Here is a 55857-nt window from a genome sequence, read left to right as displayed (position 1 = left end):
CCGCCTGGACGGCGTCAGGCTGACCGCCGCCGGCTTCCTGAACCTGACCCAGGACCACCTCGACTACCACGGCACCATGGGCGCCTACCGGGCGGCCAAGCTGCGCCTGTTCGAGACCCTGCTGCCGCGCGGCGGGACCGCCGTGCTCAACGCCGACAGCGACGCCTACGAGGCCTTCGCCGCCGCCGCCGTGGCCGCCGGCCAGAGCGTGGTGTCGGTGGGCGAGGCGGGGCAGGGGATCCGCCTCCTCGAGCGCACCCTCCTGCCGGAGGGCCAGCGCCTGAAGCTCGACGTCCATGGCCTCGCCTGCCAGGTGCGCCTGCCGCTCGCCGGCGGGTTCCAGGCCTCCAACGCCCTGGTCGCCGCGGGCCTGTGCATGGCCGGCGGCCTGTCGGTCGACGAGGTCATCGCCGGGCTGGAGGCGCTGCAGGGCGCCGCGGGCCGCCTCCAGCGGATCGGGACCGGTCCCCGGGGCGGCGAAGCCTATGTCGACTACGCCCACACCCCCGACGGTCTCGAGACCGTGCTGAAGGCGCTGCGGCCGCACGTGCGCGGCAAGCTGATCGTCGTCTTCGGGGCCGGCGGCGACCGCGATCGCACCAAGCGCCCGATCATGGGCGAGATCGCCGCGCGCCTCGCCGACGTCGCCATCGTCACCGACGACAATCCGCGCTCCGAAGAGCCCGCCGCCATCCGCGCCGAGGTGCTGGCCGGGGCCAAGGGGGCCCAAAGGTCCGTTCAGGAGATCGGTGACCGCCGCGAGGCGATCCGCACGGCCGCCGCCCTGCTCGCCGACGGCGACATCCTGGTGGTGGCCGGCAAGGGCCACGAACAGGGCCAGATCGTCGCCGGCGTGGTCCATCCCTTCGACGACGTGGCCGAGACCGAACAGGCGCTGGAGCTGGTCCATGGCTGAACCCCTCTGGACCTCCGAGGAGATCGCGGCGGCCACGGGCGGCAAGCTCGCCGGCAAGCCCTTCGCCGCCACCGGCGTTTCCATCGACAGCCGCTCCATCGAGCCCGGCGACCTGTTCGTCGCCCTGGCCGGCGTCCGCGACGGCCACGAGTTCGCCGAGCAGGCCTTCGCCGCCCAGGCCGCCGGCATGCTCGCCTCGCGCACCGTCTTCGGCTCGGCGGTGATGGTCGACGACACCTTCGCCGCCCTGGAGAAGCTCGGCCTCGCCGCCCGCGATCGCGCGCCCCAGGCCCGCCGCGGCGCGGTCACCGGCTCGGTCGGCAAGACCTCCGTCACCCAGGCCATCGCCGCCGGCCTCAAGCTCGCCGGCCGCTGGCATTCCTCGGTGAAGAGCTACAACAACCACATCGGCGTGCCGCTGACGCTCGCCCGCATGCCGCGCGACACCGAGCGCGCGATCTTCGAGATCGGCATGAACCACGCCGACGAGATCCGCCCGCTCACCCGCATGGTGAAGCCGCACGCCGTGGTCGTCACCACGGTCGGCCCGGTGCACACCGAGAACTTTCCGGACGGCGAGGCCGGCGTGGCCCGCGCCAAGGCCGAGATCTTCGAGGGGCTGGAGCCCGGCGGCGTGGCGGTGCTCAACGCTGACAACCGCTGGTTCGAGGTCCTCAGGGCCGAGGCCCTCAAGGCGGGCGCCATCGTCCGCAGCTTCGGCGCCGGCGAAGGCTGCGACGCCCGGCTCATCGACTTCCAGGTCCCCGGACCCCATGCCGTCGTCCAGGCCCGCCTGCACGGCAAGGCGCTCGACTTCCCGATCCTGCAGACCGGCCACCACTGGGGTCTCAATTCCATGGCCGTGCTGCTGATGCTCGAGGCTCTGGGCGTCGATCTCGACGACGGCCTCTCCGCGCTCGGCTCCTTCGAGCCGCTCGCCGGCCGCGGGGCGGAGACCACGGTCGCGCTCAAGGGCGGACAGGTCACGGTCATCGACGAGAGCTACAACGCCAACCCGATCTCCATGGCCTCGGCCATCGCCACCCTCGGCGCGCGCAAGACCGGCGGGCGGCGGATCGTCGCGCTCACCGACATGCTGGAGCTGGGGCCTGAGGCCGCCGCGTTCCACGCCGCCCTCGCGAAGCCGCTTGAGGAGGCCAAGGTCGACCTGGTCTTCTGCGCCGGGCCGCTGATGAAATCCCTCTACGAGGCCCTTCCGCCGACTCGGCGGGGCGCGTACGCCGAAACAGCGGCGGATCTCGCGCCGCAGGTGGTCCGGGCCGCAGAGCCCGGCGACCTGGTGATGGTCAAGGGTTCGAACGGGTCTAAGGCTGGGCTGATCGCCCAGGCCCTGGTCGCGCTCGGCTCCGGGGAGGGCGGCTGATGTTCTATTGGCTCTGGGTCCACTTCGCCGGCGCCCACTACGTCCCGGTCCTCAACCTCCTGAAATATCAGACCTTCCGCGCGGGCCTGGCGATCTTCACGGCCCAGCTGGTGGTGGTCGCCATGGGCAGCCGCTTCATCCGCTGGATGCAGGCGAGGCAAGGCAAGGGTCAGCCGATCCGCAAGGAAGGCATCGAGCGCCACGTCATCGAGAAGGCCGGCACGCCCACCATGGGCGGGGTGATGATCCTGGCGGGCCTGTTCGCCGGCACCCTGCTGTGGAGCGACCTCGCTAACGTCTACGTCTGGGCCGTGCTGCTGGTCACGGCCGGCTACGGCGTGCTGGGCTTCCTGGACGACTACGCCAAGGTCACCAAGCAGTCGACCGAGGGCGTCTCCGGGCGCGTGCGCCTGGTGCTGGAGGCGGCCATCGCCATGGCCGCCATCGCCCTCATCATCCTCTTCGCGGCCAAGCCGGTCACCGAGCCGCACCTGCTGACCAGCGTCACCTTCCCGTTCATCAAGCAGGTGTCGCTGAACCTCGGCTGGTTCTACCTCGCCTTCGGGGCCTTCGTGATCGTCGGCGCGGCCAATGCGGTGAACTTCACCGACGGCCTCGACGGCCTGGCCATCGTGCCGGTGATGATCGCCGCCGCCGCCTACGGCCTGATCGCCTACCTGGTCGGCAACCGCGTGTTCGCCGACTACCTGCAGATCCACCCGGTCCCCGGCGTCGGCGAGATCGGCATCTTCTGCGGCGCCCTGGTCGGCGCCGGCATGGGCTTCCTCTGGTACAACGCGCCCCCGGCCAAGATCTTCATGGGCGACACCGGCTCGCTGGCCCTCGGCGGCGCGGTCGGCACCGTGGCCGTGGCCACCCGCCAGGAACTGGTGCTGGCGATCATCGGCGGCCTGTTCGTCGCCGAGCTGCTGAGCGTCGTGATCCAGGTCGCCTCGTTCAAGCTCACCGGCAAGCGGGTCTTCCGCATGGCCCCGGTGCACCACCACTTCGAGAAGCTCGGCTGGTCCGAGTCGACCGTCGTCATCCGCTTCTGGATCGTCTCGATCATGCTGGCCATCCTCGGCCTCGCCACCCTCAAGCTGCGGTAGGGGAGGCCAAGCGCACGCCATGATCCCGGTCCGCGGCTTCGAAGGCAGGACGGTCGCCGTGTTCGGCCTGGCCCGTACGGGCCTTGCCGCCGCGCGCGCCCTGATCGCCGGCGGCGCGGAGGTGGCGCTGTGGGACGAGAAGCCCGCCGCGGTCGAGGCCGCCCGCGCCGAGGGCCTGCCGGTCGTCGACCTCAAGTCCGCCGACTGGTCGCGGTTCGCCGCGGTCATGCTGTCGCCCGGCGTGCCCCTGACCCATCCGGCTCCGCACTGGACGGTGGAGAAGGCCCGCGCAGCCGGCGTCGAGATCCTCGGCGACGTCGAGCTCTTCGCCCGTACGGTCAATGCCGCGCCGGAGCACAAGCGCCCGAAGATCGTCGCCATCACCGGCACCAACGGCAAGTCGACCACAACCGCCCTGATCGGCCACATCTGCGCCCAGGCAGGCCGCGACGTGCGCATCGGCGGCAACATCGGCTTCGGGGTGCTGGGCCTCGAGGACATGCACGGCGGGGCGGTCTACGTCCTCGAGCTCTCCTCCTACCAGCTCGACCTGACCTCCAGCCTGCACCCGGACGTCGCCGTCCTGCTCAACATCTCCCCCGACCACCTCGAGCGGCACGGGACGATGGAGAACTACGTCGCCGCCAAGCGGCGCATCCTCGCCAACCAGGGCAAGGGCGACACCGCGGTGATCGGCGTCGACGATCCGTGGGGCCAGCAGATCTGCACCGAGATCACCGCCGCCAACCGCCGGACCATCGTGCCGATCTCGGCCTCCAAGGCCATGAGCCGCGGCGTCTACGCCCTCGACGGCCTGCTCTACGACGCCGGCGGCGAGCGCACCGCCGAGGTGGCCGACCTGAAGCGCGCCCGCTCGCTGCCCGGCCGCCACAACTGGCAGAACGCGGCCGCCGCCTACGCCGCGGCCAAGGGCCTCGGCATCGACGCCGCCGAGGCCGCCGAGCACCTGATGACCTTCCCGGGCCTGGCCCATCGGATGGAGACCGTCGGCCGCCTCGGCAAGGTCAGCTTCGTCAACGACAGCAAGGCCACCAACGCCGACGCCGCCCGGCAGGCGATGTCGAGCTATCCCAAGTTCTACTGGATCGCCGGCGGCCAGCCGAAGACCGGCGGCATCGACAGCCTCGGCGATCTCTTCGGCCGCATCGAGAAGGCCTACCTCATCGGCGAGGCCGCACCGGCCTTCGCCGAGACGCTGAAGGGCAAGGCCGCCGCCGTCGTCAGCCAGACCATGGACCAGGCGGTGAACCAGGCCTACGCCGACGCGGCGGCCGCGGGCCAGGAAGCCATCGTGCTGCTGTCGCCGGCCTGCGCCTCCTTCGACCAGTTCGCCGACTTCGAGGCGCGCGGCGAGGCCTTCCGCGCCGCCGTCCAGCGCCTCGCGAACACGCAAAGGGGCGCGGCGTGACCTCAGCCACGCAGCCCGGCTCCCACCATACGTCCCAGGCCCACGCCTTCCCGCGCTCCGACCGCTCGCCGATCGGGGTCTGGTGGTGGACCGTCGACCGCTGGATGCTCGGGGTCATCGCCGTCCTGATCGCCATCGGCGTGACCCTGGCCTTCGCCGCCAGCCCGGCGGCCGCGGCCCGGATGAACGTCGGCGACCCGTTCCACTTCGCCGTCCGCCAGTGCGTCTTCGCCGCCGGCGCCGTGGCGATCCTGATCTCGGTCTCCATGCTGGAGGTCCAGGGGGTTCGCCGCGCGGCCTTCTTCATCTGGCTGGCCGCCATCGCCGTGATGATCGCCCTGCCGTTCCTCGGCCATAACGCCAAGGGCGCGACCCGCTGGCTGGAGTTCGGCGGCTTCTCCCTGCAGCCCTCCGAGTTCATGAAGCCGGCCCTCGTGATCCTGGTCGCCTGGATGTTCGCCGAGGGCCAGAAGGGGGCCGGCGTGCCCGGCGTCTCCATCGCCTTCGGCCTCTACGCCGTCTCCGTGGCCCTCTTGCTGATCCAGCCCGACGTCGGCCAGACGGTGCTGATCACCGTCGCCTTCGGCGCGGCCTTCTGGATGGCGGGGGTGCCGCTCTCCTGGGTCATGCTGCTGGGCGGGGTGGCCATCGCCGGCCTGTCCTCCACCTATTTCCTGCTGCCCCACGTCCATGCGCGGGTGGAGAAGTTCATCTCCCCCGACAGCTCCGACACCCACCAGGTCGACGCCGCCGCCATGGCCCAGGCGGCCGGGCGCCTGTTCGGCCGCGGCCCGGGCGAGGGGATCATGAAGCGCCACGTGCCGGACCTGCACACCGACTTCATCTATTCGGTCGGCGCCGAGGAGTTCGGCCTCGTCTTCTCGCTGGTGTTGATCGCGCTCTTCGCCTTCGTGGTGGTGCGCGGGCTCTACCGGGCCATGAAGCTGTCGGATCCCTTCGAGCAGGTCGCCGCCGCAGGCCTCTTCGTGCTGGTCGGCCAGCAGGCCTTCATCAACATCGCGGTCAACCTCAACATGATCCCGACCAAGGGGATGACCCTGCCGTTCATCTCCTACGGCGGCTCCTCCATGCTGGCCATGGGGCTGACCCTCGGCATGGCCCTGGCGCTGACCCGGCGTCGCCCCGGCGCCTACACCCCGAGCGAAGGCCTCGCCAAGGCCGGCGCGTTCGCTTAAAGGCCCGCCGCATGCGTAAGGTCGCCGTCGTCGCCGCCGGAGGGACCGGGGGCCACCTGTTCCCCGCCCAGGCCCTCGCCGAGGCCCTGATCGCCCGCGGCTGGACCATCGTGCTGGCCTCGGACGAGCGGGTGGCCGGCTTCGCCACCGACTTCCCGGCCGAGCGCCGCATCGGCCTGTCCGCCGCCACCTACAAGCCGGGCGATCCGGTCGGCATGCTGCGGGCCGGCATCGCCGTGCTGCGCGGCGCCATGCAAGCCCGCGCCCTCTATCGCGAGATCGGCCCCCACGTCGTGGTCGGCTTCGGCGGCTATCCGTCGGCCCCGGCGCTCGTCGGCGCGATCCTCGACAAGCGCCCGACCGTCATCCACGAGCAGAACGCGGTCATGGGCCGGGCCAACCGGATGCTGGCGCCGCACGTCACCCGGGTCGCCTGCGCCTTCCCGACCCTCTTGAAGGCGCCGGCCAAGGTCGCCGGCAGCGCCGTGGTGGTCGGCAATCCCGTTCGCCCGCCGATCCGCGCCCTGGCGGACCTGCCCTACGCGCCGCCCAGCCCCGAGGGGCCGATCCGCCTGCTGGTCACCGGCGGCAGCCAGGGCGCGCGCCTGCTCTCCGAACTGGTCCCAGAGGCCGTCGCCAAGCTTCCCGACGACCTCAAGCGGCGCCTGGTGGTCCAGCAGCAGACCCGCGCAGAATCCATGGAGACGGCGCGGCGGATCTACCGCAACGCCGTGGTCGAGGCCGAGATCGCTCCCTTCTTCCGCGACATGGCCGGCCGCCTGGCCGCCGCCCACCTGGTGATCGGCCGCTCGGGCGCGGGCTCGGTCTGCGAGTTCGCCGTCGCCGGCAAGCCCTCGATCCTGGTGCCGCTCGCCATCGCCATCGACGACGACCAGGGCCAGAACGCCAAGCTGCTCGCCGATGTTGGCGGCGCCGAGGTGGCCCGCGAGCACCAACTCACCGTCGACAGCCTGGCCGGCGCGCTCGAGAAGCTGCTGACCAATCCCGGCCGCCTGGCCCGCATGGCCGCCGCCGCCCGCTCAGTGGCGATCCCCGACGCCGCCGAACGCCTGGCCGACCTCGTCGAGCGGACCGCCGCCGGGCGCTGAGCCCGCACGCGGCGCGGCTCAAGGCCGCGTTCCGGCGTGTTTCGAGTTTTTCGGGCTCACAAACCGCGCTAGCACCAAGCCATGACGCGACGTCCTGTCCCCTTCGAGATCGGCCCGGTGCACTTCATCGGCATCGGCGGCATCGGCATGAGCGGCATCGCCGAGATCATGCTGCGCATCGGCTACACGGTGCAGGGCTCCGACGCCAAGGCCAGCGCCAACACCGAGAGGCTCGAGAAGCTGGGCGCGAAGATCTTCATCGGCCACGACGCGGCCCACGTGGAGGGCGCCTCGGCGATCGTCTATTCGACGGCGGTCAAGGTCGACAATCCGGAGATGGTCGAGGCGCGCGCAAGGCGCCTGCCGCTGGTCCGCCGCGCCGAGATGCTGGCCGAGCTGATGAGGTTGCAGTTCTCGGTGGCCGTGGGCGGCACCCATGGCAAGACCACCACCACCTCGATGATCGCCTGCCTGCTGGACGCCGGCGGCCTCGATCCCACGGTGGTCAACGGCGGCATCATCAACGCCTACGGCACCAATGCGAAGGTCGGGACCGGCGACTGGATCGTCGTCGAGGCCGACGAGAGCGACGGCTCGTTCCTCAAGCTGCGCTCGACCGTCGCCGTGGTCACCAACATCGACCCCGAGCACCTCGACCACTACGGCGACTTCGAAGCGGTCAAGAAGGCGTTCCGCGACTACGTGGAGAACATCCCCTTCTATGGCTTCGCCGCGGTCTGCACCGACCATCCCGAGGTCCAGGCCATGGCCGCGCGCGTCGAGAACCGCCGGCTGGTCACCTACGGCGTCAATCCGCAGGCCGAGGTCCGTGCTGAGGCGATCACCATGGGCGCCGACGGGGCCCGCTTCGACGCGGTGATCGCGCCGCGCGAGGACGGGGTGCAGCGGATCGAGGGCCTGCACCTGCCGATGGCCGGCCACCACAACGTGCTCAACGCCCTGGCGGCGATCGCGGTCGCCCGCGAGCTCGGCGTCTCGGCCGAGGACATCAAGAAGGGCCTCGCCGGCTTCGGCGGGGTGAAGCGCCGTTTCACGACCACCGGCGTGGCGAACGGCATCCGCGTCATCGACGACTACGGCCACCATCCGGTGGAGATCGGCTCGGTGCTCAAGGCCGCCCGCGCGGTCGTGGGGTCCGGGCGCGTCATCGCCGTCGTCCAGCCGCACCGCTACTCGCGCCTGAAGGACCTGTTCGACGAGTTCTGCCACTGCTTCAACGACGCCGACGTGGTGATCGTCGCCGACGTCTATGCGGCCGGCGAGGCGCCGATCGAAGGCGTCGGCCGGGACGCCCTGGTCGAGGGCCTGCGCCGCTACGGCCACCGCCGGGCCATCGCCTTGCCGAGCCCGGCCGACCTGCCGGCCCTGGTGCGCGAGGAGGCCAAGGCGGGCGACCTCGTGGTCCTGCTCGGCGCCGGCGACATCACCAACTGGGCCTACGCCCTGCCGGAGCAGCTCCAGGCCCTGGGCCAGGCGGCCGAATGAGCGACTGGAAGGACCGCCTGCCGCCGGTGCGCGGCAAGATCCTGAAGGACGAGCCGCTCGGCCCCTTCACCTGGTTCCGCGTCGGCGGCGCGGCGGAGGTGCTGTTCCTGCCGGCCGACGCCGACGATCTCGCGGCCTTCCTCAAGGCCCTGCCGCCCGAGGTTCCGCTGACCGTCCTGGGCGTCGGCTCCAATGTCATCGTCCGCGACGGCGGGGTGCCGGGCGTCACCATCCGCCTGGCCGGCCGGGCCTTCGCCGCCATCCGCGCGGACGGGATGCGCCTGACGGCCGGCGCGGCGGCGCTCGACGCCATGCTGGCCCGCGAGGCGGCCAAGGCGGGCATCGCGGGGCTGGAGTTCTATGCCGGAATCCCCGGCTCGATCGGCGGGGCGCTGACCATGAACGCCGGCTGCTACGGCCGCGAGACCAAGGACGTGCTGGTGTCGGCCTGGGGCGTCGACCGGGCGGGCGAGCGGCGCGACCTGACCCTGGCCGACTTCGGCTACACCTACCGCCACTCCGCGGCGCCGGCCGACATCATCTGGGTCGAAGCCGTCTATGAGGGCACGCCGGACGCGCCTGCCGCCATCGAGGCGCGGATGGCCGAGATCACCGCCCGGCGCGAGGCCTCCCAGCCGATCCGCGAGAAGACCGGCGGCTCCACCTTCAAGAACCCGCCCGGCCACTCCTCCTGGAAGCTGGTCGACGAGGCCGGCTGGCGCGGCAAGCTGTTCGGCGGGGCGATGTTCTCGCCGCTGCACTCCAACTTCCTGATCAACACCGGCGAGGCGACCGCCGCCGACCTCGAGGGTCTCGGCGAAACCGTCCGCGCCGACGTGAAGCAGAAGTTCGGCGTCGAGCTGGAATGGGAGATCAAGCGCGTGGGCAAGCCGGCGGGAACCTAGGCCGCCGCGCTCTTCCCCGGCTTGAAGATCTCGATGCGGTCGCGGCCGTCGGCCTTGGCCTTGTAGAGCGCCTGGTCCGCGGCGGTGATCAGCGGCTCGGCCGCCGTCAGCCCGTCCTCCATCTGGGCGATGCCCACCGAGACGGTGATGTTGGGCAGGAGCTGCTTGCGGAAGGCGAAGGCCTTCAGCTTGATGTCGGTGCAGAGCTGCGCCAGGCGGGCGTGCGCCTCGTCGGCGTCGCATTCGGCCAGCACCAGCAGGAACTCCTCGCCGCCGTAGCGGCAGGCGATGTCGCCCGCCCGCAGGGAGCGGTTGAGGAAGGCGCCCACCTCCTTCAGCACGAGGTCGCCCGCGCCATGGCCGTAGGTGTCGTTGAAGGCCTTGAAGTGGTCGACGTCGATCATGGCCACGGTCAGGTCGGTGCGGTCGCGCCGCGCCCGGCGGATCTCGCGCGGCAGGGTCTCGGCCAGGTAGCGGCGGTTGAAGACGCCGGTGAGCGGGTCGCGCAGGGCCTGCTCGGACAGCGACTCCCGCAGCTTCAGGTTCGACAGCGACAGCTTGATCACGTCGCCGAAGGTGGCCATCAGCCGATGGGTGTCCTCGTCGATCTCGCGGTCCGGCGGCACGGAGAGATGCAGGAGGCCGATGGTCTCGCCCTGCACGTTGAGCGGCAGGCAGAGGTAGCCCCCCTCCGGCGGGTCCGGGAAGTGGCGGCACTGGGCCGGGGTCTCGGCGCTCGCCACCTCGTAGACCTGGCCGGTGCGCAGCGCCCAGCAGTCGTCCACGTGGAAGCTGTCGGACACGGTCGGATCCTTGCCCCAGCGCGACACGGTCTCCAGGTCCTGGGTGTCGGGGGAGAGCAGGGCGAGCGCGCCCGACAGGCCGGGGAACAGCCGGGCCGCGGCCGTCTCGATGATCGGATAGGCCTCGTCGCGCCGCTGGCAGGCCTGCAGGAAGTCGCTGAGCTTGGCGATCGAGGACATGTCGCGCTGGTGGCGGCGCAGGGCCTCCAGGTTCTCGGCCATCTGGGCCGTGGCCCGCTGCAGGTCGGCGTTGAGCACGGTCTGGTCGATGCGCAGCCGGATGGAGTCCTGGATCCAGCGATTGTTGCCGCGGCCGACCAGGATCAGCACGATCGTGAACACCACGATCATCAGCCCCATCTCGTCGAACATGAAGCCGCCGCGCGCCATCAGGGCGAGCACGGTCGGTCCGACGGCCGGGGCCATGAAGGCGTAGAAGGAGGGCAGGTAGGCCGAGTCCTTGAGCGCCGATCCGGCGGTCATGCCGCCCAGCACGAACACGACGAAGACGTAGTAGATCGGCTCGGTGGTGACGAAGAACACCGTCCCGAGCGCGCCCCACAGCATGCCGGTGGCTGCCGCGCCCAGCGTCGCGGCAAGGGCCCAGCGGCCCATGGCCTCCGGCCCCGGCTTCGCCTGCCGGAAGCGCCGCCACAGCCATAGCCTCGCCGGCACCACCGCCATGAACAGGGCGAGCCACAGGAGCAGGGCCTCGGCCGGGAACAGCGTCCAGAGCAGCGACACCGCCACGGCCGCGTTGACCAGGTTGAGCAGCAGCACGATGGGCGAGCCGTAGACCAGGCGCACCTCTTCGGCGCGCACCGCAAGCTCGGTGGCGCGTCGCTGGGCGGATCTGGGCCTCAGGCGGCTCAAGGGAACGCGGGACCTTCGGGACGACGGCCTCCCTGATGCGCCCTGCCGACCGGGCCGTCCTTGAGCTAGCTCAAGCTTGCGCCCCGCCGGGCTGCTGACAGGGCCGGGCTGCTGACAGGGTTGTGTCAGGAACGGCCACGCCGCCCGCTTGACGGGAATCTCCGGGGAGCGCACCGCGGGACATGCGCAAACTCAAGCTCCCCCTCGTCGTCGCCGCCGCGCTCGCCGCCGCGCCGGCGCTCGCCGCCCCGGCCGCGGCCCCCGCCGCTCAGCAGGACCTCGCCGCCGGCGCCCAGCGCGTCGCCGCCCAGGCGCTCGCCGATCGCACCGCCTGGACCGTGCTCGACAGCCTCACCACCGAGGTCGGACCCCGGCCGGTCGGCACGCCGGCCATGGCCCGCGCCCGCGACTGGGGCGTCGCCACGCTCAAGGCCCTCGGCTTCGAGAACGTCCATGTGGAGACCTTCACGACGCCGGCCTGGACCCGGGGCGCCGAGAGCGCCGAGGTGGTCGGGCCCTGGCCGCAGAAGCTGCACGTCCTCGGGCTCGGCCGCTCGCCGGCCACGCCGCCCGGCGGGATCACCGCCGAGATCGCGCTGTTCCGCTCCTACCAGGCCTTCCTCGACCAGCCGCCCGGATCGCTGACCGGCAAGATCGCCGTGGTCACCCAGGAGATGCGCAAGACCCAGAGCGGCGAGGGCTATGGCGCGATCAACGCCCAGCGCACCCTCGGCCCGGCCGAGGCCGCCAAGCGCGGCGCCGTGGCCTACCTGCTGCGTTCGCTGTCCACCGACGACAACCGCGAGCCGCACGCCGGCTCGGCCATGGCCGGCGTGCCCGCCGCGGCCCTGTCGCCCGTCGACGCCGACCAGCTCGAGCGCATGGCCGCGCGCGGCAAGCCGGTGACCGTCCACCTGGAGCTTTCCTCCGCCTTCGACCCGAAGGCCGAGGCCTACAACGTCGTCGGCGAGATCCGCGGCCGCGAGGCGCCCGACGAGGTGCTGGTCGTCGGCGGCCACCTCGACAGCTGGGATCCGGGCACGGGCGCCATCGACGACGCCTCGGGCGTCGCCATCATGACCGCCGCCGCCAGGCTGGCCGCCCAGCCGGCCAGGCCCCGCCGCACGATCCGTGTCGTCATGTGGGGCTCGGAGGAGCAGGGCGGCTCGGGCTCGGCCTACGCTGCCGCCCACAAGGCAGAGGCGCCGCAGATCGTCGTCGCCGGCGAGAGCGACCTCGGCGCCGGCCAGATCTACGCCCTGACTCTCCCCAAGGGCTCGGCCGCGAGCCCGGCGATGACCGCCTTCCGCTCGGTGCTTCCCGCCCTGAAGGTGATCCACGATCCGCAGGCGCCGCGCTTCGGCGGCTCGGACATCGAGGGGCTGATGGGCCTCGGCGTGCCGTTCGTCGACTTCAACCAGGACGCCACCCGCTACTTCGACCTGCACCACTCGGCCGACGACACGCTCGACAAGGTGAAGCCCGACGAGCTCGCCCAGAACGTGGCGGTCTGGGCCGCCTTCCTCTACACGGTCGCCAACAGCGACATCGACTTCCGCAAGCTTGCCCCAGTGACGCTTACCCAGGAGGCTCCCAAGCCGTGAGCGGCCCTCTTTCCGGACATCACGTGGCCGTCCTCCTCGGCGGCCTCTCCTCCGAGCGCGAGGTCAGCCTCGTCTCCGGCCGCGAGTGCGCCAACGCCCTGGAGCGCCTCGGCGCCAGGGTCTCCCGCGTCGACGCCGGCCGCGATCTCGCCCAGGTGCTCAGCGAGCTGAAGCCCGACGTCTGCTTCAACGCCCTGCACGGCGCCTGGGGCGAGGACGGCTGCGTCCAGGGGGTGCTCGAGACGCTCGGCCTGCCCTACACCCACTGCGGGGTGCTGGCCTCGGCCCTGGCCATGGACAAGGCCAAGTCCAAGGCGGTGCTCGCCGCGGCCGGCGTCGCCGTGCCCGGCGGCGGACTGTTCAACCGCTTCGAGGCGGCGCGCCGCCACGTCATCGAGCCGCCCTACGTCATCAAGCCCAACGCCGAGGGATCGTCGGTCGGGGTGTTCATCGTCGAGAAGGGCGCCAACGCCCCGCCGCAGGCGATCGCCGCGCCGGACTGGACCTATGGCGAGGAGGTCATGGTCGAGCCCTACGTGGCCGGCAAGGAGCTCGCCGTGGGCGTCATGGACGGCAAGGCCATGACCGTCACCGAGATCGTCCCCAGGAAAGGTTTCTACGACTACGAAGCCAAGTACGCCGAGGGCGGGTCCGAACACGTGGTTCCGGCCGACCTTCCGAAGCATGCCTTTGAAAAGGCTATGAAACTCTCCGAGATGGCGCACGCCGCCCTTGGTTGTCGGGGCGTTACCCGGTCCGACCTCCGTTATGACGACGTTAACGACATTCTGGTCCTTCTGGAGGTGAACACCCAGCCCGGCATGACGCCCACCTCGCTCGTCCCCGAGCAGGCGGCTCAGCAGGGCGTGGATTTCGATCGTCTGGTGCTTTGGATCACGGAGGACGCGTATGCCCGCGGCGGTGCGGGGAGGCTCGCAAGTACAGGCGAAACCTCGGGCAAAGGCGCCCCCTAAGTCGGCCACGCGTCCCCGGTCGAAACCGCCGGGCGCGCCGCCGGCGAGGGCGCGCGGCGCCCAGGAGCCGGCCGGCGGTCCACCTCCCAAGCTGATCCTCGCCGCGGCCGCGGGTCTGCTGACCCTCGCCCTGGTCGTCGTGCTGGCCACCGGCCACCGCGGCGAGAAGATCGCCAGCGCCATCCAGACCGGCGTCGACGGCAAGTTCGGACAGGCCGGCTTCCGCCTGCGCGCCGTCCAGGTCCAGGGCGCCTCGGCCATGGCCATGCCCGACATCGTCAAGGCGGCCGGCGTCTACAAGGACGAGCCGCTGCTCGGCCTCGACCTCGCCGCCCTGCGCCAGCGGGTCGAGACCGTCGGCTGGGTGCGCGAGGCCCGCGTCGTGCGCCTGCTGCCCGACACCCTGGTCATCTCGGTGGTCCAGCGCCGCCAACTCGCCGTCTGGCAGCACGACGGCAAGTCCGCCGTCATCGACGAGCACGGCCTGACCATTCCGGAGGCCGACCCCGCCCGCTTCGCCGCCCTGCCGCTGGTGGTGGGCGTCGGCGCCGCCGAGGCCGCCCCCAAGATCCTGCCGCTCATCGCCCAGCGCCCCAAGCTGGTCGGCCGCATGGATGCGCTGGTGCGCGTCGACGACCGCCGCTGGGACCTGCGCATGAAGGACGGCTCGCTGATCCAGCTCCCCGCCGTCGGCGAGGAAGAGGCCCTGATGCAGCTCGAGCAGCTCGACCAGCGCTCGCGCATCCTCGACCTGGGCTTCGAGCGGATCGACCTCAGGAACCCCGACGTTGTGGCTGTCCGGCCGCGCGAGCCCGCCCCGCCCGGGCGGCTGCCCGCCGCCGGCGTCTGATCAGGACATGTGACGAAGAGAATGCTGAAGCTGGCGACCAAACCCGAGGCGAAGAAGGACGCTCGTGAAGGGCTGAAGGCCGCCCTGGTGCGACCGCCCGTGGTCGCCGCCGTCGATCTCGGCGCCGCGAAGGTCACCTGCTTCATCATGAAGCCGGATGGCGTGCGCCGCGGCGACCGCACCCTCACCACCGCCGGCGTCGGCTATGTCCAGTCGCGCGGCGTGAAGGGCGGCGCCATCGTCAACCTCGACGAGGCCTCGGACGCCATTGCCCAGGCCGTGGAGCGGGCCGAGACCGTCGCGGGGCTCTCGGTCCAGGGCGTCACCGTCGCCACCGGCGGCGGCCAGCTGTCCTCCCACCGCGTCGCCGGCCGCGTCTCCATCGGCGCGCGGCCGATCGGCGACAACGACCTCGTGCGCGCCATCCAGCACGCCCTGGCCCAGATCAAGCTGCCCGGCCGCCGGGCGGTCCACATCCTGCCGGTCGGCTGGTCGGTGGACGGGCAGGGCGGGGTGAAGGACCCGCGCGCCATGTTCGGCCGCATCCTCGGCGTCGAGCTGCTCGTGGTCTCGATCGCCGAGAGCATCTTCCACACCCTCGGCGCCTGCGTCGAGCGCGCCCACCTCCAGCTCGAGGGCGTCGTCGCCGCCCCCTTCGTCTCGGCCCTGGCCGCGCTCGAAGAGGACGAGATGGACCTCGGCAGCGTCTGCATCGACATGGGCGGCGGCTCGACCTCGGCGGCGGTGTTCAACCAGGGCAGCCTCGTGCACGTCGAGACGGTGCCGGTCGGCGGTCATCACGTGACCCAGGACATCGCCCGGGGCCTCTCCACCTCCATCGCCGGCGCCGAGCGCATCAAGACCCTGCACGGCTCGGCCATCGCGTCGGCCAACGAAGACCGTGAGATGATCGAGGCGCCGCCGCGCGGCGACGATCCCGGCGCCGGCCCGGTGGTCGCGCCGCGCTCGCTCCTGAAGGGCATCATCGCCCCGCGGGTCGAGGAGACCCTGGAGCTGCTCCGCGACCGGCTGAAGGCGTCCGGCGCTCCGATCGAGCCGGGGGCGGGCTTGGTCCTGACCGGCGGCGCGAGCCAGCTCGCCGGGGTCCGGGAAGTCGCCGTGCGGGTCTTCGACCGGCCCGTGCGCCTGGGCCGTCCGCGCCGGGTGCCGCACCTGGCCGACGCCGCCTCGGGCCCGGCCTTCACCGCCGCCGCCGGCGTCCTGCACCGCGCCGCCTTCGGCCCCCGCGAGGCGGTCTCGTCCAAGGCCCTGACCTCGGCCAAGCTCAAGCGCGAGCCGCTCGACCCGCGCGCCAACCCGGTCGCCAAGGCCGCAGCCTGGCTGCGCGAGAACCTCTGACCGCCGTCACCGCGGCGGTCATCGGCGGTGGCCCGGCGGGGCTGATGGCCGCCGAGACCCTCGCCGCCGCCGGCCTGCGCGTCTCGGTCTTCGAGCGCATGCCGAGCGTCGGGCGCAAGCTGCTGATCGCCGGCCGCGGCGGCCTCAACCTCACCCATTCCGAGCCGCTGGAACGCTTCCTCGCCCGCTACGGCGCGGCCGCGGAGCGCCTGCGCCCGATCATCGAAGCCTATCCGCCCCAGACCCTGGTCGCCTGGGCCGAAGCCCTCGGCCAGCCCACCTTCGTCGGCACCAGCGGCCGCATCTTCCCCAAGGCGATGAAGGCCTCGCCCCTGCTGCGCGCCTGGCTGGCCCGGCTCGCAGCCCTCGGCGTCACCATCCACACCCGCGCCGAGTGGACCGGCTGGGACGAGGCCGGCGCCATCACCTTCGCCGACGGTCAGGTCCAGCGGTTCGACGCCGTCGTCCTGGCGCTGGGCGGCGCGAGCTGGCCGCGCCTCGGGTCCACCGGAGCCTGGGCCGAGATCCTCGCGCGGCGCGGGCTCGCGCTCGCCCCCTTCCGGCCGGCCAACTGCGGCTTCGAGGTGCGCTGGAGCGAGCCCTTCCGCACCCGCTTCGCCGGCGCGCCGCTGAAGCCCCTGGCGCTCAGCTTCGAGGGCCGGGCCCTCCGGGGCGAGGCGATGGTCGCCGCCTACGGCCTGGAAGGCGGGGCGATCTACGCCCTATCCGCGCCCTTGCGGGACGCCATCGAACGCGACGGCCGCGCGGTGCTCCACCTCGACCTTCGCCCCGATCTCACGGAGGCGCGCCTGCGCGAGCGCCTCGCCCCGCCCCGCGGCGGTCAGTCCATGGCCAACTTCCTGCGCAAGGCCGCCGGGCTCTCGCCGGTCGCCATCGGCCTGGTGCGCGAGGCGAACGGCGGCGAGCTGCCTTCCGACCTCGCCGCCGCGATCAAGGACGTCCGCGTCACCCTGACCGCGCCGCGCGGCCTGGACCGCGCCATCTCCTCGGCGGGGGGCCTCGCCTGGTCCGAGGTGGATGAGACCCTGATGCTGAGGCCCTTGCCCGGCGTCTTCGTGGCCGGCGAGATGCTTGACTGGGAAGCCCCCACGGGCGGCTACCTCCTGCAGGGCGCCTTCGCCACCGGCCGCGCCGCCGCCGAAGGCGTGTTGACGTGGCTCGGTCTCCCGCCCGCGCCGCCGCCTCGGGAAAGGTGAAGCTCCAGCGTTCGCAGACCGCGAATCGGCCAAGTGGTTCTTTGCTGGGAAAATTTTGCCGTTAAGCTTCGGACAGACCGTCGCAGGGGAAGCTGGCGATTCGCGCTTCTCCTTGTCCCACAAGCGTTTTTTGAGGAATCCGCGGCCTCGCCCGCGCGCCGACTCACGCTATGGCCTTAACCCTCGATTAAGGATGTCGGTCGCCTAGTAAACCCATCCTTAAGGAGCAGGTGTTCCGCGGGCGGTCGCGGGCTCCTGAAAGCGGCAAACGGCCAAAGCGGCAGGTCAGGACGGCAGGGGTCCCCATGACGATTTCTCTCACAGCGCCCCGGGCGACGGAATTGAAGCCCCGGATCGTGGTCTTCGGCGTCGGCGGGGCCGGCGGCAACGCGGTCAACAACATGATCGAGGCGGGCCTCGAGGGCGTGGAGTTCGTCGTCGCCAACACCGACGCCCAGCAGCTCCAGTTCGCCAAGACCGACCGGCGCATCCAGCTCGGCGTGCAGGTCACCCAGGGCCTCGGCGCGGGCGCCCATCCTGAGGTCGGCATGAGCGCGGCCGAGGAGTCGATCCCGGAGATCGGCGAGCACCTCGACGGCGCCCACATGGTCTTCATCACCGCCGGCATGGGCGGCGGCACGGGCACCGGCGCGGCCCCGATCATCGCCAAGTGCGCCCGCGAGCGCGGCATACTGACGGTGGGCGTGGTCACCAAGCCGTTCCACTTCGAGGGGCGCCACCGCATGCGCCTGGCGGACGCCGGCATCGGCGAGCTGCAGCGCTACGTCGACACCCTGATCGTCATCCCGAACCAGAACCTGTTCCGCGTCGCCAACGAGCGGACCACCTTCGCCGAAGCCTTCGGCATGGCCGACCAGGTCCTGCACTCGGGCGTCCGCTCGATCACCGACCTGATGGTCCTGCCCGGCCTCATCAACCTCGACTTCGCCGACGTCCGCACGGTGATGACCGAGATGGGCAAGGCGATGATGGGCACCGGCGAGGCGGTGGGCGAGGACCGCGCCCTGATGGCCGCCCAGAACGCCATCCAGAACCCGCTCCTCGACGAGGTTTCGCTGAAGGGGGCCAAGGCCGTGCTGGTCAACGTCACCGGCGGCCTCGACATGACCCTGCTGGAAGTCGACGAGGCGGCCAACGCCATCTCCGAGCAGGTCGACCCGGAAGCCAACATCATCTTCGGCGCCGCCTTCGACCCGACCCTCGACGGCATGATCCGCGTGTCGGTGGTCGCCACCGGCATGGACGGCGCCTCGATTGCCGCCATCGAGCCCAAGCCCGAGCGCCGCACCCTGCAGGCCCCGGCGCTGCGCGTCGACGCCGAGCCGACCCCGCTGGCCCAAGCCGCTCCGGCCTTCGAGCCGGTGGCCGCCGAGATCGCCGCCGAGCCGCTCGCCGCCGAGGCTCCCGCCCTGGAGGAGGAGCAGCCCGGCCTGTTCGCCGCGGCCGCGCCGGCCCCGGTCGCCGCGGCGGCGCCGCAGCCGGTCATCAACGCCCCGATCACCCGCATCGTCGACCCGTCCGTGGCCGACGAGGAGGTCGACGACGAGCCGCTGTTCGCCGAGCCGGCCTTCGAGAGCCGCAAGCCGCGCGGCGGGTTCCTGTCGATGTTCGGCGGCGGTCGCCAGCGCTACGAGACCCCGGCGGCTCCGGCCCCGCGTCCGATGGCCAGCCGCGGCGGCGCCCAGCCGCTCGAGGTCGCCCAGCCCGACGCCCAGGCCGAGACCGCCGAGGATCTGGAGATCCCCTCCTTCCTGCGTCGGCTAGCCAACTAGCCCCGATCTCATCATAGGCGAATGCCGCCGGCCCCCGGCCGGCGTACAACACCTCCCGGCGTCTTTCCGGGAGGTGTTTTCATGCGGCATGACCATCTCATCGTCGTCGCCCCTGCGGCGGGCGGCTGGCGGGTCGCCCTCGACGACCTGGAACCGGTGATGTTCCTCTCCGGCCGCGAGGCCGAGGCCCACGCCCGCAGCCTGGCCACGCGGCTGGCGGCGGTCGGCGACGACGCCCGAGTGACGGTCCATGACCGCGCCGACGTCCTCGTCGGGTCCCGACGTTACCTGGCCGAATAGGCCGTTCGCCTAACCCCTTGTGCGTCCACATGTTTGTGGGTGCGTGAGGGGCGGGCCCGTTAACCCTTCCCAAAGCGAAACATTGCGAAACAGGGCTTGTTTTGCTGCGCCGCCGCATACGGCTTAACCAAGCTGCGGGGCGAGTTCGGTCGGCAGGGCCGGCTGATCAGATTCGGAAGGTTTCAAGCGTGGCCGCAGACGCCTATCAGCATACGGTGCGCAGCCCGGCGACCTTCGCCGGCGTCGGCGTGCACACTGGCGCCTACACGCGCGTCGCCGTGCGCCCGGCCGCGGCCGACACCGGTATCGTCTTCGTCCGCACCGACGTCATCGACAAGGACAACCGGGTGCTGGTCGCGCCCGACACCGTCGTGAAGACCCAGCTCGGCACCGTCATCGGCAACGATGCGGGCGTCACCGTCTCCACCATCGAGCACCTGATGGCCGCCCTGGTCATGACCGGGGTCGACAACGCCGTGGTCGAGATCGACGGGCCCGAAATGCCGATCATGGACGGCTCGTCCTTGCCCTTCATCAAGGTGCTCGACCGCGCCGGGACGCGCATGCAGGACTCCCCGCGCCGGTTCATCGAGGTCCTCGAGGATGTCGAGGTCGTGGAAGGCGACAAGCGCGCCGCGCTGAAGCCCGCCGAGGGCTTCGAAGTCGCCTTCGAGATCCGCTTTCCGACCGCCGCCATCGGCACGCAGACGATCGACCTCGCCATGGACGGCCAGGCCTTCCGCGACGAGCTCGCCGACTGCCGCACCTTCGGCTTCCTGCACGAGGTCGAGGCCCTGCGCGCCATGGGCCTGGCCCGCGGCGGCTCCATGGAGAACGTGGTGGTGATCGAGGGCGACCGGGTGCTGAACCCGGAGGGCCTGCGTCGCCCTGACGAATTCGTGCGCCACAAGGCCCTCGACGCCATCGGGGACCTCTACGTCCTCGGCGCCCCGATCCTTGGCCGCTTCGAGGGCGAGCTCGCCGGCCACGCCATGAACAACCTCCTGGTCCGCGCCCTGGCCGCCCAACCCACCGCCTGGCGCTACCGCACCTTCGCCGAGCCGCTGAAGCAGGCGGTCTGATCCGCTCCTCCCCCGTTCGACGGGGGAGGTGTCATCCGCCATGGAGCGGATGACGGAGGGGGCGGAATGCGCACTGCAGAAGCCGGCCCTTCCCACCGCCGCTCTCCGCTTCGCTCGGCTGCGGTCCCCCCTTCCTGTGAACGGGAAGGGATATGCGGCGCCGTTCCGTTTGCGCTCCTATCGACGTGGTGTAGAAGCGGAGTCCTCGCGTGGGGGCGCGGTCTGTCCTTGAGGTGAAGGTGCTCGTCGTTCGGAATTCGTGGGCTCGCCCGGCGCTGGTCGCCGCCCTCTGCGCACTCGCGGTCGCCGGCTGCGCCGGCAAGGGCAAGAAGAAGCCACAGCTTGCCTATGAGGAGCGGCCGGTCGAGCTGCTCTACGCCACGGGCGCGGACTACATGGACCGCCGCCTGTGGAACCAGGCCGTCGACTATTTCGGCGAGGTGGAGCGCCAGCACCCCTATTCGGAGTGGGCCCGCCGCTCGATCCTGATGCAGGCCTTCGCCCACTACGAGTCGAACAACTACGCCGAGGCGATCGCCGACGCCGACCGGTTCATCCAGCTCTATCCGGGCAACCCGGCCGCGGCCTACGCCCACTATCTGAAGGCCGTCTGCTACTTCGAGCAGATCGTCGACGTGGGCCGTGACCAGGCGGCCACCGGCCAGGCGCTCGACAACCTCAAGGACGTCGTCCAGCGCTACCCGAACACCGAATACGCCACCGACGCCCGGCTGAAGATCGACATGGTCAACGACCAGCTCGCCGGCAAGGAAATGACCATCGGCCGCTACTACCTGCGGCAGGGCGATACCCTGGCGGCGATCAACCGCTTCAAGGGCGTGGTCGACCGCTACCAGACCACCAGCCACACCCCCGAGGCGCTCTATCGCCTGGTGGAGGCCTACCTGACCCTCGGCCTCGTCGAGGAGGCCAAGAAGAACGGCGCCGTGCTCGGCTACAACTACCCGGGCGATCCCTGGTACGCCGACGCCTACAAGCTGCTGACGAGCAGCGGGCTGAAGCCCGCCGTCGAGCCGACGGCCAGAGGCAAGCGCGGCCTGTTCCACATGCCGTTCCGGCACGACAAGGAACAGACCATCAAGCCGCCGTCCGAAGCCAAGCCGGTCGAGGCCAAGACCGAGGCCGCCCCGCCTCCGGCCGCCGCTCCGGCCGAGACGCCGAAGACCGACGCCCCCGCCGAGAAGCCGAAGAAGAGGCGCTCCATCTTCCACCCCTTCGGCTGACCACGAAGAACACGAAAAGCACGAAAGGGCGGCCTTGGGCCGCCCTCTTCATTTGCGGACCACTTGTGCTTGCCGGCGGGCTTTCGTGTCTTTCGTGCCTTTCGTGGTTCCCGGCCGAAGGCCGCCATCCGTGTCGATCGGTGAGGTCCGTGGTTCTCTTCGTCTCTTGAAATAAAGAACAAACCGTGATCGATATTCCGCAGGGCCGCCCTTGGTCGGGCGCTGATTCCGGGCGATCCTCGCACCCATGCTGATCGGATTGTGGATCCGCGACGTGGTCCTGATCGAGGCCCTGGACCTGTCCATCGGCCCGGGCCTGACCGTGCTCACCGGCGAGACCGGGGCCGGCAAGTCGATCATCCTCGACGCCCTGGGCCTGGCCACCGGCGCCCGCGCCGACGCCGGCCTCGTGCGCCGCGGCGCCGCCCAGGCCGCCGCCTCCGCCGTCTTCGCGCCCGCGCCCGACCATCCGGTCTGGGAGATCCTCGAGGAGAAGGGCCTCTCCTACGGCCGCGACGAGGACCTCGTGCTTCGCCGCACCCTCTCGGCCGACGGCCGCAGTCGCGCCTTCGTCAACGACCAGGCGACCGGCGTCGGCGTGCTGAAGGAGATCGGCGAGGCCCTGCTCGAGGTCCACGGCCAGCACGAGACCGTCGGCCTGCTGGACGCCCGCACCCATCGGCCGCTGCTCGACGCCTTCGGCGGGCTCGCCGGCCAGGTCGAGGCGGTGAAGGCCGCCTGGCACGGCTGGCGCGAGGCGCGCCAGAAGGTCGAGGAGCTGCACCGCCTGGTGGACCAGGCCGCCGCCGAGACCGAGGAGCTGACCCTGCGCCTCGCCGAGATCGAGCGCCTGGATCCGCGCGAGGGCGAGGAGGCCGAACTCGCCGGCGAGCGCGCCCTGCTGGGCGCGGCCGAGAAGTCCCTGGCCGAGATCGGCGCCGCACGCGACGTGTTCGACGGCCTCTCGGCGCGCGTCGCCGGGGCCGTCCGCTCCCTCGACCGCGCCCGCGAGCGCGCCCTTTCGGCCGGCGCCGCCGAGGAGGTCGCCGCCGTCAGGCGCCTGGCCGAAGCCTCCGCCGCCCTTGACCGGGTGCTCATCGAGGCCCAGGAGGCTGAGGCCGCCATCGACCTGGCCGCCGAGGCCTTCGCGTTCGAGCCCGATCGCCTGGAGAAGGCCGAGGAGCGGCTGTTCGACCTGCGGGGGCTCGCCCGCAAGCTCGGCGTCAGCGTCGAGGAGCTGCCCACCCTGCGCGCCCGTTTCGCCGAGCGGCTGCGCGCCGTCGAGACCTCCGGCGACGAGCTGAAGGCCGCCGAGGCCGCGCTCGCCGCCGCCCGCTCAGCCTACCTCGCCGCCGCCGGGACCCTCTCGGCCGCCCGCCGCGCCGCCGGCGACCGGCTCGCCGCCGCCGTCATGGCCGAGCTCGCCCCCCTCAAGCTCGAGAAGGCCCGCTTCCAGGTCGCGGTCGAGCCGCTGGCGGAGGCCCGGGCCGGGCCGGCAGGTGTTGACGATGTGGCCTTCCAGATCGCCACCAACCCCGGCGCGCCCTTCGGCGACCTCGCTGCCATCGCCTCCGGCGGCGAGCTCGCCCGCTTCGCCCTGGCCCTCAAGGCCGCGCTCGCCGGCCGCGGCGCCGGCCCCCAGCCACTGATGATCTTCGACGAGGTCGACCAAGGCGTCGGCGGCGCCGTCGCCGACGCCGTCGGTCTGCGCCTCAAGCGCCTCGCCGCGGACGCGCAGGTCCTCGTGGTCACCCACAGCCCGCAGGTGGCGGCCCGCGGCGACGCGCACTGGCGCATCGCCAAGGCCGGGGAGGGCGAGCGGCTGCGCACCGCCGTCGAGCCGCTCTCCGCCGCCGAGCGTGAAGAGGAGCTCGCCCGCATGCTCTCCGGCGCGGAGATCACCGACGCCGCCCGCGCCGCCGCCCGAGCCCTGATGCATGCCTGACGGGACTCCCTTAAGAGGGAGCCGATGATGAAGCCCGTCGCGGACCTCACCGAAGCCGAAGCCGTCGAGGAGCTGACCCGCCTCGCCGACGAGATCGCCCAGCACGACATCCGCTATTACCAGCAGGATGAGCCCTCGATCTCCGACGCCGACTACGATGCGCTCAAGCAGCGCAACGCGGCAATCGAGGCGGCCTTCCCGCACCTGATCCGTGAGAATTCGCCGTCCTTGCGCGTCGGTGCGGCTCGCGCCGAGCAGTTCTCGCCTGTCGAACATGGCGTGCCCATGCTCAGCCTCGACAACTCCTTCTCCGACGAGGACACGGCCGAGTTCGACGCCCGCGTCCGCCGCTTCCTCAAGCTCGGTGAGGATCCTGTGGCCTACACCGCCGAGCCGAAGATCGACGGCCTGTCCTGCTCGATCCGCTACGAGAAGGGGGAGCTCGTCCGCGCCGCCACCCGCGGCGATGGCCGGGTGGGCGAGGACGTCACCGCCAATGTCCGCACCATCGGCGAGATCCCCAAGCGCCTGAAGGGCGAGGGCTGGCCCGAGGTCATCGAGGTCCGCGGCGAGATCTATCTCGGCCATGCGGAGTTCGCGGCGCTCAACGAGGCCGCGGCCGCCGCCGGCCAGAAGACCTACGCCAACCCGCGCAACGCCGCCGCCGGCTCGCTGCGCCAGATCGATCCGAAGGTCACGGCGACCCGCCCCCTGCGCTTCTTCGCCTACGCCTGGGGCCTGATCAGCGAGCCCTTCGCCGACAGCCAGTCAGACGCGCTCAAGAAGCTCAAGGCATGGGGCTTCGAGACCACTCCGCAGAGCCGCTGCGTGCATGGCCTTGAGGGCCTGCTCGACGCCTACCGCGCCATGGAAGCGGAACGGCCGAAGCTCGGTTTCGACATCGACGGCGTGGTCTACAAGGTCGACCGCCTGGACTGGCAGAACCGCCTAGGCTTCGTCTCGCGCGCGCCGCGCTGGGGCATCGCCCGCAAGTTCCCGGCCCAGCAGGCGCGCACCGTGCTCGAAGCCATCGACATCCAGGTCGGCCGCACCGGCGCCCTGACGCCCGTGGCCCGCCTGACGCCGGTGACGGTGGGTGGCGTCGTGGTGACCAACGCCACCCTGCACAACGCCGACGAGATCGCGCGCCTCGATGCGCGGGTGGGAGACACGGTGATCCTCCAGCGGGCCGGCGACGTGATCCCGCAGATCGTCTCCGTGGTGCTGGACGAGCGTCCCAAGCCGGCGCCCGAACCCTACGCCTTCCCGCACACCTGTCCGTGTCCGCTGCACACCGAGGTGGTGCGCGAGACGACCGCCTCGGGCGCCGAGACCGTCGTCCGCCGCTGCTCGGGCGAATTCGCCTGCCCCTTCCAGAAGCTGGCGCACCTTCGTCACTTCGTCTCGCGGCGGGCCTTCGACATCGAGGGTCTCGGCGAAAAGCAGCTCACCGCCTTCTCCGAGCGCGGCTGGCTCAATTCGCCGGCCGACATCTTCCGCCTCCACGAGCACCGGGACGAGCTCCTCGGGACCGAGGGCTACGGCGAGGTCAGCGTCCGCAACCTGCTGGCCGGCATCGAGGCGCGGCGGACCATTCCGCTGGACCGCTTCATCTACGGTCTCGGCATCCGCCACATCGGCGAGACCACGGCCGTGGTGATGGCGCGCGGCTACGGCACGGTGGCGCACTTCCTGGAAGCCATGGACAAGGTCGCCGGGCGCGATCCGGAGGCGATCGAGGAGCTCGACGCCATGGACCAGATCGGCGACGCGGTGATCGAGGCGGCGGCGGCCTATTTCGCCGAGGACCACAACCGGGCCATGGTCGAGGACCTCGGCGCCCAGCTCACCGTCCTCGAGGCCGAGAAGCCCAAGACCGACACCGCCGTCGCCGGCAAGACGGTGGTCTTCACCGGCGCGCTGGAGCGGATGACCCGGGATGAGGCCAAGGCCCAGGCCGAGCGGCTGGGGGCGAAGGTCTCCGGCTCGGTATCGAAGAAGACCGACATCGTCGTCGCCGGGCCCGGCGCAGGCTCCAAGCTCAAGACCGCCACTGAGCTCGGCATCCAGGTGATGACCGAGGACGAGTGGCTGGAGATGGTCGGCGCCTAGGCGCGGGCGGCGACGATCCAGACGGCGGCGTTGAGCTTCACGCCGTCAGGCGCCTCGTGCTCCGCCAAGGCGGCGCGCACGGCGGCCTCGACCTGCGGCCGCAGCTCGGGCCGGTCGCGCAGGATCGCCCCGAGCGGGCCGATCCGGAAGGCGAGGTCGAGGACGGTGGCGAGGTCGCCGGCGCCCACCTTCTCGTCGTAGGGCGTGATCGCGACGTCGCCGAACCCGGCGCTCGTCAGGATCGCCTGAACGCGCTCTGGATCGGCGAAGGCGAAGGGGCCCGGCGCGCCCGGCGTCGGCGGGGGCGGCGGCTCCGGCAGGTGCGGCAGCGCGGCCTGCATCGGCAGGGTCATGATCGGGCTCTCGTCGGGCCGACGCCAGCAGACGAAGGCGAGCCGGCCGCCGGGCTTCAGGGCCTTGCGGATGTTGGCGAACGCCGCCGTCGGGTCGGCGAAGAACATCACCCCGAAGCGCGAGAACGCCCCGTCGAAGCCGGCCGGCGGCAGGGCGGCGGTCTGGGCGTCGGCCTGCTCGAAGCGCAACTGCGGCCGGCCCTCGCCCCGCCGGCGCGCCAGAGCCAGCAGCGGGCCGGAGATGTCGAGGCCGAGCACTTCACCGCTGGGCCCCACGGCCTCGGCGAGGGCGAGGCTGCTGGCCCCGGCGCCGCAGCCGATGTCGAGAATGCGCTCGCCCTTCGTGGGGGCGAGCTCGGCGATGCCGCGCGCGCCGAGCGGCGCGAGCTGGCGGTCGAGCGGCGCCTGGGCGTCGGCCCAGGTCCGGCCGGCCGTCTCGTTCCAGTAGGCGACCTGGCCGGCGTTGGGCGCTTCGCTCATCGGAGTCACAGCGGCGCGCAGGCTTGCGCCAGCCAGGCGCGGACCTCGGCCGGGCTCTTCGGCCCCACCACCTCCAGCACCCGCGCATGGTAGGCGTCGACCTGGCGGCGCTCCTCGTCGGTGAGCAGGGCGGTGTCGATCAGCCGGCGGTCGATGGGGGCCAGCGTCAGGGTCTCGAAGCCCAGCATCGGCCGGTCGCCCCCGTCGATCGGCTCGGCCGGCGTCACCACCTGCAAGTTCTCGATGCGGATCCCGTAGGCGCCTTCCTTGTAGTAGCCCGGCTCGTTCGAGACGATCATGCCGGGGCGGAGGGCGACGGCGTTGGGCGCCTTGGCGATCCGGTGCGGGCCCTCGTGCACGCCGAGGTAGGAGCCGACGCCGTGGCCGGTGCCGTGGTCGTAGTCGAGCCCGTGGGCCCACAGCGCCTGACGCGCCAGGACGTCCAGCGCCGAGCCCGTGGTCCCGGCCGGGAAGCGCACCCGGGCCAGCGCCAGGTTGCCCTTCAGCACCAGGGTGAAGCGCTGGCGCATCTCGGCGGTCGGCTCGCCGATGGCGATCGTGCGGGTCACGTCGGTGGTGCCGTCCAGGTACTGGGCCCCGGAATCGACCAGCAGCAGCGAGCCCTTTTCGGCCCGCTTGTTGAGCCGCTCCGTGGGTCGGTAGTGGACGATGGCGCCGTTGGACGCCGCGCCGGCGATCGTGTCGAAGGAGAGATCCTTCAGGGCGCCGGTCTCTTCGCGGAAGGCCTCGAGCCTGGAGACGGTCTCCACCTCGTCCGGCGGGTTCGCCTGGCCGTCGGTGGCCAGCCAGTAGAGGAAGCGGGCCAGGGCGACGCCGTCGCGGGCGTGGGCCTTGCGGCTGCCCTCCACCTCCACCGGGTTCTTGCAGGCGCGGGGCAGGGCGCAGGGGTCCTCGCCGCGCAGCACCTGGGCGCCGGCCGCCGACAGCGCCTCGAAGTACCAGGCCGAGGAGATCGACGGATCGATCAGCACCTTCTTGCCCTTGAGGTCGCCGATCGCGTCGTAGAGGTCGCCGGGGGTCTCCAGCCGCACCTCGTTGCCCAGCCACGTCGGCAGTTCGGGGGTAACCTTCTGCGGGTCGAGGAACAGCCGCGCCGATCCGTCGGCGTTGAGGATGGCCTGCGACAGTGGCAGGGGCGAGCGGATCACGTCGCCGCCCCGGATGTTGAACAGCCAGGCGATCGATGCCGGCGCCGTGATCACCGTCGCCTCGGCGCCATGCTTGCGCAGCAGTTCGCCGAGCCGGTGGCGCTTGGAGGAGGAATCCTCGCCGGCGTAGTCCAGCGGGTGCGGCTGCACCGGCGCCAGCGGCTGCGGCGGCCGGGCCGCGCCCCAGGCCTCATCCACCGGATTGGGCGTCACGGGGCGTAGCTCCGCGCCGGCCCGGGCGGCGGCGGACTTCAGCCGCTCCAGGGCGTCCGGGCTGTGCAGGCGTGGGTCGTAGCCGATCAGGGCGCCCGGCTTGGCGGCGGTCTCGAGGTAAGCCGGAACGCCGCCTTCCACCAGATCGCGGATCTCGAACAGGTCCGCGTCTACCTGGTCGCGCACCTGCAGCGTGTAGCGGCCGTCCACGAAGATCGCCGCCCGGTCCTTGAGGATCACCGCCGCGCCGGCCGAGCCGGTGAAGCCGGTGGCCCAGGCCAGCCGGTCGTTGGCCGCGGGCAGGTATTCGTTCTGGTGCTCGTCCTCGTGCGGCACCAGCACGCCGTCGAGGCCCTGCTGGGCCATGGCCCGACGGATCAGCGGAACGTGCTTCGGACCGAAGGAGGGATCGGTGGATTCGTCGAAGGTTTGGCGCATTCCTGGGATGTAGCCCTTCCGTTGCGGAGGGCAAAGGGCATCGCTTTTCGCGCGCTATTTTATCCCGGATAAAATTGACAAACCCGCCCCGCCGAACTATCGCCGTCGAATGGACAAGCAGAGCCGCCGCGAGGCCCTTCGCCAGTACAAGGAGACCAAGCGCCCGGCGGGGATCTTCGCCGTCCGCTGCGCGGCGAGCGGCCAGGTGTGGGTCGGCGCCTCGCGCAACCTCGACCAGCAGCAGAACGGCCTGTGGTTCGGACTGCGGCTGGGGACCCATCCGAACAAGGTGATGCAGGCCGCGTGGAAGGCGCACGGGGAGGCCGCCTTCGCTCTCGAGCGGCTGGAGACCATCGACGACGAGGACCTCAGCGCGCTCGCCCTCAGCCTCAGGCTGAAGGACGCCGAGCAGCGCTGGCGCGATCAGCTCGGCGCGGGAAAGGTCGCCGGCTAGGCCCGGCGCAGGGTGAGCGTCGACCAGGCGTCGCGGTGCAACCGGCGCTCCAGCCGGAAGCCGCGGGAGAGATAGGCCGCCAGGACGCGCCGCTCCTGGGTGCGCAGCAGGCCCGAGAGGATGGCGATGCCGCCGGGCTTCAGCGCGCCCTTGATGTCCTGCGCCAGCGCCACGAGCGGCGGGGCCAGGATGTTGGCGAACACCAGGTCATAGGGACCCTGGCTGCGCACCACCGAGGCGTTCAGGCCGCTGGCGTGGACAAACCGGGCGCCGGCGGCGTTGAGGTCGGCGTTTTCGTTGGCGATCCGCACGGAGGGCGCATCGATGTCGGTGCCCAGCGCCACGCGGCTGCCGGTTCGGGCGGCAGCGATCGCCAGCACGCCGGTGCCGCAGCCCACGTCGAGCACGCGTTCGAAGCGGCGCTGCTTCAGCAGCCGGTCGTAGGCGAAGAGGCAGCCGACGGTGGTGCCGTGGTGGCCGGTCCCGAAGGCGGCGCCCGCCTCGATGCGCAGGTTGACCGCGTTGGGCGGCACGAGGCCCTTGTCGTGGGCGCCGTAGACGAAGAAGCGGCCGGCCCGCACCGGCGGCAGGCCCGAGAGCGACATCGCCAGCCAGTCGGCGTCGGCCAGCTTCTCCACGGTGACGCGCAGGTCCTTGTAGCGGCGCAGCACCGCCTCGATGGCGGCCTGCTCCTCCGGCTCGTTGGGGAAGGCGTCGATGCGCCAGATCCCGCGGTCCTCGTCTTCCTCGAGGATCGAGTAGGTGAGGGCCTCCGTGGCGGGGTCGCCGTCCAGCGCGGCGGCGGCGGCTTCGGCTTCGGCGCGGGCGCCGCGGGCGATGATCTGGACGGCCTGGTCGCTCATGGCGCCCCGTCTAGCGGGCCGCGAGCGGCGGAGCTAGTCCGCGTCGCCCTCCGCACCGCCATCCTCGCCATCGTGCGCCGGCGGCAGCAGGTCCATGCCGTAGGGTTGGCCGCCCTGCAGTGACGGAAAGACCGGATCGCGCCCGGGCTCCTCGTACGCCGCGGCGGTCATCACCACCGGCTCGGGGGGCGGCGGAGCGTCGTCGCTGCGGGCGACGCGGATCGGGCGGAGCTCCGGCGGCGGCGCGAGGGACTTCTTCCAGTCCGTGCCCAGCACATAGTCGGGCAGCTGGCCCTGGTAGCTGGCGAAGGTCTGGCCATCGTCGAACGGTCCGGTGGAGCGCACGCCGGCCCAGCCGGCGATCACCTGCGGGCCTTCCGGGCGGTCGTCGGCCCGCAGGTCCGGCTTGGCCACGGCGCCCATCAGCAGTCCGGCCGTGAGTGCGATGCCCGCCCCGGTGAGGACCGTCTTCACTCGAATATCTCCGTTCCAACGCGGCCCTAGAGCGCGCAAGGACGGTGATTGGTTCAGGGCCAAGCTGGCGCCCCGGCATGGGCTGGCGCGTTCAGGCGACGGGAGATCCTGGACGCATGAGCAAGTACCTGCCGCTGACCGAGCGCCTGAGCCGCCATGCCGGAGATGAATGGCGGGCGAGCTTCGCTGAGATCGAGGACGCCCTGGGCTTTCCCCTGCCCAAGTCGGCCCGCGGCGGCGCCGCCTGGTGGTCGAATGCGCCCGACAAGCCGTGGATGGCGGCCGGCTGGGAGGTGGCCGAGGTCGACCGGCCGGCCGAGATGGTGACCTTCCGCAGGCCGGTGTCGGAGGCCGAGCTCTCCGGCGCGCCCGACGTGATGCGGCCGCAAGTGCAGGCGGCGGTCGCCGAGGCGGCCAAGGGGCCCGAGGTGGTGGCGCAGGTCGAGCCGACCAACCGACCCGCGCCGAAGTGGGGTCTGGTCGCCGCCGGCGCGGCCCTAGTGGCCGGCCTCGGCGCCCTGATCGCCCTGCGGCGGCGCTAGGCTTTCTCGACGAAGCTGTCGATGACCTTCTTCTCGCCGGCCTTCTCGAAGGCGACGGTGAGTTTGTTGCCCTCGATGCCGGTCACCGCGCCGTAGCCGAACTTCATGTGGAACACCCGGTCGCCGCGCCTGTAGGCGCTCGACGCGCTGGTCTCCGACACGGCGACGAGCCGGCCTTCGCCCTCGATCACTTGTTGGCGGCCGGGGTGCGTGCCGCGATAGCCCGCCTGCTGGGCGCGCCGCCAGCCGGGAGAGGAATAGCCGGCCCCGAAGCTCGGCGCCTCGTCCCATCGACTGCCGTGCTGCTGCATGCCCGGGCCGCCGCCATAATACCCGGTCTCTGACGAGGCCTCGACGTTGGCCAGCGGCAGCTCGTCCACGAACCGGCTCGGCAGCTGGCTCGTCCAGCGGCCATAGACCTGGCGGTTGGCGGCGAAGGAGATCCGCGCCTCCTCGCGGGCGCGGGTGATGCCGACGTAGGCGAGGCGCCGCTCCTCCTCCAGCCCCTTCTCGCCCTTCTCGTCCATCGAGCGCTGGGAGGGGAAGACGCCTTCCTCCCAGCCCGGCAGGAAGACCAGAGGGAACTCCAGCCCTTTGGCCGAGTGCAAAGTCATGATCTGCACCGCGTCGGCGGCGGGACCGCGATCGAGGTCCATCACCAGGGACACGTGCTCCAGATAGGCCTGAAGGCTGTCGAACGCGCCCATCGACTGGACGAGCTCCTTTAGGTTCTCGAGCCGGGTCTGGGCGGTCGGGCTTTTGTCGAGCCGCAACATGTCGGTGTAGCCGCTCTCCTCCAGCACCTGCTCCATCAGCCGCTGGTGCGGCATGCGGTCGGCCTCGATCCGCCAGCGGTCGAGATCGCGCAGGAAGTTGGAGAGCGAGGTGCGGGTGCGGGCCGGCAACTCGTCGGTGAGCACGATCTGGCGGGCCGCCAGGCTGGCGCTGACGCCGTTCAGCCGCGCGACCTGCAGCAGCTTCTGGACGGTAGTGTCGCCTATGCCGCGCTTGGGCTGGTTGACGATCCGCTCGAAGGCGAGGTCGTCGTCCTCCGACTGGATGAGCCGCAGGTAGGCGTGGGCGTCGCGGATTTCGGCCCGCTCGAAGAACCGCGGGCCGCCGACCACCGTGTAGGGGATCTGCAGCAGGACGAAGCGCTCTTCGAAGGCGCGCATCTGGAAGGAGGCGCGCACCAGGATGGCGATGTCGCGGTAGCGCCGGCCCTTCTTCTTGGCGGTCTCGATCTCGTCGGCGATCAGCCGGCTCTCGGCCTCGCCGTCCCAGACGCCGCGCACGATGACCTTTTCGCCGCCCTCGGCCTCGGTCCACAGCGTCTTGCCGAGCCGACCCTTGTTGGCGGCGATGAGGCCCGAGGCGGCGGCCAGGATGTGGCTCGTGGAGCGGTAGTTGCGCTCCAGCCGGATCACTGTCGCGCCCGGGAAGTCGCGCTCAAATCGCAGGATGTTGTCCACCTCGGCGCCGCGCCAGCCGTAGATCGACTGGTCGTCATCGCCGACGCAGCAGATGTTCTGGGCCTTCTGGGCCAGCAGGCGCAGCCAGAGGTACTGGGCGACGTTGGTGTCCTGGTACTCGTCCACCAGGATGTAGCGGAAACGGTCGTGGTACTCGGCCAGCACGTCCGGGTTGGCCGTGAAGATCGTCAGGTTGTGCAGCAGGAGATCGCCGAAGTCGCAGGCGTTCAGCACCCGCAGGCGCTCCTGGTAGAGGCGATAGAGCTTCTCGCCCTTGCCGTTGGCGAAGTGGGCGCCCTCGGCCGGCGGCAGCTTGTCGGGCGTCCAGCCGCGGTTCTTCCAGTGGTCGATCATCCCGGCGAGGGCCTTGGGCGTCCAGCGCTTGGCGTCGATGTTCTCGGCCTCGAGGAGCTGCTTGATCAGCCGCTCCTGATCGTCGTCGTCGAGGATGGTGTAGTTGGACTTCAGGCCCACCAGCTCGGCGTGCCGGCGCAGGATCTGGGCGGCGATCGAGTGGAAGGTGCCGAGCCAGCGCAGGCCCTCGGCGGCCGGCCCGATGATGGCCCCGATCCGCTCGCGCATCTCGCGCGCGGCCTTGTTGGTGAAGGTGACCGCCAGCAGTTCCCACGGCCGCGCCCGGCCGGCGGCGAGGATGTGGGCGAGGCGCGTGGTCAGCACGCGTGTCTTGCCGGTTCCGGCGCCGGCCAGCACCAGCACCGGGCCTTCGGTGGCCTCGACGGCCTGGCGCTGCTCGGGGTTCAGCCCATGCAGGTAGTCGCCCGAGGGCGGCTGCGCCCGGGCGAGGTCGCTGACACGCGGAACGGGCGGATCGAAGAGGGGGCCGGACTCGGACATCGGAACAAATATAGTCCGAAAAACGAGGCGGTGCAGGGTCTTGGCGCCCGAGATCGGCGGTCTGGCCAGGGCGACGCGCCGGCGCGTCGCGGAGATGACGGCTTTCGCCGGCGTCCTCACTGTGCCTAGCCTGGGCGGGACGCCCGGTCGCGCTCGGAGGCCGGCCCTTGGCGCTCCCCTGGGCGCCCATCGAATGGAGGCATGCCGTGACGCTGAAGGTGATCGGTGCGGGCTACGGCCGCACGGGGACCATGTCCCTCAAGCTGGCCCTCGAACAGCTGGGCTTCGGGCCGTGCCACCATATGGTCGAGGTGTTCGCGCATCCGGATTCGATCCCGCTCTGGAGCGCGGCGGCGGACGGGCGCCCCGACTGGCCCGCGATCTTCGAAGGCTACGCTTCCGCCGTCGATTGGCCCACGGCGACGTTCTACGAGGAGCTGGCCGCAGCCTACCCTGAGGCGAAGGTCATCCTCACCGAGCGCGATCCGGAAAGCTGGTTCAGGTCCACCCAGGCGACGATCTTCGCGCGCGAGATGCCGCCGGAGAGCGACGATCCCTGGACGCAGATGGTCAGCAAGGTCGTCGCCCGCCTGTTCGACTGGCGCATGCACGACCACGACAAGCTGGTCTCGGTGTACCAGGCCCACAATGCCCGCGTGCGCGAGGTCATCCCGCCCGAGCGCCTGCTGGTCTACGAGGTCGCCCAGGGATGGGAGCCGCTCTGCGCCTTCCTGGAGGTCGAGGTCCCGGACACGCCGATGCCGAAGGTCAACTCCACCGAGGAATTCCAGGGCCGGATCGACCACGAGATGGCGCGGCGGTTCGAGCCGGCGGCCGGATCCGCCTGACACCTCGTCCCGAGCGTCTGCGCGGAACCGCGGCCGCCAGGCGCCGTTAGGCCGGCCAGGAGCCGAGCGTACCCGTGGCCCAGACCAGCGACCCGCGCCAACGCACCTGGATCGCCTTCCTGGCGGGAGCGGTGGCCATGCTCGCCATCGTCCTGCTCTGGCTGGCGCTCAGCGGCGCGCATGGGCTGATGGGCGAAGCCCTGCGCGCCGACGTCGCGCTGCCGCGTGGGCCGGCCCTGCCGAACCCCGACGCCCCGCCGCCCGAGGGTCCGCACGTCCCCAAGCTCCCGCTGCCGACGCCGAGGTGAGGGGCGCTCGAAGCGCAACAGATGCTCCCCTCAGGGGGAGCTGTCGCGGAGCGACTGAGGGGTTTGAGGGACAGGGCAGCGGAGGGGCTTCAACCCCCTCCGGCCCTTCGGGCCACCTCCCCCTGAGGGGAGGATTGGCGCAGCCGCTCAGCCCGCCTGCTTCTCGAAGGCGGCGCTGATGATCATGTCGACGTCGTCGCCGATCAGCGGGACGTACTTGGTCACCCCGAAGTCGCTGCGCTTGATCTTGCCAGAGACCTCGAAGCCGACGGTGTAGGCCTTGTCGAGCGGATTGACGCCGGCGCCGTTGAACTTCGCATGCAGCACGACGGGCTTGGTCACCCCGTGCAGGGTGAGCTCGCCGGCGACGTCCGCCTGGCCCGGCCCGGTGAGAGTCACCTTCGAGGACTTGAAGCTGACGGTCGGGTACTTGGCCGCGTCCAGCCAGTCGGCGCTCTTCAGCTCGCCGTCGAGCACGGTGTTGGTGGTCTCAACCGAGGCGGTCGGCACGGTGACGGAGAGGCTGCTCGCCTCGGGCTTCGCCGGATCGAGGGTCAGGCCGCCGGAGGCGTGGGTGAAGTTCCCGTACCAGGTCGAGAAGCCCATGTGGTTCACCGCGAACAGCACACGGGTGTGGTTGGGCTCGACCTTGTAGGTCCCGGCCTGCACGGCGGCCGGCTCGCGGACGAGCTGGGCGAAGGACGGGGCGCTGAAGGCGACGGCGGCCAGGGCGGCGGCCCCGGCGAGGGCGAACGAACGGCGGGCGAGGGTGGGGGACATCCGGGACTCATCGAAGCGGAAAAGGAAGATGCCGAGATGAGCCTTTCCTGCGTGCGCGACTATCCGGTCATTGCGCAGAAGATTGTCTCCGATCCGGAAACGATCGCGATGCCGGCAGGCCTTCCGCCGCGGCGTCGATCTCCTATGCTGGCGGCAGCAAGGACGAAGGGGAGGGGCCGATGACCCGGCTGGTGAAGGTGGCCGACGCGGGCCACGTGCGGACGATCACTCTGGACCGCGCGGAGAAGAAGAACGCGCTCAGCCTGGAGCTGGCCTGGGGCGTGGTCGAGGCGGTCGACCAGGCGGCGGCCGAGGACAATGTCTGGGTGGTGGCGATCACCGGCTCGGGAGACGCCTTCTGCGCCGGCCTCGACCTGACGCCGGACTCCGAGCCCTACACGCCCTATTCGCCGATGACCGCCCAGCTCGACGACATCGGCTGGGTCGGTAACTTCCTGCTCGCCATCCGCAAGCGTTGCGACAAGCCGGTGGTCGGCGGGATCAACGGCGTGGCCGTTGGGGCGGGCCTCGGCCTCGCCATGGCCACCGACGTGCGCCTGATCGCCCGGTCCGCGCGGCTGATGGCCGGCTACACCCGGATCGGCGGATCGCCCGACGCGGGCCTGACCATCACCCTGCCGCAGGCCATGGGCTACGAGAAGGCCATGCGCTTCATGATGGAGAACCGCACCCTGGTCGGCGAAGAAGCCGTCGCCTGGGGCATGGCCGGCGAGGCGGTGGACGATGCGGCCTTCGCCGAGCGGCTGGCGGCCTACTGCGAGGAGCTCTGCGCCTGGTCGCCGATCACCCTGCGCCTGCTGAAGCGCGGCATGGTCCGCGCCATGGAAGGCGTCGAGATGGAGAGCCAGCTCCGCTACGAGGTCTCCAATATCCGTAAGGCGTTCGGCAGCGAGGACGGCCAGGAGGCCCGCCGCGCCTTCCTCGAGAAGCGCAAGCCCGTGTTCCAGGGCCGCTGAAGAACGGAGATCAGCTCTCCATGTAGCTCGGCAGCCAGCCCTCGTTGGCTTCGCGCAGGCGGGTGAGCGCCAGGCTGAAGAGGCCGGGGACGGCCACGACGTCGCCGCCAGCCTCGCCGACCACGTGGGCGTAGACGCCGCAGGCCTCGGCGGCCTGGAGCAGGGCGTCGGCGGCGGGGGTGGCCACGAGGTAGCGGCCCTGGTCCTCGCCGAACAGCCAGGCATGGGCCGGCAGCTCGTCGTGGGCGTTGAGCTGGACGCCCACGCCCGACGCCAGCGCCATCTCGGCGGCGCCGGCGATCAGGCCGCCGTCGGCGAGGTCGTGGACGACGCGGACCTGACCCGAGAGGATGGCGTCGCGCACAAAGTCGCCGGTCCGCTTCTCGGCCGTCAGGTCCACGGGCGGCGGGGCGCCGTCCTCGCGGCCGAGGACTTCGCGCAGGAACATCGAGGCGCCGAGTTCGCCCTCGGTCTTACCGATCAGCACCAGGTGGTCGCCGGCCTTCATGTTCGAAAAGTCGGCGTGGGCCGCGTAATCCTCGATCAGGCCGACGCCGCCGACCGTGGGCGTGGGCGGAATGGCCGCCCCGTTGGTCTCGTTGTAGAGGCTGACGTTCCCCGACACGACGGGGAAGTCGAGCGCCCGGCAGGCTTCGGCCATGCCGTCGATGGCGCGCACGATCTGGCCCATGATCTCGGGTCGTTCGGGATTGCCGAAGTTCAGGTTGTCGGTGATGGCGATCGGCGTCGCGCCCACGGCGGTGATGTTGCGCCAGGCCTCGGCCACCGCCTGCTTGCCGCCCTCGTAGGGGTCGTTCAGCACATAGCGCGGGGTGACGTCGGAGGTGACGGCGAGCGCCTTCTTCGTGCCGTGCACGCGCACTAGGCCAGCGTCCGCCCCGGTGGCCGAATCCTCCAGCGTGTCGGCCATGACGTGACGGTCGTACTGCTCCCAGATCCAGCGCTTGGAGGCCATGTCCGGAGCGCTCATCAGCCTGAGCACGGCGTCGGCGTAGTCGGCGGGTTCGGCCACGTCGGACGGAGCAAGCCGGGGCTGGGCCTTGGGGGCGGTCCAGGGACGGTCGTAGGCCGGGGCGTCGTCGAACAGCGGGGCGAGCGGCACGTCGGCGACCACCTCGCCCTTGTGGCGCAGCACCAGGTGGCCGGTCTCGGTGGTCTTGCCGATCACCGCGGCGTCGAGGCCCCACTTCTCGAAGATGCGATAGCCGTCGGCCTCGCGGCCGGGCTTGAGGATGGCCAGCATCCGCTCCTGGCTCTCCGACAGCATCATCTCGTAGGCGCTCATGCCCTCTTCGCGCTGGGGCACGGCGTCGAGGTCGAGCTCGACGCCGACGCCGCCCTTGCCGGCCATCTCGACCGAGGAGGAGGTCAGGCCGGCCGCGCCCATGTCCTGGATGGCGGCCACGGCGCCGGAAGCCATCAGCTCGAGCGTCGCCTCGATCAGGAGCTTCTCGGCGAAGGGGTCGCCGACCTGGACGGTCGGGCGCTTCTCCTCCGAGGCGTCGTCGAACTCGGCCGAAGCCATGGTCGCGCCGTGGATGCCGTCGCGGCCGGTCTTGGACCCGAAATAGACCACCGACAGGCCGGGCGCCGGGGCGGCCGAATAGAAGATCTTGTCGGCGTCGGCGAGGCCCACGCACATGGCGTTGACCAGGATGTTGCCGTCATAGCCGCGGTGGAAGTTGGTCTCGCCGGCGACGGTCGGCACGCCCACGCAGTTGCCGTAGCCGCCGATGCCGGCGACCACGCCGGAGACCAGGCGCTTGGTCTTCGGATGGCTGGGGTCGCCGAAGCGCAGGGCGTTGAGCAGGGCCACCGGCCGCGCCCCCATGGTGAAGACGTCGCGCATGATGCCGCCCACGCCCGTCGCCGCGCCCTGGTAGGGCTCGATGTAGGAGGGGTGGTTGTGCGACTCCATCTTGAAGATGCAGGCCAGCTTGGTCCCGTCGGGGCCGTCGCCGATGTCGATGACGCCGGCGTTCTCGCCCGGGCCGCAGATCACCTTCGGGCCGGTGGTCGGGAACTTGCCGAGTTGGCGCTTGCTCGACTTGTAGGAGCAGTGCTCCGACCACATCACCGAGAAGACCCCGAGCTCGACGTGGTTCGGCTCGCGGTTCAACCGCTTGACGATGAGGTCGTATTCCTCGGGCTTGAGCCCGAACTCGGCGGCCGTCTGGGCCATGGTCTTGGAGGGCTGGGCGCTCATGGGCGGGCTTCTAGCGGTCTTCGCGTCCAAGCGCGATAGGGGGGAACTCCGTATGCGCCCGCTGGTTGGTCCCCTGACGCCAGAGAGGCGCCGTCACAACGGAGCAGACCATGGCCAATCAGCAGCAGCAGGACCAGCAGCGCCAGCAGCAGCAACAGCAGCAGGCGGGCGGGCGCCAGCAGCAGCAATCCGGCAAGAAGGGCCAAGGCCAGGGCGGCCAATCGGGCATGTCCCAGAACGGCCAGAACCAGCAGCGCCGCGACGGGCGGCACTGAGCCCTAGCCACTCACCCAAACGACCAAGGGCGGCCGCAAGGCCGCCCTTTCTCTTTGAACCGTGGATTGGTCAGGCGCTGGCGAGGGCGCTCTGGAAGAGGATGGCGCCGTCGGCGCTGCCGAGTTCGGGTTCGAATGCGCGGTCGGGGTGGGGCATCATGCCGAGGACATTGCCGCGGCCGTTGACAATCCCGGCGATGTTGCGGGCCGAGCCGTTGGGGTTGTTCACATAGCGGAACACCACCTGGCCCTCGCCCTCGAGACGGTCGAGGGTGGTCTCGTCGGCGAAGAAGTTGCCCTCGCCGTTGCCGATGGTCATGGCCACCTGGCGGCGGCCCTTGTAGCCGGCGGTGAACCGGGTCTGGGCGTTGGTGACCTCGAGTTCGATCGGCGCGCAGTTGTACTTCAGGTGGTCGTTGCGCAGGAGGGCGCCGGGCAGTAGCCCGGCCTCGCAGAGGATCTGGAAGCCGTTGCAGATGCCGACGGTGGCGACGCCGCGCTCCGCCGCGGCCTTCACCTCCGGCATGATCGGCGACAGCGCCGCCATCGCCCCGCAGCGCAGGTAGTCGCCGTAGGAAAAGCCGCCCGGCAGCACGATGAGGTCCACCCCCTCCGGCAGGGCCGTCTCCTTGTGCCAGACCATGGACACCTCGGCGCCGGTGGAGCGCTCGATGGCGACCTTGCAGTCGCGGTCGCAGTTGGATCCGGGGAAGACGATGACGGCGGCTTTCATCGGGGGTCCTTCGAGGCGGCGACCTTCAAGTGGTCGGAGGGGCAGGCGGCGTCAAGACTCACCGACGCCCCATTCAGCGTTGCCCAGGTCACCTGTGCCACGCCTTCAGCCCGTCCAGGTAGCCGAGGAGCTGCTGGTAACCCTTGGGATCGCCATAGGGACAGCCGGTGGTCTTCACCTCATGGCCGACCGCCTTCTGCATCATGATCGCCGGATGGCCCGGGGCGCCGGGCTCGGTGATCAGGTACGAAGTCGCCCCGTCCTCGCTGGAATAGTAGCGGTAGGGCTCGGCCGGATCCTTCGGCGCGGCCTTCAGGCCAGGCTGGGCGGTGATCCGCTGCGCCTGGGTCTCGAAGGACTGGCCGCAGTCGAGGGGCAGGGGCTCGGCGCCGTGGCTGGCGGGCTTTTGCGAGCAGGCGCAGAGCGGCAGGGTGATCGAGATGGCGAGGACGAGGACCGCCCTCACGCCACCTCCACGCGGTAGCTTTCAATCACGGTGTTGGCGAGCAGCTTCTCGCACATGGCCTTGACCTCGGCCTCGGCGGCGGCGGCGTCGCCGGCCTTGAGGTCGAACTCGATCGTCTTGCCGACCCGGACATGCTCCACCGAGGGCCAGCCGAGGCCGTGCAGCGCCTGCTCGACCGCCTTGCCCTGCACGTCGAGGACGCCGGGCTTCAGGAACACGTGAACCTTGGCGCGCACTAGTGGAGGCCCCCTTGGATGACGGTCGGCATCTCCTTCATGATGCCGAGGCGGCGAGCCACTTCGGTGTAGCTCTCGATGACGTTGCCGAGGTCGCGGCGGAAGCGGTCCTTGTCCAGCTTCTCGTTGGTCGTGGAGTCCCACAGCCGGCAGCTGTCCGGGCTGATCTCGTCGGCGAGGATGACGCGGGAGAAGTCGTTCTCCCAGACCCGGCCGAACTCGATCTTGAAGTCGACGAGGGTGATGCCGACCGCGCCGAACATCCCGGTCAGGAAGTCGTTCACCCTGAGGGTGAGGGCCATGATGTCGTCGATCTCCTGGGTCGAGGCCCAGTTGAAGGCGGTGATGTGCTCCTCGGCGACCATCGGGTCGTGGAGCTTGTCGTCCTTCAGGCAGAACTCGATGATCGAGCGCGGCAGGGGGTTACCCTCCGGCACGCCGAACCGGTTCGAGAACGAGCCCGCGGCGATGTTCCGGCAGATCACCTCCAGCGGGATGATCTCGACCTCGCGGATCAGCTGCTCGCGCAGGTTCAGCCGGCGGATGAAGTGGTTCTGGACCCCGATAGAGTTCAACCGGGTCATGATGAACTCGCTGATCCGGTTGTTGATCACGCCCTTGCCCTCGAGGACGGCCTTCTTGGTGGCGTCGAAGGCGGTGGTGTCGTCCTTGAAGTACTGGATGAGGGTGCCGGGCTCAGGACCTTCGTAGAGGATCTTGGCCTTGCCCTCGTAGATCTTCTTCCGGCGGGTCATCGTCTAAAGCCTTCTCCGTGGGCGGGGCTCGCCGGTCGGCGGAATGAAAAAAGCGCGCGGGTGATCCTCGCGCGCGGATCCGACTCGGCCTCTCGCCCAATTGAGGCGGGCGGAAATTAGCCGAAGGGCGCCCATTCCGCAAACCTCGCAAAACGAGTTCCCTTTCGATTGCGGCCCCGGCGTGCTCAGGATATGTGAGCGCCCGTCGCGCCGCATACCCGGGGACCAGATGACCACCTTCGACGATCGTGAACAGGGTTTCGAGAAGAAGTTCGCGCTCGATCAGGAGCAGGAGTTCAAGGCCACTGCTCGCCGCAATCGCGCGCTGGGCAAGTGGGCCGCGGGCCTGATGGGCCTGGAAGGCAAGCACGTCGACGAATACGCCCAGGCGGTGGTGAAGTCCGATTTCGAGCTGCCCGGCGACGAGGACGTGCTGCGCAAGGTGTTCGAGGACCTCAAGGGCTCTGGCGTCAACGTCACCGAGGGCGACGTGCGCATGAAGATGGCCGAGCTGCTCGCCCAGGCCCGCGAAGAGGTGAAGAAGGGCTGATCCGCCCGTTGCCGCCTGGCGCCTGCGCGGCTCTCTGACGTCGATAGCTCAAGCCGCGCCGAATATCCGACCCGCACGCTCTTGCCCCGTTCACCCTGCTCGGGAACCGTCGTTTAAGGCGAGGCGGTGATCCTGCTCGCTCCTGGCGGGAGCGACCCATGCAGCCCTTTCGACGTCTCCTTCTCGCCCTCGTTGGCGGTCTCGCTCTGTTCGCTGCAGCGGCGCGCCCCACCGCCGCTGCATCCGCTGCGCCGGCGCTTGAGGCAGGCGATCCGGTCATGGCCCCGCAGGTCGCGCTGGCCGCCTTCCTTACCCAGCGTGGTGGCGAGGAGGGCGACATCCTCGAGATGCTCGAGCCGGCGATCAAGGACGCCGACCTGTTCGCCCGCATGCCCGCCAGCCGGCGCTATCAGCTGGCGGCTCTCTATGCGGCGGCGGCCTATCGCCTGGGCGAGTGGGACGCTGCGCACAAGGCTTCCGTCCTCGCCACGGAGCAGGCGCAGGCGGGTCCCGAGGATTGGGACCGGCGCTTCCACGTGGCGATCCTCGCCGGCGACGGAGCGGACGCCTACCAGTCTTTCCAGCGGCTGATGGGGCGCGAGCCCCTGCTGTCGCTCTCCGGTCGCCAGCTGGAACGCTTCGACCGCCTGCTCGGCGAACTGCCCGACGCGCGTCAGGCGCGCCTCGCCCTCGGCCGGGAGATGGAGCGCGAGGCGTGGGAGCCCGCGTTCGTCATCTACGACCCCAGCCGCGTGTGGCTCGACTACGCGCGGGCGCTCGACGAATCCGGAGACCGCCGCAAGGCGGCCGCCATCGCCCGCCGGATCACCGATCCCACCCTGGTCATGGCCGTGCAGGCCGACCCGCGCTTTGACGACCTCGTCCGCGCCACCCCCACGCTCGGCGACGCCCGCGCAGCCGCGGAGCGCTATCTCGCCCAGTCCCACGACTACATGCGGGAGAACCCCCGCATGCTGAACGGCCGCGTCGCAGAGGCGCGCGCCCTCGTCATCCTCGGCCGCTCCTCCGAGGCCCTTAAGCTCCTCGACGAGGCGGTCCAGGCCCTGGGCGCCGGCCCGCGCCGCCAGCCCGCCTTCGACGACATGGACGACGAGCCGGTGCTTCAGTATTGGCGCAGCGCCGCCATGATCGACGAGGGCCGACTCGGCGAGGCCATCGGGGCCCGCACGGCCGCCGCCGCCTGCCATTGCTCCGGCCTCGATGCGGTGATGCTGGCGCAGGCGCTGCTGGAGGCCGGCCGCGCCAAGGAGGCCAAGCGCTGGCTGGATCAGGCAAGCGACAACGGCTTGGGGCTGGAGGACCGCATGCTGCTGGCCAAGACCCGCGCCTGTGTCGCCGTTGAAGCCGGCGCCGGGACCGACGCCGCGGCGATGAACTTCCTGGTCCGTCACGAACGCTGGGCGCCGGCGGCGATGATCGAGGCCTTGCTCTGCGCGGGCGATTTCGATGGGGCGGCGGCCGCGCTCGTGCGCCAACTCGAGGACCCGGAAAGTCGGATCGACGCCCTGGCCGGGCTGCAGGCCTATGGGCCGGAGCCGAACCCCTGGAGCCATAGGATCAGGCTCCGGGCGGCCTGGGCGCGCCTCGCCGCGCGGCCGGACGTGCGCGCCGCCCTCGCCAAGGTTGGCCGCCGGAACGCCTACGACCTGCGAAGCCTGCCGGTGATCGGCTGAGGGCGCGGCCGCCCGCTAGCCGCCCGGGTGCAGGCCCGGCGCTTCCTGGCCCGTGCGGGCGACATATTCCGAATAGCCGCCGCCGTACTGATGGACGCCCTCAGGCGTCAGCTCCAGCACCCGGTTCGACAGGGCCGACAGGAAATGGCGGTCGTGCGAGACGAACAGCATGGTGCCTTCGAAATCCGCCAGGGCCGCGACCAGCATCTCCTTGGTCGCCATGTCCAGGTGGTTGGTCGGCTCGTCGAGGACCAGCAGGTTCGGCGGATCGAACAGCATCTTGGCCATGACCAGGCGCGCCTTCTCCCCGCCGGAGAGCACGCGGCAGGGCTTTTCCACGTCGTCGCCTGAGAAACCGAAGCACCCGGCCAGGGTGCGCAGGGCGCCCTGGCCCGCCTGCGGGAACGACCCGTCCAGGGACTCGAAGATCGTCTCCTCGCCGTCCAGCAGGTCCATGGAGTGCTGGGCGAAGTAACCCATCCTGACGCTGGCCCCGAGGCTGACCGTGCCCTTGTCCGGCGCGGCGGCGCCGGCCACGAGCTTCAGCAGGGTCGACTTGCCGGCCCCGTTGGCGCCCAGCACGCACCAGCGCTCCTTGCGCCGCACCAGGAAGTCGAGGCCCTCGTAGATCGGCTGCTCGCCATAGCCCTTGTGGACATTGCGCAGGCTGATCACGTCGTCGCCCGACCGCGGCGGGCTCCGGAACTCGAACTGCACCGACTGGCGCCGGCGCGGCGGCTCGACCCGCTCGATCTTGTCGAGCTTCTTCACCCGGCTCTGGACCTGGGCGGCGTGCGAGGCGCGCGCCTTGAACCGTTCGATGAACTTGATCTCCTTGGCCAGCATGGCCTGCTGGCGCTCGTACTGCGCCTGGCGCTGCTGCTCGCTGAGCGCGCGCTGCTGCTCGTAGAAGTCGAGGTCGCCCGAATAGGTGATCAGCGAACCGCCGTCGATCTCCACCACCTTGCCGATGATGCGGTTCATGAAGGCGCGGTCGTGCGAGGTCATCAGCAGCGCGCCGTCGTAGTTCTTGAGGAAGGCCTCCAGCCAGATCAGGCTTTCCAGGTCGAGGTGGTTGCTCGGCTCGTCCAGCAGCATGGCGTCGGGGCGCATCAGGAGGATGCGGGCCAGGGCCACGCGCATCTTCCAGCCGCCGGAGAGCAGGCCGACGTCGCCGTCCATGCGCTCCTGGCTGAAGCTCAGGCCCGCCAGCACCTCGCGGGCGCGGGCCTCCAGCGCATAGCCGTCGAGCTCCTCAAACCGGCCCTGCACCTCGCCATATCGCTCGATGACGGCGTCCAGCTCATCGGCCCGATCCGGATCGACCATGGCCGCTTCAAGGGCCGCCATCTCCGTGGCGAGAGCGCTGACCGGACCGACCCCGTCCATCACCGCGGCGACCGCGCTCTGGCCGGACATCTCGCCGACGTCCTGGCTGAAGTAGCCGATGGTCATGCCGGGATCGATCGCGACCAGCCCGTCGTCAGGCTCCTCCTGGCCGGTGATCATGCGGAACAGGGTCGTCTTGCCGGCGCCGTTCGGGCCGACGAGCCCGACCTTCTCCCCCTTCTGGACGCCCATCGAGGCTTCGATGAACAGGATCTGGTGGCCGTTCTGCTTGGAGATGTTGTCGAGGCGGATCATCGGGCGGTCTGCTAGCCCGCCGCCGACGAGAACGCCAGGGGCGGGCCCCGCGCGTCTTGTCCCAGGTGCGGCGTTTTTCAGAGGAGACGATGCGCTCGGAAACAGACGGAACGTCGGAGCGCCGCGCGATCGGACGACTTGCCTCAGGCGCGCCAAGTCGCCCCCGATCAGCCTATTGCTAAGCCTACATCTCGGCGATGCGCGGGGGGGAGTCGTAGCTCATCCGAAACGAGCACTCGGCGCCCCGTAACTGGCGGGGGAACCGTCTCCGGCAGGCCGCGTTGAGCGCCCGCCTGCCCATGGCCGCTCCCCCGCCCTCCCTCGACCGCGCCTTCGTCCGGCGCACTGCTTTCCAGTTCGCGCTGGCCGCGGCCCTGTTCCTGGCCTGGCAGCTCGCCAGCGTCTTCGCACTCGTGTTCGGGGCGATCGTGGTGGCCGTGCTGTTCCGCAGTCTCGCAGACCCGATCCGCGATCACACCCCACTCGGGGACCGATGGGCCCTGGCCGCTGCGGTGATCGTGATCGCGGGGGTGATCGGCGCTTCGGCCTGGTTGTTCGGTTCGGTCATGGTCGCCCAGTTCGGTGAACTCGCCAGCCGTCTGCCGCACTCGATGGCCGACCTTCGGCAGCTCGTCAGCGGCCTGCCGTTCGGCGACCGGTTCGCTGCTCAGCTCCAGGACGCCGGCGACCTGACAGCCCAGTTCAAGGGGCTGGCGGGACGCATCGGCGGCTACGCGGTGAGCTTCGCGGGCGCTATCACCAACCTGGTGCTGGTGATCTTCGCCGGGCTCTTCATGGCTATCGAGCCGGGCAAGACCCGCGACGGCCTGGCTCTGCTGTTCCCCAAGGCGCCGCGGGCGGCGGTGACGGAGGCGCTGGACGCCTGCGGCCGATCTTTGCAGCTGTGGCTGCGCGGCATGCTTGTGGACATGGCCTTCGTCGGGGTGCTGACTGGGCTCGGCGCCTGGCTCGTCGGCCTGCCCTCGCCCCTCGCGCTCGGCCTCATCGCCGCGCTCCTGGACTTCGTGCCGTTTATCGGGCCGGTCGCCTCGATCATTCCGGGCGTGCTGCTGGCCATCCCCAGCGGCGGCGAGACCGTCGCCTGGACGCTGCTGATGTACATCGCCGTGCAGCAGCTCGAGGGCAACGTCATCTATCCGTTCGTGCAGAAGCGGGCGGTCGACCTGCCGCCGGTGCTGTCGCTGGTGGCGGTGCTCGCCTTCGGGGTCCTGATCGGACCCCTGGGGGTGGTGCTCGCCACGCCGATGCTGGTCGTCCTCTACACCCTGGTGCGGGTGCTCTATTTGCGCAACACGCTGGGCGAGCCGGTCTCCGCGCCCGGCCTGCCGGCGTCCACGGATCAGCGCCGCGGCCGTGAGGATCCGTGAGGTCCCGGATTCGAAGGGGCTGTTTCACCGGCCCAGGAATGGGCGGCTCACCTTCTTCGGCACGATCTGCGACCAGGCCTCGAGCACCAGCTCGCCAAGCTCGGCCTCGTCGAGGTGATCGAGCTCCACCCAGCTCCAATGCACCGTCGCCACCTTGCACCTGGCGAAGGTCTGCGGCCGCACCTCGAACAGGAGTTCCTGACGGCCCCGGTCGAGCTTCATGATCGCTCGACCGTCGGTGAACAGGGCGAAGGTCTTCTTGCCGACGTTGAACCACGGGTCGCCCTTGTAGGCGACCTCATGGGCGCCCGGCAGGGCCAGGCTCAGGCGGCGGAGGTCTTCGAGGGTTGCGATCGGGCCGTCTCCTCGCCGAACACGCGGGCGAAGATAACGTCGACGTTCTTGAAGTGGTAGCCGAGGTCGAACAGCTCCTTGAGCTCGGCCTCGGAGAGGGTGACCTCCGGGTCGGCCATCAGGAAGTCGAGGAAATTGCCCTCGCCGCGCCAGACCTTCATGGCGTTGCGCTGCACGGCCGCGTAGGCGCCCTCGCGCGAGACGCCCTTCTGGGTGAGGGCCAGGAGCACGCGCTGCGAGTGAACCAGGCCACCGAGGCGATCGAGGTTCTTCAGCATGTTCTCCGGATAGACCAGCAGCCGGTCGACGACGTTCGCGAGCCGGCGCAGGGCGAAGTCGAGGTGGACCGTGGCGTCTGGAGCGATGCCGCGCTCGACGGAGGAGTGGCTGATGTCGCGCTCGTGCCACAGGGCGACGTTCTCCAGCGCCGGGACCGCGGCCGAGCGGATCAGGCGGGCGAGGCCCGTCAGGTTCTCGGTGAGGATCGGGTTGCGCTTGTGCGGCATGGCCGAGGAGCCCTTCTGGCCCTTGTCGAAGTACTCTTCGGCTTCCAGCACCTCGGTGCGCTGCAGGTGGCGGATCTCGACGGCCAGGCGCTCCATGGAGGAGGCGACCACGGCGAGGGCCGAGAAGTAGGCGGCGTGGCGGTCGCGCGGAATCACCTGGGTGGACACCGGTTCCACCGCCAGGCCCATCTTGTCGGCGACATAGGCTTCGACCCGCGGGTCGACGTTGGCGAAGGTGCCGACCGCGCCCGAGATGGCGCAGGTGGCGATCTCGAAGCGGGCCATGGCCAGGCGCTCCTTGGCGCGCTGGAACTCGGCGTAGTGACCGGCGAGCTTGAGGCCGAAGGTGGTCGGCTCGGCGTGGATGCCGTGGCTGCGGCCGACGGTGGGCGTCATCTTGAACTCGAAGGCGCGCTTCTTCAGCGCCGCCAGGACGAGGTCGACATCCTCGATCAGCAGGTCGGTGGCGCGGGCGAGCTGCACCGCCAGGGCCGTGTCGTTGACGTCCGAGGAGGTCATGCCCTGGTGCAGAAAGCGGGCCTCGGGCCCGACCACCTCGGTGACGTGGGTGAGAAAGGCGATGACGTCGTGCTTCACCTCGCGCTCGATCTCGTCGATGCGATCGGCGTCCCAGATGGCGTCCTGGCCCTTTTCCCAAATGACCCGCGCGGCTTCCTCGGGGATCACCCCCAGCTCGGCCATGGCCGAGGCGGCGTGCGCCTCGATCTCGAACATGATCTTGAACCGGCTCTGGGCGGACCAGATGTCGGCGGCTTCCTTGCGCGCGTAACGAGGGATCATGGGCGGGGTGTGTCGCGCGGGGCGGCGAAAGTCAAATGCCGCTCACTCGGTGTCATCCCGGAAAGCGCGCCAGCGCTTGTCCGGGACGACACCTGGGTGGGTTCAGTCCGCCTCGCCGCGGTCGGCGCGGGCCTTGGCCATGGCGGTCTTCAGGCCGAAGGAGGCGATCAGGTAGTGCAGCGCGCCCCACAGGCTGACGGCGTAGGCGAGGATCACGCCCTGGCGGGTGGCCAGCACCAGCGAGCTGGAACAGGCGGCCTTGGCCGCGGCGTCGGCGGTCTTCGGCGCGACGCCGCCGGGGCAGGCGGCCTGGAAGTCGGCCACGTGGCTCGCGAACATGCCCTGCACCGCGGCCCACATCCCCGGCTGGTCCGGATGGGCGAAGTGGTAGGCGGCGAGGTGGTCGATGACCAGGCCGGTGATCGGCGGGCCGCCGCCGAGCGCGATCAGGTTCAGGAAGAAGAACATCACCGCCGTCGCCGTCGCCCGGCGATGGGTCGGCACCATGTTCTGGACGATGCCGAACGACGGGCCGAGGTAGGTGTAGGAGAACAGGCCCGGCAGCAGCAGGAAGAAGGCGGCCACGGTCGGGGTCGGAGCGGTGTAGATGCCGACGATGAAGGGGTAGGCGAGGGTGATGCCGATCGCCGGCACCAGGGCGTGCCACCGGGTCCCGAACCTCGCCAGCCGGTCGGTGAGGAAGCCGCCGGCGATGGTGCCGACGCCCTGGCTGAGGCCGCCGATCAGACCGACCATCAGGCCCACCTGGGCGTAGCTCATGTGGAAGGCGCGGATGAAGTAAGGCTGGACGAACTGGCCGCCGCCGTAGCCGGCGAAGGAGACCAGGGTCACCCCCAGCACCACGTTGAGCACCGGCCAGACCCCGAACAGGGTCTTGATGACCCCGCCCATCTCCTTGAATTCCTGAGCCAGCGTCGGCGCCGGCTTGGCCGGCTCGTCGGGGCTGACGTCTTCGGCCAGGGTCGGGTGCGGCTCGGGCTCCGAGTGGCCGCGCGGCGGCTCCTTGATCAGCATCTTGATCAGCAGGGCGATGAGCACGCCCGGGATGCCGACGATGAAGAAGGCCACGCGCCAGGAGAAGTTCTGCGCCAGGTAGCCGCCCATCACCGCGCCGATCATGGTGCCGAGCGGGATGCCGAACGAATAGACGCTGAGCGCGGAGGCGCGCTTCTTGGGCTCGTAGTAGTCGCTGATCAGCGAGTGGGCGGGGGGCGACAGGCCGGCTTCGCCGACGCCGACGCCGAAGCGGTAGAAGGCCAGGGTCGCAAACGAGCCCGCCGTGCCGCACAGCGCGGTGAAGGCCGACCAGATGACGATGGCGCCGGAGATGATGTTCACCCGGCTGAACCGCTCGGCGAGCCGCGCCAGGGGGATGCCGAGGAAGGTGTAGAGCAGGGCGAAGTAGAGCCCGCCGAGCAGGCCGAGCTGGGTATCGGTGATCTTCAGGTCGACTTTGATCGCCTGGCCGATGGAGGCGATGATCGTGCGGTCGATGAAGTTGAAGGTGTAGGCCGTGACGAGCAGCACCAGCACCAGGCGCTTGTAGCCGTCGGAGTACACTGGCTTGCCGGCGCCAGCCTTGGTGGTGGATTTGCTCATCCTTGAAATCGTTTCCCCGACGGCCGCGAAATTGTGCGGCTATTGTTGATTTGAAGGGGAGGTTAGCCGCGCGGCCGGGCGCGAGGAAAGGGGGCTCGGGCCGCGCCGATCCTTTTCTTTTGAATTATCCGGCTGCGCAGGCCGTCGCGGCCTCGTCATCCCAGAAGGCGAGTACGCCCAGGGCCGCCAGGCGGACCAGCATGCGGTGCAGGTTGGTGAGGTTGTTCATCAGCCCATGCTCGCCGCTGCCCCCCTGGCCGAGCTGTTCGAGGGCCGCGAGCAGGCCTCCCTCGACCTTGCGGCAGAAGCCGTGCTGCTCGAGCTTGGCCACGTGCCGGCGCACGGTTTCGGGGGGGAGACCGACCCGTTTGGCGAGGGTGAGGGCGCGGATCGGCCGACGCTTGTCATCGGACATCGGCCCTTCGTAGGCGGTCTCGCTCGCCGACAGGTGCTCGGCGTTGGCGTGGGCCATCTCGAGCAGGATCAGACCGGTCACCGGATCGCCCAACCGGCGCATGAAGCCGTCGATCACCCGCAGCGAATATTCGGAGAGCTGGCGGTTTGCGAGGCGGACGGGCGCGCGTTCGTGGCGCGGCGCCTCGGGCGGGCGCACGTCGAGGCCGGCCAGCCCGCCGAGCGCCTTGATCTCGAAATAGAGCCGCTTCATCCGCTCGTACCGGGCGGTGGCGACGATGTCGTAGAAGGGGTTGTGCAGCGTCCCGGCGGGCACCACCACGCCCTTGGGGGTCGCCTGAACCGCGCCCAGTTCGATCAGCCGGGTCACCCGTCGGCGCACCGTCTCGTAGGGCATGCGCAGGGAGGCGGCGATTGCGTTCACCGATACTGGGCGGCGCAGCTCGTCCGGCGGGGGATCGTCGAGCGTCGCATAGCGGGCGGTCAGCTCCGGATCCTGGTTGAAGGGCGCCAGGTTGGAGTCGACGATGATCGTCAGGAGCAGCGGGTCGACGATGTCGCCCGCGCCGCCGCGGCTCATCGAGAAGGTGTCCACCAGGAAGCCCAGGGACGCGCGTCCGATCCGCCAGAGCTGCGGCGCGGCGCCCGCGTGCGGGCCGGGTGTGGAGCCTCCCATGATTCAAGGTTGAGCTTCGAATCGCGGTGCGGCAAGCGCGCGGAAGGCGAGCGCGACGCCTCAGGGGTGAATTCCTGCCGCTCGTCGTGAGGCGCAAACAATTACAAAGATAGCGTTGACTACTGAAAGTGCGCCCGCTTTGATCCGCTCGTCGGTGGGTATGGGAGCGGCCGGATGGGCGACTGGAGCAATTGGTCGGGAAGCGTGCGCGCCAGGCCGGCGCGGATGGCGCAGCCTGAGAGCCTCGAGGAGCTGCAGGGCCTGGTGCGGGAGGCGAGCGCCGTCCGCGTCGCGGGCGCCGGCCACTCCTTCATGCCGCTCTGCGAGACCGACGGCCTCCTGCTCAATCTCGAGAACCTCGCCGGACGCCTAGCCGTCGCCAAGGACCGCAGGACGGTGAGCGCGCCGGCGGGCTGGAGCCTGAAGAAGCTCACCGCCGAACTCTGGGCCGAGGGCCTCTCCCTGCCGAACCAGGGCGATGTGAACCCGCAGGCCCTGGCCGGCGCCCTGGCCACGGGGACCCACGGCACCGGCCGTGACCTCGGCAGCCTCTCGACCCTCGCCCACGGCTTCACCCTCGTCATGGCCGACGGGACCGTGAAGACCTGCAGCCGCACCGAGAACCCCGAGCTCTTCGAGGCCCAGCGCCTGGGGCTGGGCATGCTGGGCGTGGCGGTGGAGGCCGTCATCGACGTCCTGCCGGCCTACAGGCTGGAGGAGCGTATCGAGAAGATCCCCTTCGCCGACGCCAAGGTCCGCTTCGAGGAGATCGCTCGGACGCATCGGCACGCCGAGTTCTTCGTCTTCCCCTATTCCGACCAGGTGATCCTGAAGACGCTGCAGCCCACCGAGGCGGAGGACACCAAGGATCGGACCACCGACGTGGACGAGACGCCGTTCCGCATCGCCAACGAGATCGCCGCCCGCACGCCCTTCCTGATCCCGACCCTGCAGCGCGGGATGATGCGGGCGCTGGGGCCCGGCCGCCGCGTCGGGCCGGCCTACCAGATCTTCCCCTCCGAGCGGACGGTGCGCTTCGAGGAGATGGAGTACGAGCTGCCGCGAGCGAACGGCCTGCGGGCGCTCGAGGAGGTGATCCGCTGGATTCGCGCGGGCAAGAAGCCGGTGGCCTTCCCCTTCGAGTTCCGCTGGGCGGCCGGCGACGACATCTGGCTCTCGCCGTTCAACAAGGGACCGGGGGCGTCGATCTCCATGCACCAGTACGCCAAGATGCCCTGGCAGGGGCTGTTCAAGGAGGCCGAGGCGATCTTCCGGGCGCACGGCGGGCGGCCGCACTGGGCCAAGCGCCACACCCTCTCGCGCCATGACGTGGACATGCTCTATCCCATGGCCGAGCGGTTCCGGCAGGTGCGCCGCGCGGCCGACCCCGAGGGCAAGTTCCTCAACGGCCATCTGTCCGACCTGTTCGTCTGAGGAGCGCGCCCGTGAGCCCGGAACCCGTGAAGTTCCAATCCGACGACGTCCGCCTGCACGGCCACCTGATCGGCCGCCAGGGGTCGCGCCTGGATCTCAACACCCCCGTGCTGGTGATCGACGAGGCCGCGCTGTCGGCCAATATCGAGCGGATGGCGGCCCTGGCCAAGGCCAAGGGCGTTCGCTTGCGGCCCCACGCCAAGACCCACAAGAGTGTCGAGATCGCCCGCCGCCAGGTGGCCGCCGGCGCGGTCGGGGTGTGCTGCGCCAAGCTCGGCGAAGCCGAGGCCCTGGCGGCCGGCGGCATCGAAGGGCTGCATGTCACCTCGCCGGTGGTCGCCGCCCCGGGCCTCAAGCGCCTCGGCGAACTGAACAAGGTGAGCGCCGGGCTGTCGGTGGTCGCCGACGATCCCAGGAACGTCGACGCCTTGGCCAAGATCGCGACGCCCGAGCGTCCGCTGGGCGTGTTCGTCGATATCGACCCGGGAATCCACCGCACCGGCGTCACCTCCTCGGAGAAGGCGGTGGAGCTCGCCCGGCGGATCCAGTCGCACGCCGCCCTGCGCTACGAGGGCGTACAGATGTACTGCGGCCGCGAGCAGCACATCGAATCCTTCGCCGAGCGGCGAGCCGCGATCGCCGAGCGCATGGACTATCTGCGCGCCATCCTCGCCGACCTCGAGGCGGCGGGCGCCAAGCCGGCGATCGTCACCGGCGGCGGCACCGGCACCCACCTGATCGACCTGGAGCTGGGCGTGCTCAACGAGCTGCAAGTAGGCTCCTACATCTTCATGGACGACCAGTACGCCGCCTGCGAGCTGGGCGCCGACGGCGCAGCCTCGTCCTTCGAGCGCAGCCTGTTCGTGGAGACGCGCGTGGTCAGCGCCAACAGCCCGGGCCTCGTCACCCTCGACGGCGGGTTCAAGGCCTTCGCCACCGAGGGCAAGCCGCCGACGCCCGCCGCCGGCGGTCCGCAGGGCGCGGTGTTCTTCATGGGCGACGAGCACTCGGCCCTGGTCGCGCCCGGCATCGAACAGGCGCTCGCCATCGGCGACATGGTGCGGCTGAACCCGCCGCACTGCGATCCGACAGTGGAGCACTATGAAAGCTACCACCTGCTGCGCGGCGACACGCTGGTGGACATCTGGCCGGTCAGCGCCCGCGGCCGCGCCCGCTAGGATGGCCCTGCGCCCTGCGAAGGCCGGCCGTGCGCCGCCCCGCCAAGAGCGGGCGGTGCAGACCTATGAGCGCCTGCTGGACGTGGCCGGCGAGCTGCTGGGCGAGGTCGGCATCGAGCGGATCTCCACCAACCTGATCTGCGCCCGCGCCGGGATGACGCCGCCGGCCCTCTATCGCTACTTCAAGGACAAGTACGCGGTGCTGGAAGCCCTCGGCCACAGGCTGATGGACCGCCAGAACCAGGTGCTGTTCGCCTGGCTGGAGCGCCACGCGCCGAATGGCCCCGAGGCCCTGGCGGCGCATGTGGAAGAGCTGATGCGCGAGACGGCGGGCGTGACCGCCGCCGAGCCCGGCGCGGTGTGGGTGCTGCGCGCGCTGCGGGCCGTGCCCCAGCTCGCCTCGGTCCGCGTCGAGTCCCACCGCCTGGTCACCGACCGGATGGTGGAGGCCTACGGTCCGCTGCTGCCCGACATGCCGCGCGAGGTGCTTTGGCGGCGGGTGCGCATCGCCGTCGAGCTGGGCTTCGCACTCGACGAGATGCTGACCGAGGAGGACCGCATCGCCCGCGACGACCTCTTCCGCGACGCCGCGGCGCTGATGAGGCACGCCCTCCAGCCCTGACAGCTTCAGGGGGCGGTCAGGTCCGCCAGCTTCTGGACCGTGTTCCAGTTGCGGCTCGTGCCGCGCAGGCCGAGCGCCCGCTCGATGACCTGCCCGGTGAGCTTGGATGTCCCCATGCCCGCGCCATAGGCGATGTAGAGGCTGCGCGGACCCGGGTGCACCGCCTCGGGCCCGACGATGCGCGCGCGCAGGGCCTCGACGTCGGGCGCCGCCGGCTCGCCTTTGAGGAACAGCACGAGGAGGGCGCTCGGCCTGTCGCGCGCCATGTCGGCGAACGGGTTGGCGGCGAGGGTCGCCTTGAGGGCCTCGTGATCGCGTACGAAGACCTCGGTGGCGAGGCCGAAGCTGTCCTTCAGCGCGGCCTCGAGCTGAGCCTCGACGGTGGCGGCCGCGGCGTCGGTCCCGATCACCGCCGAGCCGGCGGCGCCGAGGGTCTGGGGCGCCTCGAAGTCGAGGCCGCTCAGCAGCGCCTTGAAGTCGGCCATGGGCAGCTTGCCGGTCCCGCCGACATTGACCGCGCGCAGCAGGACCGCGTGTCGCTTCATCGTCTCGATCGTCCCGTCAGCGGCTCGCCGCTTCCCATTCCCTGAACTCGGGCGTCTCGAGAAGCCGCTCGGCGTATTCGCCCGCCGCGCCCGCGTCGCCGTAGTCGGACAGCATGACCCCGTAGGTCCGGAAGCGGGTGGCGACCGGGGTGTAGAAGGCGTCGGCGATCGACCAGTCGCCGGCCAGGAACGGGCCCTTGTGACGGGCGAGCATGTCGCTCCACATGGCGACGATCCGGCGGATGTCCTTGTGCGTCGCTTCGGAGAGCTCGACGGCGCGCGGCGTCGCGGTGAGGTCCATGGGGCACTCGCCGCGCAGAGACGAGAAGCCGGAGTGCATCTCCGCCGCCGCGGCCCTGGCGCGGGCGCGGCCCGCCGGGTCCGACGGCCAGAGCGAGGGGACCCTTTCCGCAAGGTATTCGCTGATCGCCAGGCTGTCCCAGACGGTCAGGTCGCCGTCCTTGAGCACCGGCACCAGGCCGGAGGGCGAATGGGGGCGGATCGCTTCGGAGGTCACCCCGTCTTCGCGCAGGGGCACCTCGATCTCGGTGAACGGCAGGCCCGAGCGCTTGATGACCAGCCACGGCCGCAGCGACCAGGTGGACCACTTCCTCGTCCCGATCACGAGCTCCATCGCGCGTCTCCTCTGCTGGCGGATGCCTTGTCTAGAGAACGCGCGGCCAGGCCGCTAGGTCGAGGCGGGCGTCTCGCCGAGCACGTCCTCCACATAGAGCATCTTGATCAGCACATAGGCGATCAGCGCCAGGGGCGTGGCGAACAGCACCCCCAGCGAGCCGAAGAGGACGCCCATGGCGAAGACGGCGAACAGGGTCACGGCCATGGGAAGCTCGGCCAGGGAGCGCAGGACGAAGGGCGAGAACAGGTTGGCCTCGAGCTGGGAGGCCAGGAAGTAGACGAGGCCAGCCCAGGCGAAGGTGTCGGAGCCTTCGGAGAGGCCGATCAGCAGGCCAGGGATGGCCGCGGCCATGGGGCCGACCACCGGCACGAACTGGGCAAGACCGGCGAGGGCGCCGAGCGCCAGGGGCGAGGGCACGCCCGCCAGCCACAGGCCAAGGCTCACCGTCCCCCCGACCAGCAGCATGGAGAACACCTGGCCCAGGAGCCAGCGGCGCAGGCTCTCGGCGCAGGCCTCGGCGACCTCGGTGAGGCGCGGCCGCAGGCGGCGCGGAGCGAGCATCAGGGCGCCGCCGAAATAGGTCTCCGGATGGAAGGCGAGGTAGAGTCCGGCGAAGAAGACGATGATCGCCGAGGCGATGGCGCCGGCGGCCGTGGAGGCGAAGCGCGGCGCAAGGTCGAAGAGGAGCTGGTTCTCCGGGTGACGCATGTTGGTCAGCCCCTCCAGCAGGTAGCGGCCGGTGGGCGAGGCCGAGAGCCTGGCCTGCAGCCCGGCCCAGGCGCGGGGCAGGAGCTCGGAGAGGGTGTCGAACTGGGCCTGGGCCTCGTAGCCGAACAGCCAGAAGATGAAGGCGAAGAACCCGGCGACAGCGAGGACCGCGGCGACCAGGGCCGGGACGCGCGGCAGGCCGCGCTCGCGCAGCGGCTGGGCCACCGCGTGGAACAGGATCGCCACCAGGATGGCGCCGAACAGCAGCAGCAGGACGTCGGCGAGCCGAAGGATCAGCAAGGCGCCCACGGCGACGCCCGCCAGGACCAGCACCGCGCGGACGGCGGCGGCGCCGAGTTCGGATCGGTCGGGCGCGGTCAATGGGCCATCAGGGTCGGGATGAAGGGCTTGGCCAGGACGCCGGCCGTGGCCCCGCCGAGGATCACCTCGCGGACGCG

Annotated in this window: 52 protein-coding genes (2 of these 52 only partly in view); 31 read left to right on the top strand and 21 right to left on the bottom strand. The window is 70.7% G+C overall.

Going from position 1 to position 55857, the window contains the following annotated elements; genetic code table 11:
• The 8 genes from DJ017_RS16820 to murB all read left to right on the top strand — a co-directional run.
• On the top strand, positions 1–916 hold the 3' portion of the coding sequence (locus DJ017_RS16820; protein ID WP_111529801.1) for a UDP-N-acetylmuramoyl-L-alanyl-D-glutamate--2,6-diaminopimelate ligase. It extends 548 nt beyond the left edge of the window; the window shows 916 of its 1464 coding nt (coding positions 549–1464); its start codon lies off the left edge, out of view; it ends in the stop codon at positions 914–916.
• Positions 909–2300 carry a UDP-N-acetylmuramoyl-tripeptide--D-alanyl-D-alanine ligase gene (locus DJ017_RS16815; RefSeq protein ID WP_111529800.1) on the top strand — a complete coding sequence of 464 codons (1392 nt, stop codon included), beginning with the start codon at positions 909–911 and terminating at the stop codon, positions 2298–2300. Before DJ017_RS16820 ends, DJ017_RS16815 begins: the two co-directional genes overlap by 8 nt.
• Positions 2300–3409 carry a phospho-N-acetylmuramoyl-pentapeptide-transferase gene (mraY, locus tag DJ017_RS16810; protein ID WP_111529799.1) on the top strand — a complete coding sequence of 370 codons (1110 nt, stop codon included), beginning with the start codon at positions 2300–2302 and terminating at the stop codon, positions 3407–3409. The genes DJ017_RS16815 and mraY overlap by 1 nt, the downstream gene beginning before the upstream one ends.
• Positions 3410–3428: 19 nt before the next feature.
• On the top strand, positions 3429–4838 hold the full coding sequence (gene murD / locus DJ017_RS16805) for a UDP-N-acetylmuramoyl-L-alanine--D-glutamate ligase (protein WP_111529798.1): 1410 nt from the start codon (positions 3429–3431) through the stop codon (positions 4836–4838).
• Positions 4835–6034, top strand: coding sequence for a putative lipid II flippase FtsW (gene ftsW / locus DJ017_RS16800; RefSeq protein ID WP_111529797.1), 1200 nt, complete (start codon positions 4835–4837; stop codon positions 6032–6034). Before murD ends, ftsW begins: the two co-directional genes overlap by 4 nt.
• Before the next feature lie 11 nt (positions 6035–6045).
• Positions 6046–7143 (top strand): undecaprenyldiphospho-muramoylpentapeptide beta-N-acetylglucosaminyltransferase, encoded by a 1098-nt coding sequence (gene murG, locus DJ017_RS16795; protein ID WP_111529796.1) that lies wholly within the window; start codon positions 6046–6048, stop codon positions 7141–7143.
• 81 nt (positions 7144–7224) lie between these two features.
• A complete protein-coding gene (gene murC / locus DJ017_RS16790; protein WP_111529795.1) occupies positions 7225–8649 on the top strand; it encodes a UDP-N-acetylmuramate--L-alanine ligase in 1425 nt (474 codons plus the stop codon).
• On the top strand, positions 8646–9554 hold the full coding sequence (gene murB, locus DJ017_RS16785; RefSeq protein WP_111529794.1) for a UDP-N-acetylmuramate dehydrogenase: 909 nt from the start codon (positions 8646–8648) through the stop codon (positions 9552–9554). Before murC ends, murB begins: the two co-directional genes overlap by 4 nt.
• Here murB and DJ017_RS16780 read toward each other — a convergent pair.
• Positions 9551–11230: a sensor domain-containing diguanylate cyclase gene (locus DJ017_RS16780; protein ID WP_165830665.1), complete on the bottom strand. Its 1680-nt coding sequence runs from the start codon at positions 11228–11230 to the stop codon at positions 9551–9553. The genes murB and DJ017_RS16780 overlap by 4 nt on opposite strands.
• A 182-nt stretch (positions 11231–11412) precedes the next feature.
• Here DJ017_RS16780 and DJ017_RS16775 point away from each other — a divergent pair, with 182 nt between their 5' ends.
• From DJ017_RS16775 to ligA, 11 genes are all read left to right on the top strand, one after another.
• Complete coding sequence (locus DJ017_RS16775) at positions 11413–12834, top strand: M20/M25/M40 family metallo-hydrolase (protein ID WP_111529792.1); 1422 nt, start codon at positions 11413–11415, stop codon at positions 12832–12834.
• On the top strand, positions 12831–13808 hold the full coding sequence (locus DJ017_RS16770) for a D-alanine--D-alanine ligase (protein ID WP_111529791.1): 978 nt from the start codon (positions 12831–12833) through the stop codon (positions 13806–13808). Before DJ017_RS16775 ends, DJ017_RS16770 begins: the two co-directional genes overlap by 4 nt.
• Entirely contained in the window at positions 13744–14658 is a 915-nt protein-coding gene (locus DJ017_RS16765; RefSeq protein WP_111529790.1) for a cell division protein FtsQ/DivIB, read from the top strand. Before DJ017_RS16770 ends, DJ017_RS16765 begins: the two co-directional genes overlap by 65 nt.
• A gap of 21 nt (positions 14659–14679) precedes the next feature.
• Entirely contained in the window at positions 14680–16017 is a 1338-nt protein-coding gene (gene ftsA, locus DJ017_RS16760; RefSeq protein ID WP_165830664.1) for a cell division protein FtsA, read from the top strand.
• Positions 15996–17234 carry a BaiN/RdsA family NAD(P)/FAD-dependent oxidoreductase gene (locus DJ017_RS16755; protein ID WP_377284588.1) on the top strand — a complete coding sequence of 413 codons (1239 nt, stop codon included), beginning with the start codon at positions 15996–15998 and terminating at the stop codon, positions 17232–17234. Before ftsA ends, DJ017_RS16755 begins: the two co-directional genes overlap by 22 nt.
• Positions 17235–17539: 305 nt before the next feature.
• On the top strand, positions 17540–19027 hold the full coding sequence (gene ftsZ, locus DJ017_RS16750) for a cell division protein FtsZ (protein WP_111529788.1): 1488 nt from the start codon (positions 17540–17542) through the stop codon (positions 19025–19027).
• Between the two features lie 81 nt (positions 19028–19108).
• Positions 19109–19327, top strand: a complete 219-nt coding sequence (locus DJ017_RS16745; RefSeq protein ID WP_111529787.1) for a hypothetical protein — start codon at positions 19109–19111, stop codon at positions 19325–19327.
• 188 nt (positions 19328–19515) lie between these two features.
• The gene (lpxC, locus tag DJ017_RS16740; protein ID WP_111529786.1) at positions 19516–20409 is read left to right on the top strand and encodes a UDP-3-O-acyl-N-acetylglucosamine deacetylase; all 894 of its coding nucleotides are present in this window, start codon (positions 19516–19518) and stop codon (positions 20407–20409) included.
• Positions 20410–20618: 209 nt separating this feature from the next.
• Positions 20619–21653 (top strand): outer membrane protein assembly factor BamD, encoded by a 1035-nt coding sequence (locus DJ017_RS16735; RefSeq protein WP_377284552.1) that lies wholly within the window; start codon positions 20619–20621, stop codon positions 21651–21653.
• 247 nt (positions 21654–21900) lie between these two features.
• Positions 21901–23598 (top strand): DNA repair protein RecN, encoded by a 1698-nt coding sequence (gene recN, locus DJ017_RS16730; RefSeq protein ID WP_111529785.1) that lies wholly within the window; start codon positions 21901–21903, stop codon positions 23596–23598.
• Positions 23599–23625: 27 nt separating this feature from the next.
• Positions 23626–25710 carry an NAD-dependent DNA ligase LigA gene (ligA, locus tag DJ017_RS16725; RefSeq protein ID WP_111530150.1) on the top strand — a complete coding sequence of 695 codons (2085 nt, stop codon included), beginning with the start codon at positions 23626–23628 and terminating at the stop codon, positions 25708–25710.
• Here ligA and DJ017_RS16720 read toward each other — a convergent pair.
• Positions 25707–26543 (bottom strand): class I SAM-dependent methyltransferase, encoded by an 837-nt coding sequence (locus DJ017_RS16720; protein ID WP_111529784.1) that lies wholly within the window; start codon positions 26541–26543, stop codon positions 25707–25709. The genes ligA and DJ017_RS16720 overlap by 4 nt on opposite strands.
• Before the next feature lie 5 nt (positions 26544–26548).
• Complete coding sequence (locus DJ017_RS16715; protein ID WP_111529783.1) at positions 26549–28363, bottom strand: aminopeptidase P family protein; 1815 nt, start codon at positions 28361–28363, stop codon at positions 26549–26551.
• Between the two features lie 109 nt (positions 28364–28472).
• On the opposite strand from DJ017_RS16715, the gene DJ017_RS16710 reads away from it, so the two are divergent.
• Positions 28473–28817 (top strand): GIY-YIG nuclease family protein, encoded by a 345-nt coding sequence (locus tag DJ017_RS16710; RefSeq protein WP_111529782.1) that lies wholly within the window; start codon positions 28473–28475, stop codon positions 28815–28817.
• On the opposite strand, the gene DJ017_RS16705 is transcribed toward DJ017_RS16710, so the two are convergent.
• Positions 28814–29680 (bottom strand): 50S ribosomal protein L11 methyltransferase, encoded by an 867-nt coding sequence (locus tag DJ017_RS16705; RefSeq protein ID WP_111529781.1) that lies wholly within the window; start codon positions 29678–29680, stop codon positions 28814–28816. The genes DJ017_RS16710 and DJ017_RS16705 overlap by 4 nt on opposite strands.
• Positions 29681–29713: 33 nt before the next feature.
• Positions 29714–30154, bottom strand: coding sequence for a hypothetical protein (locus DJ017_RS16700; RefSeq protein WP_111529780.1), 441 nt, complete (start codon positions 30152–30154; stop codon positions 29714–29716).
• 116 nt (positions 30155–30270) lie between these two features.
• Between DJ017_RS16700 and DJ017_RS16695 the strand changes: the two genes are divergently transcribed.
• A complete protein-coding gene (locus tag DJ017_RS16695; RefSeq protein WP_111529779.1) occupies positions 30271–30696 on the top strand; it encodes a DUF7662 domain-containing protein in 426 nt (141 codons plus the stop codon).
• Here the strand turns inward: DJ017_RS16695 and DJ017_RS16690 are convergent.
• Positions 30693–33023 carry an ATP-dependent helicase gene (locus DJ017_RS16690; RefSeq protein WP_111529778.1) on the bottom strand — a complete coding sequence of 777 codons (2331 nt, stop codon included), beginning with the start codon at positions 33021–33023 and terminating at the stop codon, positions 30693–30695. The two genes, DJ017_RS16695 and DJ017_RS16690, sit on opposite strands and share 4 nt — an antisense overlap.
• Before the next feature lie 206 nt (positions 33024–33229).
• Here DJ017_RS16690 and DJ017_RS16685 point away from each other — a divergent pair, with 206 nt between their 5' ends.
• Both DJ017_RS16685 and DJ017_RS16680 read left to right on the top strand, forming a co-directional pair.
• On the top strand, positions 33230–33871 hold the full coding sequence (locus DJ017_RS16685) for a sulfotransferase family protein (RefSeq protein ID WP_111529777.1): 642 nt from the start codon (positions 33230–33232) through the stop codon (positions 33869–33871).
• A 74-nt stretch (positions 33872–33945) separates the two neighbouring features.
• Positions 33946–34179 carry a hypothetical protein gene (locus DJ017_RS16680; protein WP_111529776.1) on the top strand — a complete coding sequence of 78 codons (234 nt, stop codon included), beginning with the start codon at positions 33946–33948 and terminating at the stop codon, positions 34177–34179.
• A 147-nt stretch (positions 34180–34326) separates the two neighbouring features.
• Here DJ017_RS16680 and DJ017_RS16675 read toward each other — a convergent pair whose 3' ends face one another.
• Positions 34327–34959 (bottom strand): YceI family protein, encoded by a 633-nt coding sequence (locus DJ017_RS16675; RefSeq protein ID WP_111529775.1) that lies wholly within the window; start codon positions 34957–34959, stop codon positions 34327–34329.
• A gap of 179 nt (positions 34960–35138) precedes the next feature.
• Here DJ017_RS16675 and DJ017_RS16670 point away from each other — a divergent pair, with 179 nt between their 5' ends.
• Complete coding sequence (locus DJ017_RS16670; protein WP_111529774.1) at positions 35139–35936, top strand: enoyl-CoA hydratase/isomerase family protein; 798 nt, start codon at positions 35139–35141, stop codon at positions 35934–35936.
• Between the two features lie 10 nt (positions 35937–35946).
• Here the strand turns inward: DJ017_RS16670 and purL are convergent, their stop codons facing one another.
• Complete coding sequence (gene purL / locus DJ017_RS16665; protein ID WP_111529773.1) at positions 35947–38163, bottom strand: phosphoribosylformylglycinamidine synthase subunit PurL; 2217 nt, start codon at positions 38161–38163, stop codon at positions 35947–35949.
• A gap of 110 nt (positions 38164–38273) precedes the next feature.
• Between purL and DJ017_RS20490 the strand changes: the two genes are divergently transcribed.
• The gene (locus tag DJ017_RS20490) at positions 38274–38438 is read left to right on the top strand and encodes a hypothetical protein (protein ID WP_165830663.1); all 165 of its coding nucleotides are present in this window, start codon (positions 38274–38276) and stop codon (positions 38436–38438) included.
• 70 nt (positions 38439–38508) lie between these two features.
• On the opposite strand, the gene purQ is transcribed toward DJ017_RS20490, so the two are convergent.
• The 4 genes from purQ to purC all read right to left on the bottom strand — a co-directional run bounded on the left by purQ (position 38509) and on the right by purC (position 40628).
• A complete protein-coding gene (purQ, locus tag DJ017_RS16660) occupies positions 38509–39171 on the bottom strand; it encodes a phosphoribosylformylglycinamidine synthase subunit PurQ (protein WP_111529772.1) in 663 nt (220 codons plus the stop codon).
• An 88-nt stretch (positions 39172–39259) separates the two neighbouring features.
• A complete protein-coding gene (locus DJ017_RS16655) occupies positions 39260–39637 on the bottom strand; it encodes a hypothetical protein (protein WP_111529771.1) in 378 nt (125 codons plus the stop codon).
• Complete coding sequence (purS, locus tag DJ017_RS16650) at positions 39634–39873, bottom strand: phosphoribosylformylglycinamidine synthase subunit PurS (RefSeq protein ID WP_111529770.1); 240 nt, start codon at positions 39871–39873, stop codon at positions 39634–39636. Before purS ends, DJ017_RS16655 begins: the two co-directional genes overlap by 4 nt.
• The gene (purC, locus tag DJ017_RS16645) at positions 39873–40628 is read right to left on the bottom strand and encodes a phosphoribosylaminoimidazolesuccinocarboxamide synthase (RefSeq protein ID WP_111529769.1); all 756 of its coding nucleotides are present in this window, start codon (positions 40626–40628) and stop codon (positions 39873–39875) included. Before purC ends, purS begins: the two co-directional genes overlap by 1 nt.
• Positions 40629–40857: 229 nt before the next feature.
• Between purC and DJ017_RS16640 the strand changes: the two genes are divergently transcribed.
• Together DJ017_RS16640 and DJ017_RS16635 are read left to right on the top strand one after the other, a co-directional pair.
• Positions 40858–41178: a DUF1476 domain-containing protein gene (locus tag DJ017_RS16640; RefSeq protein ID WP_111529768.1), complete on the top strand. Its 321-nt coding sequence runs from the start codon at positions 40858–40860 to the stop codon at positions 41176–41178.
• Between the two features lie 278 nt (positions 41179–41456).
• Positions 41457–42872, top strand: a complete 1416-nt coding sequence (locus DJ017_RS16635) for a hypothetical protein (RefSeq protein WP_111529767.1) — start codon at positions 41457–41459, stop codon at positions 42870–42872.
• Between the two features lie 15 nt (positions 42873–42887).
• Here DJ017_RS16635 and DJ017_RS16630 read toward each other — a convergent pair whose 3' ends face one another.
• Complete coding sequence (locus DJ017_RS16630; protein ID WP_111529766.1) at positions 42888–44516, bottom strand: ABC-F family ATP-binding cassette domain-containing protein; 1629 nt, start codon at positions 44514–44516, stop codon at positions 42888–42890.
• Between the two features lie 299 nt (positions 44517–44815).
• Between DJ017_RS16630 and DJ017_RS16625 the strand changes: the two genes are divergently transcribed.
• Positions 44816–45904: an AI-2E family transporter gene (locus DJ017_RS16625; RefSeq protein ID WP_111529765.1), complete on the top strand. Its 1089-nt coding sequence runs from the start codon at positions 44816–44818 to the stop codon at positions 45902–45904.
• Positions 45905–45928: 24 nt separating this feature from the next.
• On the opposite strand, the gene DJ017_RS16620 is transcribed toward DJ017_RS16625, so the two are convergent.
• The 4 genes from DJ017_RS16620 to DJ017_RS16605 all read right to left on the bottom strand — a co-directional run bounded on the left by DJ017_RS16620 (position 45929) and on the right by DJ017_RS16605 (position 50275).
• Positions 45929–46219: an MmcQ/YjbR family DNA-binding protein gene (locus DJ017_RS16620; RefSeq protein ID WP_227000229.1), complete on the bottom strand. Its 291-nt coding sequence runs from the start codon at positions 46217–46219 to the stop codon at positions 45929–45931.
• An 8-nt stretch (positions 46220–46227) separates the two neighbouring features.
• On the bottom strand, positions 46228–47565 hold the full coding sequence (gene purB / locus DJ017_RS16615) for an adenylosuccinate lyase (RefSeq protein WP_111529764.1): 1338 nt from the start codon (positions 47563–47565) through the stop codon (positions 46228–46230).
• Between the two features lie 102 nt (positions 47566–47667).
• Positions 47668–49185, bottom strand: a complete 1518-nt coding sequence (locus DJ017_RS16610) for a spinster family MFS transporter (RefSeq protein WP_111529763.1) — start codon at positions 49183–49185, stop codon at positions 47668–47670.
• A 124-nt stretch (positions 49186–49309) separates the two neighbouring features.
• Positions 49310–50275 carry an Lrp/AsnC family transcriptional regulator gene (locus tag DJ017_RS16605; RefSeq protein WP_111529762.1) on the bottom strand — a complete coding sequence of 322 codons (966 nt, stop codon included), beginning with the start codon at positions 50273–50275 and terminating at the stop codon, positions 49310–49312.
• 174 nt (positions 50276–50449) lie between these two features.
• Here DJ017_RS16605 and DJ017_RS16600 point away from each other — a divergent pair, with 174 nt between their 5' ends.
• From DJ017_RS16600 to DJ017_RS16590, 3 genes are read left to right on the top strand one after another with little or no spacing between them, the layout of a single operon-like run.
• Positions 50450–51709, top strand: coding sequence for a D-arabinono-1,4-lactone oxidase (locus tag DJ017_RS16600; RefSeq protein WP_111529761.1), 1260 nt, complete (start codon positions 50450–50452; stop codon positions 51707–51709).
• An 11-nt stretch (positions 51710–51720) separates the two neighbouring features.
• Positions 51721–52887: a DSD1 family PLP-dependent enzyme gene (locus DJ017_RS16595; protein ID WP_227000179.1), complete on the top strand. Its 1167-nt coding sequence runs from the start codon at positions 51721–51723 to the stop codon at positions 52885–52887.
• 55 nt (positions 52888–52942) lie between these two features.
• On the top strand, positions 52943–53509 hold the full coding sequence (locus DJ017_RS16590) for a TetR/AcrR family transcriptional regulator (RefSeq protein WP_227000178.1): 567 nt from the start codon (positions 52943–52945) through the stop codon (positions 53507–53509).
• 5 nt (positions 53510–53514) lie between these two features.
• Here the strand turns inward: DJ017_RS16590 and DJ017_RS16585 are convergent, their stop codons facing one another.
• The 4 genes in view from DJ017_RS16585 to DJ017_RS16570 are tightly spaced (at most 54 nt apart) and all read right to left on the bottom strand, a layout consistent with a single transcriptional unit that may run on beyond the window.
• A complete protein-coding gene (locus DJ017_RS16585; RefSeq protein ID WP_111529759.1) occupies positions 53515–54054 on the bottom strand; it encodes a DUF1697 domain-containing protein in 540 nt (179 codons plus the stop codon).
• Between the two features lie 16 nt (positions 54055–54070).
• Positions 54071–54688, bottom strand: coding sequence for a glutathione S-transferase family protein (locus DJ017_RS16580; RefSeq protein WP_111529758.1), 618 nt, complete (start codon positions 54686–54688; stop codon positions 54071–54073).
• A gap of 54 nt (positions 54689–54742) precedes the next feature.
• The gene (locus DJ017_RS16575) at positions 54743–55780 is read right to left on the bottom strand and encodes an AI-2E family transporter (protein ID WP_111529757.1); all 1038 of its coding nucleotides are present in this window, start codon (positions 55778–55780) and stop codon (positions 54743–54745) included.
• Positions 55777–55857: the final stretch of a universal stress protein gene (locus tag DJ017_RS16570; RefSeq protein WP_165830662.1), read on the bottom strand. It continues 771 nt past the right edge of the window; only the last 81 of its 852 coding nucleotides appear in the window; its start codon lies off the right edge, out of view — the gene reads right to left on this strand; its stop codon occupies positions 55777–55779. The genes DJ017_RS16575 and DJ017_RS16570 overlap by 4 nt, the downstream gene beginning before the upstream one ends.

Origin of the sequence: Phenylobacterium soli (genome assembly GCF_003254475.1) — a bacterium.
Classification (GTDB): domain Bacteria; phylum Pseudomonadota; class Alphaproteobacteria; order Caulobacterales; family Caulobacteraceae; genus Phenylobacterium; species Phenylobacterium soli.
This window is presented reverse-complemented; position numbering and strand designations above follow the sequence as displayed.

What these genes read in the sequence shown, in the direction of transcription:
- DJ017_RS16815 (WP_111529800.1), top strand. Translation starts at nt 909, where the DNA reads ATGGCTGAACCCCTCTGGACCTCCGAGGAGATCGCGGCGGCCACGGGC.
- mraY (WP_111529799.1), top strand. Translation starts at nt 2,300, where the DNA reads ATGTTCTATTGGCTCTGGGTCCACTTCGCCGGCGCCCACTACGTCCCG.
- murD (WP_111529798.1), top strand. Translation starts at nt 3,429, where the DNA reads ATGATCCCGGTCCGCGGCTTCGAAGGCAGGACGGTCGCCGTGTTCGGC.
- murG (WP_111529796.1), top strand. Translation starts at nt 6,046, where the DNA reads ATGCGTAAGGTCGCCGTCGTCGCCGCCGGAGGGACCGGGGGCCACCTG.
- murC (WP_111529795.1), top strand. Translation starts at nt 7,225, where the DNA reads ATGACGCGACGTCCTGTCCCCTTCGAGATCGGCCCGGTGCACTTCATC.
- murB (WP_111529794.1), top strand. Translation starts at nt 8,646, where the DNA reads ATGAGCGACTGGAAGGACCGCCTGCCGCCGGTGCGCGGCAAGATCCTG.
- DJ017_RS16775 (WP_111529792.1), top strand. Translation starts at nt 11,413, where the DNA reads ATGCGCAAACTCAAGCTCCCCCTCGTCGTCGCCGCCGCGCTCGCCGCC.
- DJ017_RS16765 (WP_111529790.1), top strand. Translation starts at nt 13,744, where the DNA reads ATGCCCGCGGCGGTGCGGGGAGGCTCGCAAGTACAGGCGAAACCTCGG.
- ftsA (WP_165830664.1), top strand. Translation starts at nt 14,680, where the DNA reads ATGCTGAAGCTGGCGACCAAACCCGAGGCGAAGAAGGACGCTCGTGAA.
- ftsZ (WP_111529788.1), top strand. Translation starts at nt 17,540, where the DNA reads ATGACGATTTCTCTCACAGCGCCCCGGGCGACGGAATTGAAGCCCCGG.
- DJ017_RS16745 (WP_111529787.1), top strand. Translation starts at nt 19,109, where the DNA reads ATGCGGCATGACCATCTCATCGTCGTCGCCCCTGCGGCGGGCGGCTGG.
- recN (WP_111529785.1), top strand. Translation starts at nt 21,901, where the DNA reads ATGCTGATCGGATTGTGGATCCGCGACGTGGTCCTGATCGAGGCCCTG.
- ligA (WP_111530150.1), top strand. Translation starts at nt 23,626, where the DNA reads ATGAAGCCCGTCGCGGACCTCACCGAAGCCGAAGCCGTCGAGGAGCTG.
- DJ017_RS16720 (WP_111529784.1), bottom strand. Translation starts at nt 26,543, where the DNA reads ATGAGCGAAGCGCCCAACGCCGGCCAGGTCGCCTACTGGAACGAGACG.
- DJ017_RS16715 (WP_111529783.1), bottom strand. Translation starts at nt 28,363, where the DNA reads ATGCGCCAAACCTTCGACGAATCCACCGATCCCTCCTTCGGTCCGAAG.
- DJ017_RS16710 (WP_111529782.1), top strand. Translation starts at nt 28,473, where the DNA reads ATGGACAAGCAGAGCCGCCGCGAGGCCCTTCGCCAGTACAAGGAGACC.
- DJ017_RS16705 (WP_111529781.1), bottom strand. Translation starts at nt 29,680, where the DNA reads ATGAGCGACCAGGCCGTCCAGATCATCGCCCGCGGCGCCCGCGCCGAA.
- DJ017_RS16695 (WP_111529779.1), top strand. Translation starts at nt 30,271, where the DNA reads ATGAGCAAGTACCTGCCGCTGACCGAGCGCCTGAGCCGCCATGCCGGA.
- DJ017_RS16690 (WP_111529778.1), bottom strand. Translation starts at nt 33,023, where the DNA reads ATGTCCGAGTCCGGCCCCCTCTTCGATCCGCCCGTTCCGCGTGTCAGC.
- DJ017_RS16675 (WP_111529775.1), bottom strand. Translation starts at nt 34,959, where the DNA reads ATGTCCCCCACCCTCGCCCGCCGTTCGTTCGCCCTCGCCGGGGCCGCC.
- DJ017_RS16670 (WP_111529774.1), top strand. Translation starts at nt 35,139, where the DNA reads ATGACCCGGCTGGTGAAGGTGGCCGACGCGGGCCACGTGCGGACGATC.
- purL (WP_111529773.1), bottom strand. Translation starts at nt 38,163, where the DNA reads ATGAGCGCCCAGCCCTCCAAGACCATGGCCCAGACGGCCGCCGAGTTC.
- DJ017_RS20490 (WP_165830663.1), top strand. Translation starts at nt 38,274, where the DNA reads ATGGCCAATCAGCAGCAGCAGGACCAGCAGCGCCAGCAGCAGCAACAG.
- purQ (WP_111529772.1), bottom strand. Translation starts at nt 39,171, where the DNA reads ATGAAAGCCGCCGTCATCGTCTTCCCCGGATCCAACTGCGACCGCGAC.
- purC (WP_111529769.1), bottom strand. Translation starts at nt 40,628, where the DNA reads ATGACCCGCCGGAAGAAGATCTACGAGGGCAAGGCCAAGATCCTCTAC.
- DJ017_RS16640 (WP_111529768.1), top strand. Translation starts at nt 40,858, where the DNA reads ATGACCACCTTCGACGATCGTGAACAGGGTTTCGAGAAGAAGTTCGCG.
- DJ017_RS16635 (WP_111529767.1), top strand. Translation starts at nt 41,457, where the DNA reads ATGGCCCCGCAGGTCGCGCTGGCCGCCTTCCTTACCCAGCGTGGTGGC.
- DJ017_RS16630 (WP_111529766.1), bottom strand. Translation starts at nt 44,516, where the DNA reads ATGATCCGCCTCGACAACATCTCCAAGCAGAACGGCCACCAGATCCTG.
- DJ017_RS16625 (WP_111529765.1), top strand. Translation starts at nt 44,816, where the DNA reads ATGGCCGCTCCCCCGCCCTCCCTCGACCGCGCCTTCGTCCGGCGCACT.
- purB (WP_111529764.1), bottom strand. Translation starts at nt 47,565, where the DNA reads ATGATCCCTCGTTACGCGCGCAAGGAAGCCGCCGACATCTGGTCCGCC.
- DJ017_RS16610 (WP_111529763.1), bottom strand. Translation starts at nt 49,185, where the DNA reads ATGAGCAAATCCACCACCAAGGCTGGCGCCGGCAAGCCAGTGTACTCC.
- DJ017_RS16605 (WP_111529762.1), bottom strand. Translation starts at nt 50,275, where the DNA reads ATGGGAGGCTCCACACCCGGCCCGCACGCGGGCGCCGCGCCGCAGCTC.
- DJ017_RS16600 (WP_111529761.1), top strand. Translation starts at nt 50,450, where the DNA reads ATGGGCGACTGGAGCAATTGGTCGGGAAGCGTGCGCGCCAGGCCGGCG.
- DJ017_RS16585 (WP_111529759.1), bottom strand. Translation starts at nt 54,054, where the DNA reads ATGAAGCGACACGCGGTCCTGCTGCGCGCGGTCAATGTCGGCGGGACC.
- DJ017_RS16580 (WP_111529758.1), bottom strand. Translation starts at nt 54,688, where the DNA reads ATGGAGCTCGTGATCGGGACGAGGAAGTGGTCCACCTGGTCGCTGCGG.